Origin of the sequence: Streptococcus sp. DD12 (assembly GCF_001578885.1) — a bacterium.
Lineage (GTDB): Bacteria > Bacillota > Bacilli > Lactobacillales > Streptococcaceae > Streptococcus.
The window spans coordinates 789,123-846,793 of sequence record NZ_KQ969495.1 but is presented as its reverse complement, the minus strand read 5'-3'; the positions used below and the strand labels follow the sequence as shown (position 1 = coordinate 846,793).

At 45.6% G+C, this 57,671-nt stretch carries 57 protein-coding genes and 3 pseudogenes (1 of these 60 only partly in view); 55 read left to right on the top strand and 5 right to left on the bottom strand.

What is annotated here, in order from left to right; translation table 11 throughout:
• The 4 genes from STRDD12_RS03920 to STRDD12_RS03905 all read left to right on the top strand — a co-directional run.
• Positions 1-589, top strand: partial view of an endonuclease MutS2 gene (locus STRDD12_RS03920; protein WP_066915342.1) — the end only. It extends 1,754 nt beyond the left edge of the window; the window shows 589 of its 2,343 coding nt (coding positions 1,755-2,343); its start codon lies beyond the left edge, outside the window; the stop codon is at positions 587-589.
• A 252-nt stretch (positions 590-841) separates the two neighbouring features.
• Positions 842-3,094 (top strand): Cna B-type domain-containing protein, encoded by a 2,253-nt coding sequence (locus tag STRDD12_RS03915; protein ID WP_066915341.1) that lies wholly within the window; start codon positions 842-844, stop codon positions 3,092-3,094.
• A 231-nt stretch (positions 3,095-3,325) separates the two neighbouring features.
• The gene (metE, locus tag STRDD12_RS03910) at positions 3,326-5,563 is read left to right on the top strand and encodes a 5-methyltetrahydropteroyltriglutamate--homocysteine S-methyltransferase (RefSeq protein WP_066915339.1); all 2,238 of its coding nucleotides are present in this window, start codon (positions 3,326-3,328) and stop codon (positions 5,561-5,563) included.
• Between the two features lie 18 nt (positions 5,564-5,581).
• Entirely contained in the window at positions 5,582-7,423 is a 1,842-nt protein-coding gene (locus STRDD12_RS03905) for a bifunctional homocysteine S-methyltransferase/methylenetetrahydrofolate reductase (RefSeq protein WP_066915337.1), read from the top strand.
• 332 nt (positions 7,424-7,755) lie between these two features.
• On the opposite strand, the gene pepV is transcribed toward STRDD12_RS03905, so the two are convergent.
• Entirely contained in the window at positions 7,756-9,156 is a 1,401-nt protein-coding gene (pepV, locus tag STRDD12_RS03900) for a dipeptidase PepV (protein WP_197456649.1), read from the bottom strand.
• Between the two features lie 171 nt (positions 9,157-9,327).
• On the opposite strand from pepV, the gene STRDD12_RS03895 reads away from it, so the two are divergent.
• The 5 genes from STRDD12_RS03895 (at position 9,328) to STRDD12_RS03875 (ending at position 13,220) form a co-directional block, all read left to right on the top strand.
• Positions 9,328-10,185 carry a transporter substrate-binding domain-containing protein gene (locus tag STRDD12_RS03895; RefSeq protein WP_066915335.1) on the top strand — a complete coding sequence of 286 codons (858 nt, stop codon included), beginning with the start codon at positions 9,328-9,330 and terminating at the stop codon, positions 10,183-10,185.
• 8 nt (positions 10,186-10,193) lie between these two features.
• The gene (locus STRDD12_RS03890; RefSeq protein WP_066915333.1) at positions 10,194-10,679 is read left to right on the top strand and encodes a GNAT family N-acetyltransferase; all 486 of its coding nucleotides are present in this window, start codon (positions 10,194-10,196) and stop codon (positions 10,677-10,679) included.
• Between the two features lie 20 nt (positions 10,680-10,699).
• Positions 10,700-11,653, top strand: coding sequence for a glutathione S-transferase family protein (locus STRDD12_RS03885; RefSeq protein ID WP_066915331.1), 954 nt, complete (start codon positions 10,700-10,702; stop codon positions 11,651-11,653).
• A gap of 20 nt (positions 11,654-11,673) precedes the next feature.
• Entirely contained in the window at positions 11,674-12,705 is a 1,032-nt protein-coding gene (locus tag STRDD12_RS03880; RefSeq protein ID WP_066915329.1) for a glutathione S-transferase C-terminal domain-containing protein, read from the top strand.
• A 98-nt stretch (positions 12,706-12,803) separates the two neighbouring features.
• A complete protein-coding gene (locus tag STRDD12_RS03875) occupies positions 12,804-13,220 on the top strand; it encodes an acyl-CoA thioesterase (protein ID WP_066915327.1) in 417 nt (138 codons plus the stop codon).
• Between the two features lie 94 nt (positions 13,221-13,314).
• On the opposite strand, the gene mutY is transcribed toward STRDD12_RS03875, so the two are convergent.
• Positions 13,315-14,433: an A/G-specific adenine glycosylase gene (gene mutY / locus STRDD12_RS03870; protein ID WP_331709083.1), complete on the bottom strand. Its 1,119-nt coding sequence runs from the start codon at positions 14,431-14,433 to the stop codon at positions 13,315-13,317.
• A gap of 85 nt (positions 14,434-14,518) precedes the next feature.
• On the opposite strand from mutY, the gene STRDD12_RS08485 reads away from it, so the two are divergent.
• The 16 genes and pseudogenes from STRDD12_RS08485 (at position 14,519) to STRDD12_RS03790 (ending at position 27,808) form a co-directional block, all read left to right on the top strand.
• Complete coding sequence (locus tag STRDD12_RS08485) at positions 14,519-15,472, top strand: DNA/RNA non-specific endonuclease (protein WP_066915325.1); 954 nt, start codon at positions 14,519-14,521, stop codon at positions 15,470-15,472.
• A 105-nt stretch (positions 15,473-15,577) separates the two neighbouring features.
• On the top strand, positions 15,578-15,820 hold the full coding sequence (locus STRDD12_RS03860) for a YneF family protein (RefSeq protein WP_066915323.1): 243 nt from the start codon (positions 15,578-15,580) through the stop codon (positions 15,818-15,820).
• Between the two features lie 40 nt (positions 15,821-15,860).
• A complete protein-coding gene (gene racE / locus STRDD12_RS03855; protein WP_066915321.1) occupies positions 15,861-16,655 on the top strand; it encodes a glutamate racemase in 795 nt (264 codons plus the stop codon).
• Positions 16,656-16,837: 182 nt separating this feature from the next.
• A pseudogene (locus tag STRDD12_RS08075) lies at positions 16,838-17,593 on the top strand (nucleoside-triphosphate diphosphatase); the annotation flags it as partial.
• Positions 17,572-18,093: a metallophosphoesterase gene (locus STRDD12_RS03845; RefSeq protein WP_066915319.1), complete on the top strand. Its 522-nt coding sequence runs from the start codon at positions 17,572-17,574 to the stop codon at positions 18,091-18,093. The pseudogene STRDD12_RS08075 and the gene STRDD12_RS03845, both read left to right, overlap by 22 nt.
• Entirely contained in the window at positions 18,090-18,533 is a 444-nt protein-coding gene (gene cbpB / locus STRDD12_RS03840) for a cyclic-di-AMP-binding protein CbpB (RefSeq protein WP_066915317.1), read from the top strand. Before STRDD12_RS03845 ends, cbpB begins: the two co-directional genes overlap by 4 nt.
• A gap of 3 nt (positions 18,534-18,536) precedes the next feature.
• Positions 18,537-19,283 carry a site-specific tyrosine recombinase XerD gene (xerD, locus tag STRDD12_RS03835; protein WP_066915315.1) on the top strand — a complete coding sequence of 249 codons (747 nt, stop codon included), beginning with the start codon at positions 18,537-18,539 and terminating at the stop codon, positions 19,281-19,283.
• Positions 19,283-20,011: a segregation/condensation protein A gene (locus tag STRDD12_RS03830; RefSeq protein ID WP_066915312.1), complete on the top strand. Its 729-nt coding sequence runs from the start codon at positions 19,283-19,285 to the stop codon at positions 20,009-20,011. Before xerD ends, STRDD12_RS03830 begins: the two co-directional genes overlap by 1 nt.
• Positions 19,989-20,555 carry an SMC-Scp complex subunit ScpB gene (scpB, locus tag STRDD12_RS03825; RefSeq protein ID WP_066915310.1) on the top strand — a complete coding sequence of 189 codons (567 nt, stop codon included), beginning with the start codon at positions 19,989-19,991 and terminating at the stop codon, positions 20,553-20,555. The genes STRDD12_RS03830 and scpB overlap by 23 nt, the downstream gene beginning before the upstream one ends.
• Entirely contained in the window at positions 20,545-21,264 is a 720-nt protein-coding gene (locus tag STRDD12_RS03820; RefSeq protein WP_066915308.1) for a pseudouridine synthase, read from the top strand. The genes scpB and STRDD12_RS03820 overlap by 11 nt, the downstream gene beginning before the upstream one ends.
• Positions 21,261-21,521 (top strand): membrane protein insertion efficiency factor YidD, encoded by a 261-nt coding sequence (yidD, locus tag STRDD12_RS03815; protein ID WP_066915306.1) that lies wholly within the window; start codon positions 21,261-21,263, stop codon positions 21,519-21,521. The genes STRDD12_RS03820 and yidD overlap by 4 nt, the downstream gene beginning before the upstream one ends.
• A 60-nt stretch (positions 21,522-21,581) precedes the next feature.
• Positions 21,582-23,428, top strand: a pseudogene (locus STRDD12_RS03810) (APC family permease).
• Between the two features lie 309 nt (positions 23,429-23,737).
• Positions 23,738-25,876 (top strand): annotated as a pseudogene (locus tag STRDD12_RS03805) (glycoside hydrolase family 68 protein); the annotation flags it as partial.
• A 146-nt stretch (positions 25,877-26,022) separates the two neighbouring features.
• On the top strand, positions 26,023-26,388 hold the full coding sequence (locus tag STRDD12_RS03800) for a hypothetical protein (RefSeq protein ID WP_156471438.1): 366 nt from the start codon (positions 26,023-26,025) through the stop codon (positions 26,386-26,388).
• Positions 26,389-26,563: 175 nt separating this feature from the next.
• Positions 26,564-27,202, top strand: a complete 639-nt coding sequence (locus tag STRDD12_RS03795) for a nitroreductase (protein WP_066915299.1) — start codon at positions 26,564-26,566, stop codon at positions 27,200-27,202.
• Between the two features lie 57 nt (positions 27,203-27,259).
• On the top strand, positions 27,260-27,808 hold the full coding sequence (locus STRDD12_RS03790; RefSeq protein WP_066915297.1) for a TetR/AcrR family transcriptional regulator: 549 nt from the start codon (positions 27,260-27,262) through the stop codon (positions 27,806-27,808).
• 11 nt (positions 27,809-27,819) lie between these two features.
• On the opposite strand, the gene STRDD12_RS03785 is transcribed toward STRDD12_RS03790, so the two are convergent.
• A complete protein-coding gene (locus tag STRDD12_RS03785; RefSeq protein ID WP_066915295.1) occupies positions 27,820-28,860 on the bottom strand; it encodes a flavin monoamine oxidase family protein in 1,041 nt (346 codons plus the stop codon).
• Between the two features lie 494 nt (positions 28,861-29,354).
• Between STRDD12_RS03785 and STRDD12_RS03780 the strand changes: the two genes are divergently transcribed.
• The 17 genes from STRDD12_RS03780 (at position 29,355) to ilvD (ending at position 43,703) form a co-directional block, all read left to right on the top strand.
• The gene (locus STRDD12_RS03780; RefSeq protein ID WP_066915293.1) at positions 29,355-29,879 is read left to right on the top strand and encodes a cysteine hydrolase family protein; all 525 of its coding nucleotides are present in this window, start codon (positions 29,355-29,357) and stop codon (positions 29,877-29,879) included.
• A 246-nt stretch (positions 29,880-30,125) separates the two neighbouring features.
• Complete coding sequence (gene upp / locus STRDD12_RS03775) at positions 30,126-30,761, top strand: uracil phosphoribosyltransferase (RefSeq protein WP_066915292.1); 636 nt, start codon at positions 30,126-30,128, stop codon at positions 30,759-30,761.
• Positions 30,762-30,842: 81 nt separating this feature from the next.
• The gene (locus STRDD12_RS03770; RefSeq protein WP_066915290.1) at positions 30,843-31,433 is read left to right on the top strand and encodes an ATP-dependent Clp protease proteolytic subunit; all 591 of its coding nucleotides are present in this window, start codon (positions 30,843-30,845) and stop codon (positions 31,431-31,433) included.
• A 97-nt stretch (positions 31,434-31,530) separates the two neighbouring features.
• Positions 31,531-32,004 (top strand): YlbF/YmcA family competence regulator, encoded by a 474-nt coding sequence (locus STRDD12_RS03765; protein WP_066915288.1) that lies wholly within the window; start codon positions 31,531-31,533, stop codon positions 32,002-32,004.
• On the top strand, positions 31,982-32,236 hold the full coding sequence (locus tag STRDD12_RS03760; protein WP_066915286.1) for a DUF2129 domain-containing protein: 255 nt from the start codon (positions 31,982-31,984) through the stop codon (positions 32,234-32,236). Before STRDD12_RS03765 ends, STRDD12_RS03760 begins: the two co-directional genes overlap by 23 nt.
• Positions 32,237-32,365: 129 nt before the next feature.
• Positions 32,366-33,556, top strand: a complete 1,191-nt coding sequence (locus STRDD12_RS03755) for an ABC transporter substrate-binding protein (RefSeq protein ID WP_066915285.1) — start codon at positions 32,366-32,368, stop codon at positions 33,554-33,556.
• Between the two features lie 30 nt (positions 33,557-33,586).
• Positions 33,587-34,471: a branched-chain amino acid ABC transporter permease gene (locus STRDD12_RS03750; protein WP_066915284.1), complete on the top strand. Its 885-nt coding sequence runs from the start codon at positions 33,587-33,589 to the stop codon at positions 34,469-34,471.
• Positions 34,472-34,474: 3 nt separating this feature from the next.
• A complete protein-coding gene (locus STRDD12_RS03745) occupies positions 34,475-35,452 on the top strand; it encodes a branched-chain amino acid ABC transporter permease (protein ID WP_066915282.1) in 978 nt (325 codons plus the stop codon).
• A complete protein-coding gene (locus STRDD12_RS03740) occupies positions 35,439-36,203 on the top strand; it encodes an ABC transporter ATP-binding protein (RefSeq protein ID WP_066915280.1) in 765 nt (254 codons plus the stop codon). Before STRDD12_RS03745 ends, STRDD12_RS03740 begins: the two co-directional genes overlap by 14 nt.
• Complete coding sequence (locus tag STRDD12_RS03735; protein ID WP_066915278.1) at positions 36,203-36,913, top strand: ABC transporter ATP-binding protein; 711 nt, start codon at positions 36,203-36,205, stop codon at positions 36,911-36,913. Before STRDD12_RS03740 ends, STRDD12_RS03735 begins: the two co-directional genes overlap by 1 nt.
• Before the next feature lie 185 nt (positions 36,914-37,098).
• Positions 37,099-37,758 (top strand): CBS domain-containing protein, encoded by a 660-nt coding sequence (locus STRDD12_RS03730; RefSeq protein ID WP_066915276.1) that lies wholly within the window; start codon positions 37,099-37,101, stop codon positions 37,756-37,758.
• A 157-nt stretch (positions 37,759-37,915) separates the two neighbouring features.
• On the top strand, positions 37,916-38,770 hold the full coding sequence (locus tag STRDD12_RS03725) for a DNA adenine methylase (RefSeq protein ID WP_066915274.1): 855 nt from the start codon (positions 37,916-37,918) through the stop codon (positions 38,768-38,770).
• Positions 38,760-39,557 (top strand): DNA-methyltransferase, encoded by a 798-nt coding sequence (locus STRDD12_RS03720; RefSeq protein ID WP_066915272.1) that lies wholly within the window; start codon positions 38,760-38,762, stop codon positions 39,555-39,557. Before STRDD12_RS03725 ends, STRDD12_RS03720 begins: the two co-directional genes overlap by 11 nt.
• Entirely contained in the window at positions 39,554-40,045 is a 492-nt protein-coding gene (locus tag STRDD12_RS03715) for a hypothetical protein (RefSeq protein WP_231853442.1), read from the top strand. Before STRDD12_RS03720 ends, STRDD12_RS03715 begins: the two co-directional genes overlap by 4 nt.
• 122 nt (positions 40,046-40,167) lie before the next feature.
• The gene (locus STRDD12_RS03710) at positions 40,168-41,076 is read left to right on the top strand and encodes a type II restriction endonuclease (protein WP_066915270.1); all 909 of its coding nucleotides are present in this window, start codon (positions 40,168-40,170) and stop codon (positions 41,074-41,076) included.
• 287 nt (positions 41,077-41,363) lie between these two features.
• Entirely contained in the window at positions 41,364-41,912 is a 549-nt protein-coding gene (locus tag STRDD12_RS03705; protein WP_066915268.1) for a tRNA (cytidine(34)-2'-O)-methyltransferase, read from the top strand.
• Between the two features lie 81 nt (positions 41,913-41,993).
• Positions 41,994-43,703 (top strand): dihydroxy-acid dehydratase, encoded by a 1,710-nt coding sequence (gene ilvD, locus STRDD12_RS03700; RefSeq protein ID WP_066915266.1) that lies wholly within the window; start codon positions 41,994-41,996, stop codon positions 43,701-43,703.
• Between the two features lie 319 nt (positions 43,704-44,022).
• On the opposite strand, the gene STRDD12_RS03695 is transcribed toward ilvD, so the two are convergent.
• Entirely contained in the window at positions 44,023-46,128 is a 2,106-nt protein-coding gene (locus STRDD12_RS03695; RefSeq protein WP_066915264.1) for an ATP-dependent Clp protease ATP-binding subunit, read from the bottom strand.
• A gap of 932 nt (positions 46,129-47,060) precedes the next feature.
• On the opposite strand from STRDD12_RS03695, the gene STRDD12_RS03690 reads away from it, so the two are divergent.
• The 13 genes from STRDD12_RS03690 to gloA2 all read left to right on the top strand — a co-directional run bounded on the left by STRDD12_RS03690 (position 47,061) and on the right by gloA2 (position 56,209).
• Positions 47,061-47,312: a PspC domain-containing protein gene (locus STRDD12_RS03690; protein WP_066915262.1), complete on the top strand. Its 252-nt coding sequence runs from the start codon at positions 47,061-47,063 to the stop codon at positions 47,310-47,312.
• A gap of 361 nt (positions 47,313-47,673) precedes the next feature.
• Entirely contained in the window at positions 47,674-48,729 is a 1,056-nt protein-coding gene (gene hisC, locus STRDD12_RS03685) for a histidinol-phosphate transaminase (protein ID WP_066915260.1), read from the top strand.
• Positions 48,726-49,700: an ATP phosphoribosyltransferase regulatory subunit gene (locus tag STRDD12_RS03680; protein ID WP_066915258.1), complete on the top strand. Its 975-nt coding sequence runs from the start codon at positions 48,726-48,728 to the stop codon at positions 49,698-49,700. Before hisC ends, STRDD12_RS03680 begins: the two co-directional genes overlap by 4 nt.
• On the top strand, positions 49,697-50,344 hold the full coding sequence (gene hisG / locus STRDD12_RS03675; RefSeq protein WP_066915256.1) for an ATP phosphoribosyltransferase: 648 nt from the start codon (positions 49,697-49,699) through the stop codon (positions 50,342-50,344). The genes STRDD12_RS03680 and hisG overlap by 4 nt, the downstream gene beginning before the upstream one ends.
• Positions 50,341-51,624: a histidinol dehydrogenase gene (hisD, locus tag STRDD12_RS03670; protein ID WP_066915254.1), complete on the top strand. Its 1,284-nt coding sequence runs from the start codon at positions 50,341-50,343 to the stop codon at positions 51,622-51,624. Before hisG ends, hisD begins: the two co-directional genes overlap by 4 nt.
• Positions 51,611-52,261 carry a phosphoserine phosphatase SerB gene (serB, locus tag STRDD12_RS03665; RefSeq protein ID WP_066915252.1) on the top strand — a complete coding sequence of 217 codons (651 nt, stop codon included), beginning with the start codon at positions 51,611-51,613 and terminating at the stop codon, positions 52,259-52,261. Before hisD ends, serB begins: the two co-directional genes overlap by 14 nt.
• On the top strand, positions 52,258-52,842 hold the full coding sequence (gene hisB, locus STRDD12_RS03660; RefSeq protein ID WP_066915250.1) for an imidazoleglycerol-phosphate dehydratase HisB: 585 nt from the start codon (positions 52,258-52,260) through the stop codon (positions 52,840-52,842). Before serB ends, hisB begins: the two co-directional genes overlap by 4 nt.
• Positions 52,839-53,459, top strand: coding sequence for an imidazole glycerol phosphate synthase subunit HisH (hisH, locus tag STRDD12_RS03655; RefSeq protein ID WP_066915248.1), 621 nt, complete (start codon positions 52,839-52,841; stop codon positions 53,457-53,459). Before hisB ends, hisH begins: the two co-directional genes overlap by 4 nt.
• Positions 53,460-53,663: 204 nt before the next feature.
• A complete protein-coding gene (gene hisA, locus STRDD12_RS03650; protein WP_066915246.1) occupies positions 53,664-54,392 on the top strand; it encodes a 1-(5-phosphoribosyl)-5-[(5-phosphoribosylamino)methylideneamino]imidazole-4-carboxamide isomerase in 729 nt (242 codons plus the stop codon).
• 6 nt (positions 54,393-54,398) lie between these two features.
• Positions 54,399-55,142 (top strand): imidazole glycerol phosphate synthase subunit HisF, encoded by a 744-nt coding sequence (gene hisF / locus STRDD12_RS03645; protein WP_066915244.1) that lies wholly within the window; start codon positions 54,399-54,401, stop codon positions 55,140-55,142.
• Complete coding sequence (hisI, locus tag STRDD12_RS08345; RefSeq protein ID WP_066915241.1) at positions 55,139-55,477, top strand: phosphoribosyl-AMP cyclohydrolase; 339 nt, start codon at positions 55,139-55,141, stop codon at positions 55,475-55,477. Before hisF ends, hisI begins: the two co-directional genes overlap by 4 nt.
• 12 nt (positions 55,478-55,489) lie before the next feature.
• On the top strand, positions 55,490-55,804 hold the full coding sequence (gene hisE / locus STRDD12_RS08340) for a phosphoribosyl-ATP diphosphatase (protein WP_066915239.1): 315 nt from the start codon (positions 55,490-55,492) through the stop codon (positions 55,802-55,804).
• A 3-nt stretch (positions 55,805-55,807) separates the two neighbouring features.
• A complete protein-coding gene (gloA2, locus tag STRDD12_RS03630) occupies positions 55,808-56,209 on the top strand; it encodes an SMU1112c/YaeR family gloxylase I-like metalloprotein (RefSeq protein WP_066915237.1) in 402 nt (133 codons plus the stop codon).
• 67 nt (positions 56,210-56,276) lie between these two features.
• On the opposite strand, the gene STRDD12_RS03625 is transcribed toward gloA2, so the two are convergent.
• Positions 56,277-57,671 (bottom strand): MucBP domain-containing protein (locus STRDD12_RS03625; protein ID WP_231853441.1); only part of this gene is annotated, 1,395 nt, incomplete at its 5' end.

Sequence of the window (57,671 nt, the reverse complement as noted above, 5' to 3'; positions counted from 1 at the left end):
CTTGGACCATCGTGCCCAGTTAAAACCCCACCAAGTCATCGAAGCTAAGGGGGCTCTGAAAAAACTGGTTCCCGAGCCGGATTTGTCCAAAAATAAAGTGCTCAAAAAAGCGAAAAAGGTTAAGGCTGCAAAAGTTGGTGACGAAATCACGGTAACCGCCTATGGGCAAAGAGGAACCCTAACGAATCAGCTCAAGGATGGCCGCTGGGAGGCTCAGGTTGGTCTTATCAAGATGACCCTAAAAGCTGATGAATTTACCCTCAACCGCAAGGATAAATCTTCAGAAAGGTCTGGAGGGCAGACCGCTGGCGGTCGTCGGGTCAAACGGCAAAAGACCCAAAAAGCTTCAGCCCGCTTGGATTTGCGGGGGCAACGGTATGAGGCTGCCATGGCTATGCTAGATGATTTCATTGACCAAGCCTTGCTCAATAATCTAGCGCAAGTGGATATTATTCACGGTATAGGTACGGGAGTTATCCGTGAAGGGGTGCAAAATTACCTGTCAAGGAGCAAACATGTCAAAAACTACGCCTATGCGCCTCAGAATGCTGGCGGTAGCGGGGTAACTGTAGTGACCTTCAAGGGCTAAGCAGGCCATAAAAACAAGTCAAAACTTAGGTTTTGACTTGTTTTTTTAAGCAAAACTGACATTTATCAGTGATGACAAGTGTATGGAATTTTGCTTGATTTTCCTAATGTGTCAACAAACACTCCTAATGTTGAAATCGCTCTTGTTTTCACCAGTTCTTATGTTTGTAAGCGTTTGTAAAAAACAAAAACCCGTGCTAAAATTTGGGTGAGAAATCCTGAACTGTTCCTTAAAGCGAAAAGGAGATGACCCATGAAAGGCCTACAAAAGGTGATGAATCACCTGTTCTTGGTTATTCTACTAGTCGCTAGTTTAGCGACTCCCTTGGGTGCTCTCGCAGAAGATGTCGCTAGTGGGGAAGCTTCTCCTGAAACCAGTCTGGTCTCAGAGGAGCCTGCCACCCAACCCTCACAAGACACCACTAGCGTGGACACCTCCCTAACAGATGCTACTGAACCTTCTCCTTCAGACACTCGGACGAGTAAGCCAGAAGAAGAGGCGTCTGGTCTTCAGCCACAAACAACTGATGAAGCCAGTCCTGAACCAGAGAGGGAGGAAGCGTCGGTTACCGATCGCTCATCTGTCGCAGTCTCTGACGCTGAAGATCGAGCTGCGGGCGGTCAAGCTGTCAATGATGTGTTGACAGGTGTGTCGGTCTCTAGTATTGATGGGACCGACTTGGCGACAACCGCTCTCATCCAGTGGCAAACCTTTGAAATCTCTGCTGGTTTTTCTCTCCCCAATGGTCAGGTACAAGCTGGAGATTATACGCTTATTCAACTACCGACCAGTCTAGCACCGACCAGTTCTGATTTTAATGTCTTAGACGATAAAGGCAATCTGGTGGCCACTGCCCATATCGATGGCAGTCAAAAAACGATTAGGTTAACCTATACAGATTATGTGACTGACCATTATGACATCACGGGTAGCCTGCACTTTTATGCCCGTATCGACCATACCGTCATCCCAGGGGCTCAGGCTGTTCCTTTAACCCTTACGGTCAACCACAAGACCTACTATGCGGGTCAGGTAACCTTTGCCGGCGTTGGCCCTGTCGGCTACTTGGCTGCCCGCCCTATCAGTAAGGCCAGTTGGGTAGAGGGTCAAGACCCACAGGTGGTCCAATACTATCTGGCTATCAATCGTTCGGGGCAAGATTTGCCTCAAACAGTCATTTCCGATGCCATCGACGCAAGTACAGGGCAATACCTCCCGCAATCCTTTACCATTGAAAAAGGCACTTGGGTCTGGCAGTCGGCTAACGCTGTTTGGGCCTTAATGTCACGGACGGATGTTACGGCAAATTATCCTGTCCAGTTTGGTGAAGGCCAGCATGCCTTTAGTCTCAATCTAGGGGATCTCTCGTCAACCGATGGCTTTTGGATAGGCTACCAGGTGCGCTTGACCGACCGTCCGAATAATGGCCAATTTTTCATTAATACGGCCAGCTTAAGCAGTCAGGGAAATCCGATTGATCAAGTGACCAACACGACCTATACGCAACTGGCCGGTGGCCAAGCTCAGGGCTATATTTACCATATTGCCATCAAAAAAGTGAGTCCAGACGGGCGACCACTCGCTAATGCTGTATTCCGCTTGACCAGAAACAGAGATAAGGAGTTGATTGGTGTCTATCGAACGACGACTGACGGGCTGATTGCTGTTAGTGGGCTAGAAAAGGCCGATTACAGCTTGACGGAAATCAGTGCTCCTGAAGGCTATACCGCCAACACAAGCACCCTGAATATCTCGGCCAGTGATTTTTCAAGTGTTGACCAGACAGCTCGTCTCACGGTGGTCAATTCCCCAACCCTCCCTCCAAATCGTCCAGAAGCGCCACAGGTCTTGACCATATCAGGTCGCAAAACTTGGCAGGATGCCAATAACCAAGACGGCCTGCGTCCGTCAGCTATTACCCTACGTCTCTTGGCAGACGGTCAAGAAGTGGCTATCAGACAGGTCACTGCTCAGGATGATTGGCGCTATCTCTTTACGGATTTACCGCAAATGCGCGACGGCAAGCGCATCGATTATAGCCTGGTAGAAGACCCAGTAGTCGGTTATACGAGCCAAGTCGCGGATTACCAAGTCACCAATAGCCATCTCACCCAAGTGATGTCGCTACGGGTGACCAAGCTTTGGCGAGACGCGAGCGATAAAGACGGTCTTCGTCCTCGGCAGGTGACCATGCACCTCTATGCCAACGGCCAGCTATGGCGAACCTTTACCATCAGCCGACAAGCAGGCGATAGTTGGGTTTACGACCTCACAGATTTGCCTAAGTATGCTAATGGGCAGTTAATCCGTTACCAGTTAACAGAAGACCCTGTCGCTGGCTATGAAGCCAGTTATGACGGCCTGACCGTCACCAATAGCCATCAGCCTAGAGAGCGTCTGCCTCAGACAGGCGATGGCCAAAATCTTGGCGCCCTGTTTGTGGGTGTCAGTCTCATCTATTTGGGCATGGGGCTAGTAGAGGTCGAAGAGCGTCAGGAACTGTGATGCCTATACAAAAGTAGGAAAGAGTTTGAGTCTTTGCTCGAACTCTTTTTGGTTGGAGTTATAGTTTAAAACTATAACAAACTCTAACCGCATAGTTTAAAACTATACCACGTCATAAAAAGATAGAAACCCCAAAACCATTGATTTAATAGGCTTTCTAGGGTAATATTTTCTCATAGCAAAAATAAACAGATATAGTTTACGCTCTCAAAAGAGCCAAGGAGGATTGTGATGACACAGATTTCAAGCTTAGGATACCCACGTCTGGGAGAAAACCGGGAATGGAAAAAACTGATTGAAAGCTATTGGGCAGGTCAAATTTCCCAAGAGGATTTGTTTGCACAAGCTAAAGAATTGCGCCTAGAATTTCTCAAAAAACAAGATCAAGCTGGTTTGGACCTCATTCCAGTAGGGGATTTCTCTTTGTATGACCACATTTTGGATCTCTCTTTGCAGTTTAATATCATTCCTAAACGCTTTGCCAAAGAAGATAAGGATATTGACCTTTACTTTGCCATTGCGCGAGGAAATAAAGAAAATGTGGCTTCTTCGATGAAGAAATGGTTTAACACCAACTACCACTATATCGTGCCTGAGTGGTCTAAACAAAAACCACAAATCACCAACCACCGCCTCTTGGACCTCTATAAGGAAGCGCGTGAGATTGTCGGGGATAAGGCAAAACCTGTCATCACAGGACCAATCACCTACGTCGCTTTGTCGAGCGGTGTGGAAGATTACACGCAAGCCATCAAATCACTCTTGCCTTTGTATAAGGAAGTCTTCCAAGAATTGGTTGATGCGGGGGCAAGCTACATTCAAGTGGATGAGCCTATCTTTGTGACAGATGAAGGCCATGATTTGCTTGAGGCTGCTAAAGGGGTTTACGCTTACTTTGCTAAGGAAGTCCCTCAAGCTAAGCTCATTTTCCAAACTTATTTTGAAGCCCTGATTGATGCTAAGGTCTTGTCTCAATTGCCAGTTGCTGGTTTTGGATTGGATTTTGTTCATGGTCTAGAAGAAAACCTTGCAGCGGTTGAAGCGGGTTACTTTGATGGCAAAACCCTCTTTGCAGGTGTGGTTGATGGCCGTAATGTCTGGGCGAATGACTTTGTCACAACACAAGAGCTGATTGCGACCCTAAAAGACCATGCCAAAGAAGTTGTCATCCAACCGTCAAGTTCTCTTTTGCATGTCCCAGTCACCACTAAAAATGAAACGGACTTGGACCCTGTCCTTAAAAATGGTTTGGCCTTTGCCGATGAAAAATTGACCGAAATCAAACTCTTGGCAGAAAAGGCGGATGGCGTTGAAAATCCAGCCTATGACAAGCATGTTGCGGATTACGATGCCCTTCAGGCAGCTGATTTCCGAAATGTGGATTTGGAAGACTTGGATAAGGTACCAACCCAACGCCAACATGACTACAAGGTCCGTCGCCAAGTGCAACAAGACCGTCTGCACTTGCCAACCTTGCCCACAACAACGATTGGTTCCTTCCCACAATCACCTGAAATCCGTCGGACACGTCTGGCGTGGAAACGTGGGGACATCAGTGATGCAGACTACAAAGAGTTCATCAAGTCAGAAATTGCCCGCTGGATTAAAATTCAAGAAGACTTGGATATTGACGTTCTGGTTCATGGTGAGTTTGAACGGGTTGACATGGTCGAATTCTTCGGACAAAAATTGGCTGGCTTTACAACCACAAAACTTGGTTGGGTCCAATCTTACGGTTCTCGTGCTGTTAAACCACCAATTATCTATGGGGATGTGCAACACATTCAACCGCTGACAGTTGAAGAGACAGTCTTCGCTCAAAGTTTGACTGACCGACCTGTGAAGGGAATGTTAACAGGACCAATCACTATCACAAACTGGTCGTTTGAACGGACAGATATTCCACGTCGTGAACTCTTCAACCAAATTGGTTTGGCAATCAAAGATGAAATCAAGTTGCTCGAAGATGCTGGCATTGCTATCATTCAGGTAGACGAAGCGGCCCTGCGTGAAGGTTTGCCATTGCGCAAGGCTAAACAAAAGGCTTATCTAGACGATGCTGTTCATGCCTTTCGTGTGGCAACGTCATCTGTCAAGGATGATACGCAAATCCACACCCACATGTGTTACTCTAAATTTGATGAAATTATTGATTCTATCCGTGACTTGGATGCGGATGTTATCTCTATCGAAACCAGCCGTAGCCACGGGGACATCATCGAGTCCTTTGAAACAGCCGTTTACCCATTGGGAATCGGTTTGGGGGTTTACGATATCCACTCACCACGTGTACCAAGCAAAGAAGAAGTGGTTAAAAATATCGAACGCCCACTCAACCAGTTGGATTTGGAACAATTCTGGGTTAACCCTGACTGTGGTTTGAAGACCCGTCGCGAACCAGAAACAATTGCTGCTCTTGAAGTCTTGGTTCAAGCAACCAAAGATGTGCGTAAAAAATTCGGTAAATAAGACAAAAGGAAGGTGCCTATGCCAGGTTTATTAGAACGTTTAGCCAATGAAGTTTTGGTAGCCGATGGGGCTATGGGCACGCTTTTGTATGCCAATGGCTTGGATAATTGTTATGAGAGTTATAATATCTCTCGACCCGAAGAGGTCAAACGTGTCCACCAGGCCTATATCAAAGCCGGGGCTGATATTATTCAAACCAATACCTATGCTGCTAAACGCCATCGTCTCAAACAATACGGCTTTGATCAAGATGCCGAAGCGATCAACCGGGCAGGTGTGGCACTTGCGCGTGAGGTGGCTGGAGAAGGGACATTTGTCCTGGGCACGGTTGGTGCCTCGCGAGGCTTGCGGCAATGCGATCTGACTCTGGATGAGATTATCGCTGAGACCTTGGAGCAGGTATCTTTTCTCACAAGCGGTGACCATTTGGACGGTCTGCTGTTTGAGACCTACTATGATGCCGAAGAGCTCCTGGCTGTCATCAAGGCTGTCCGTCCGCTCACCGATTTGCCTATTGTGGCTAATCTTTCGCTTCACGAAGCGGGTATTTTAGAAAATGGCCAACCACTTGTGGAAGTCATGAGTCAACTTGTCATGCTCGGTGCTGATGTGGTGGGACTCAATTGCCATCTAGGGCCTTATCATATGATTCAGTCCCTTAAGCAAGTGCCTCTATTTGCCCAATCCTACCTGAGCGTCTACCCTAATGCTAGTCTTTTGGCCATTCAAGACGATGGCGCCTACAGCTTTAGTTCCAATGCGGACTATTTTGGCCAGTCGGCTAAGCTTTTGGTGGACGAAGGGGCACGTATTATTGGGGGCTGTTGTGGCACAACACCTGAGCACATTCGGGCGATTAAGCGGTCCATTCGTGGGCTTGAACCTGTCCATCGTAAGGTCATTACCCCCTTGCCATCGCCAGATGAGCTGATTGCGACAGCGCACCGTGGGCACACCTTAGTTGATAAGGTAAGAAAAGATATCACGGTCATTGCGGAATTAGACCCGCCAAAACACCTGGATATTACAGCCTTTACGCAAGGGGTCAAGGCCCTGGACCAAAGTGGCGTTTCAGCCATCACATTGGCGGATAATTCTCTGGCGCGGACACGGATTTGTAATCTTAGCTTGGCTGCCAGCCTTAAGGATGAAATTGATACCCCGTTTTTACTGCATCTGGCCTGCCGTGACCACAACATGATTGGCTTGCAGTCCCGTCTTTTGGGGATGGATGTGCTGGGCTTTGATAATGTTTTGGCCATTACAGGCGACCCTTCCAAAATGGGGGATTTCCCCGGAGCAACTAGCGTCTATGATGCCAATAGTTTTAAATTGTTGCAGTTGATCCAGCAACTCAATAGTGGCAAAGGCTACAGCGGGGCGAGTCTTAAAAAAGCGACGCATTTTACCGTAGCGGCTGCCTTTAACCCCAATGTTAAAAATTTGGCACGGACGGGACGACTCATCGAACGCAAGATAGCTTCTGGAGCAGATTATTTCATTACCCAACCTGTCTTCAGTGGTGAGATTATTGATGAATTGGCCCAAGTGACCAAGCCTTATGATGCGCCATTTTTTGTCGGTATAATGCCCATTACCAGCTATAATAATGCGATTTTTCTCCACAATGAAGTTCCCGGCATTCAGCTCAGTGAGTCCTTCTTGGAAAAATTGGAAGAAAAAAAAGATGACAAGGAGGCTTGTCAACAGATTGCCTTGGATGAAAGTAAGGCCTTGATTGACCGAGCCCTTGCCCATTTTAATGGGATTTACCTGATTACACCTTTCATGCGCTATGATTTAACCGTCGCTCTGGTGGATTATATCAATGATAAGAAAAAGGCACGAAAAGTAGGCTGATAGCTATTGGAGCAGTAACATGTGACCGAAAGTGTCCATCCTAGAAAAAAGAGAGAACCCTTTGGTTCTCTCTTTTTTGCTTGTCTTAGAAAGGAGGGGGCTTCCTTTCTAAAGAAACCTGCTCATAAAATCAGATAAAGACCGTTTTTGCAAACAAGGCCCTAGCCTTTCTAGCCTAAGAAAAACGCATGAAACAGATTCTGTTTCATGCGCTCGAAAACATGGCTAGTTTAGGTTCAACCTTGAAGCATGGCATAGGTTTGCATTCGCTATTGTCCCTGCCTCACCCAAGGGAAGTCTTGAAAAAATTTTAATTTTTAGCCTGATAAGGATTAGGCCTTTTGGGAGCCTTCTAAGGTTGCTAGCTGGTAGAGAGCATCGCAGTAGATTTCTAAGGCTTTCCAGAGGTCATCAAGGGCGATGTACTCGTCGGGCTGGTGGAGGGTGGCTGGTTTTCCAAGAAAGGCGGGACCGAAAGTTATGCCACGGTCAAAGACGCGGCCATAGGTGATACCGCCAATCGCTAATGGTGGTGTCTGGTCACCCGTGTGTTTACGGTAGGTTTCAAGGAGAATCTGGGTTTCAGGGGCCAATGTATCGGTATGGCTAGGCTGTCTGTGGGAGATGAGGCTAAGGTCAAACCCGCTAGCAGTTCCCCAAGCGGTCAGCCTTTGATAAGCCTTTTGAAAATCATAGCTAGCAGGGTATCGCCAGTTGAGGCCCAGGGTGAGTTGGCCAGCTTGCCAGTTGATTTTCGATAGGTTTAGCGTAACAGCACCGAGTTCCTCATCACTAGCGGCAAGCCCCAGACCCTGTCCGTCCGTTTTTTCAAAGAGAGCTTCATCCACTAAGCTTAGAAAGGCCTTGCTTTCTGGGAAGAAATCTAAGCTGGCTAAAAAATGCCAGAGATAAAGGGCAGCGTTGATGCCTTGCTCAGGACCAGCAGCATGCGCTGTTTTCCCTTTGAGAATGAGGCATTGATAACCTTGGTCCGTCCGCTCTATCTGGCCGGTCACCGGATGACTGGCTAAGAATTCTGTAAATGCCTTAGTCAGATCCCGAGGCCAATCCAGCGTGGCTTGGGCTTGATCAGGGACAAGATTATAGGCAGAGCCAGAGTGGAAAGAAAGAAGAGCTTCTGGCTGCCAGTTCTTTTTCAAGTCAAGGTTTACGACCCCTTTTTCAGCATAAATCATGGGAAAAATGCCATCTGGAACGATACCATAATCCGGCATGGCTTCCTTTTGGAAGTAGTAGCTGACTCCTTCCCAGTCGTTTTCTTCGTCTGTTCCATAGATGAGACGGATTTTTTTGGTCCAAGTGAGGCCGAGGTCGTTTAGAATTTTGACGGCATAAAAAGCCATGAGGCTAGGTCCCTTGTCATCAAGAGCGCCACGGGCATAGAGTTTTCCCTCGCGGATAGTGGGTTCAAAAGGTGGGGTGGTCCATTGGCTAGCATCGGCCGGCACGACATCTAAATGGCTGAGAATTGCCAAGGTTTTTTCACCTTGCCCCAAATCTAGATGGCCGGCGTAATGATCGCTATTTTTTGAAGTAAAGCCGTTCTTTTCACCCAAAGCTAACATATAAGCCAGGGCCTGATCGATAGCTTGGCCAAAGGGGGCCTTTGGACTTGCGCTATTAGGGTCCTTGACGGATGGGATGCGCAAAAGCCCGTTTAAATCCTCTAATAATTTTTCTTGATAGGGTTGAATGATTGCTTTCCAGTCCATAGTAGCTGACCTCCTTGTCATACCTCTATCTTACGGTAAAGTGATGAGAAATACCAGTCATGTGGGTATCAGAAAAATTGATACCTAGCCATAAGAAAGATAGATTAGGCAGAGTCTCTCGCGTGTGATAGGATGGAAACAATCGCAAACAGCGAGTGAAAAGGAGATCAGATGGGAGTCACTAAAAAGGTTATAGGCCTCGTATCAGGCCTTGTGCTGGCAGTTGTTCTAGTGTTTTTGGCCAGTCAAACGCTGCAGGGAAAGTCTGCCAGTAAAACTGATGGCCCTAAAACAGAGGTCGTGGCAGCGACAGGAGGGAGCCCGAAACCCTTTAGTTTTGTTGAAAAGGGTCAGTTGACGGGGCACAATATTGAATTGCTTCAGGCGATTTTTGAGAAATTACCCCAGTACAAACTTAAAATCGTCAAGACAGAATTTCCCTCTATCTTTTCAGGTTTGACGTCCGGTCGCTATCAGATTGGGGTCAACAACTTCGCTAAAAATGCAGAACGTGAGAAAAATTACCTCTTTAGTGACCCTATTTTTAAAAATTCCTACGTGGTCATCTTCAAAAAAGACAGCCAGTTGGCTAAGTCGGCCAATAGCTGGGCAGACTTGGCAGGCCTATCTACTGTAGGTTCAGCAGGGGTAAATTCGACGACAGCCATTGAAAGCTATAACAAGGCGCATACCGACAAGCCTATCCAGCTCAATTATTCTCAAGAAGATTTGAAGGCCCAACTAGAGGGCGTGGCCTCTGGTAAGTATGATTTTTTGGTGATGGATAAGCCCATGTTTGAGTATTACCAAAAGGAATACCAAATGGATCTAGTCGGCAAGGAAGTTTCTGGTGACTTGGAATCGGAACTCTTAGCGGAGCCCTACAGTTACCTGATTTTTGCCAAGGGTGAAAGCCAACTCCAAAAAGACGTCAACAAGGCACTCAAAGAAGTGATTGCAGATGGGACGTCTAAAAAAATCAATGAAAAATACTTCGGGGCAGATTATTCGCCCTCACTTAAAGGCTAGGAGGCCCTATGTCATTTCCCTATACCATCGAAACGGACCCTGAAAAAGTAGATTACCAGCAGGTGGCGGATGTCTTGCACAAGGCTGGTCTAAGTTCCCACCACGATGCTGAGATGCAGGAGAAGGTTTTTAAAAATTCAGATGTTACCCTTTTTATCAAGGACAAGGACCGTGTTATTGGGGTGGGCCGTGCCCTGAGTGATGGTTATACCCAGGCGGCGATTTACAATGTTGCGGTTGATCCGGATTATCAAGGGCAACATGTCGGTCACACCTTGATTACGACTTTGCTGGATAAGCTTAAAGGGCAAAACATTATCCTTTACACCCATCCCCAGACCCTGACGCTCTACGAGCACTACGGTTTTCGTCGCAACAAAACGGCCTTTGCCCACTTTGGTGATGCGACGAGCGACGGCTTTCGCTGGATGGAAGAGGAAGGTTTCTTCCTGCCCGAGGGCTACCGTTTTGAGAGTGAGATTGGTCGCTATTAACTGACGAAAAAGGAGGCGCTATGCCGACAGATTATGTCAAAAAAGAAGTCGATGCCCAAGGAAATTTCAAGCGACAGCAAACACGCTTTGTGACTTCCTTTGGCCCTAAAGAAGGGCAACTCCCCGTTGAGGCCGGTCGCTACCGCTTGATTGCCTCCTATGCCTGTCCATGGGCCCACCGCCAATTGATTGCCCTCAAACTGCTAGGTCTAGAAGACAAGGTGTCGGTTGGGATTGTTGCCCCTGTTCGCCCTAAGATTGAACGGACAGATTGGGCCTTTGCTTTGGATGCTGGTCAAAAAGACCCTGTTTTGAAGGTTCCTTACCTCAGTGACTTGTATTTGGCGACAGACCCTAACTACGAAGGGCGCTTTACAGTGCCCGCTCTGGTTGATTTACAGACGGGACAGGTGGTTAACAATGATTTTCTCAACCTCCTACGCCATTGGGAACTGGCATGGCGTGACTTGCACAAAAAAGATGCCCCTGACCTTTATCCCGAGGCCTTGCGTTCCGAAATCGATGCCCTCAATGAAGTCATCTATCATGACATCAATAACGGGGTCTACAAGGCTGGTTTTGCGACCAGTCAATCAGCCTATGAAGCCGCCTATGATAGGCTCTTTGAGCGTTTAGACACGCTGGAGGAGCGTTTGGGGCATTCGCGTTACCTTTTTGGAGACCAGATAACGGATTCGGATATCCGCCTCTATGTGACGCTGGCCCGTTTTGATGTGGCTTATTACAATGGCTTCAACACCAATCGTAACCGCCTTGTTGATTTTCCCAATCTCTGGGCCTATGCGCGTGACCTCTACCAGCAGCCTGCTTTTAAAGAGACGACCAAGTTTGACCATATCAAAAAACATTACCATCTGAGCGCGACCATCAACCCTCATCAAATCCTTCCTAAGGGGCCAGACCTCTCGGTTTGGGAGGAACCCCATGAGAGAGACCGCCAGACCTTTGCTTAATACCCTTAAAAGGAGACACTATGCCTAAAAAAGATATCAAACCCGTAACTATTAAAGTCCGCCCAATGGAAACAAAAACCGAAATTGATGAACGTGGCGCCTTCCAACGCCAGCCAAACCGCTTCACAACACCTTTTGGTGACGGTGAGGGGGAACTTAAGGCGCAACCAGGCAAATACCGCCTTTTTTGGGCTCGAGGTTGCCACTGGTCAAACCGTGCCTCTATCGTACGAGAGTTGCTGGGCTTGGAAGATGTTATTTCTGTCAATCAGGTTGGGCACACTGAGGATCCGGAACGCCGTGAGTTCGGCTGGGAATTCGCCTATAATGACGATTTAAAAGATCCCGAAACAGGAGCTGAATATTTAGCGGAATTTTACTACCGTGCGGATCCAGAATACACAGGACGGTCAACGGTGCCAGCGCTGGTTGACTTGGATACCTATGAAGTAGCCAACAACGATTACCATCGCTTAACCAATTATTTTGAAACAGCCTTTAAACCCTATCACAAGGAAGGGGCACCAAATCTTTACCCTGAAGCATTACGTCAATCAATTGATGATTTAAATGACAATGTCCTCTTTCCCTTTATCAATAACGGGGTTTACCGGATGATGTTCGCGCAATCCATCGTCGCTTACGATGAGGCCTTTGACGACTTCTTTACGACACTGGATGTCTTGGAAGAACGCCTTAAGACCAATCGTTTCCTTTTTGGAGATTATGTCACAGATTCTGACGTGCGTTTCTTTGTGACGCTGGCGCGCTTTGATACCCATTATTACCGTAATTTGGGACCTATTAAAAAACGGATTTCAGAGTATCCAAACATCTGGGGCTACGCACGTGATCTTTACGCCATTCCTGCCTTTCGCCACAATACTTATTTCCATGATATTGCCCGTGGTTGGGACACCAAAAAAGAAAAACTCTTTGTGGACTACAATTCCCGCTTTGCAGATGACATTGATTTTGATGCCATCTGGTCTCAGCCTCAAAAGCGCAAATATTTGTCGAAAACACCTGACAAAAAATTCCTAGTTGACTAAGGACTAAGCCACCTGTAAGGGTGGTTTTTTGCTGTCGGATGAAAAATCTCACGGCAAAGGTCAGGGCATTTGCTATAATAGAGAAAAAGGAGGACGTCATGCATAGTTATCAGCATCAAGTTCAGTATTATGAAACGGATCGGATGGGCATCACTCATCATTCGAACTATATCCGCTGGATGGAGGAAGCCAGAAGTGACCTTTTGGCCCAGATTGGTTTTCCTTATGACCGTCTGGAGGCTATTGGTGTGATTTCCCCTGTAACGGCTGTTGAGGCCGATTATCTGGCAACAACAACCTTTATGGACGAGATTAGCATCTCCGTAGACGTGATAGCTGTAAAGGCAGCACGCCTAACCCTTGCCTATGAAATGAGAAATCGTGCGGATGCTCGCTTGGTTTGTCAGGCGACTTCTCAGCATAGTTTCCTCGATGAGCAGGGAAATTTTGTTAACCTCAAGCGTCAGCAACCAGATTTTTTTCAAGCCTTAAAGGCTTTAGAAAATAAATCGTGAGAGGTCAGCACCCCTTGTCTTTAGCGAATGAGTGACCCAAAAGATTGGCGACTACTTATAGACAAGTAAAACAGCCTGTCTCGTAGACAGACTGCTAGTCTTTATTAGCCTTTGTTTGATAGGCTTGCCACATTTTCTTTTGTGGGGTAGCCATGGGGAAGTTGGCAAAATCTTGGGGGAAAACCCATTTCAGTTTGTCGGGGAGTTCTGCTTGTTCTTCTAGTAATTGGGCTTCTCTCAAGCAAACCGTCCATTTTTGATGGCTAAAGGTATGAGTGACCATGCCAAAGGTTCGCTTTGTCAAGCGGATCTGGCAAGGGTAGTTGGCTTTGAAAAGTTGGCAAATAGTGGCATCATCAGGTGCTTGGGAAGGCATTTCTAGGAGTGGAAATGTCCAAAAACCTGATAAAAGCCCCCTGTTCTCGTTTTTTTCTAACAAGAAAGCCCCCTCCTTATTTTGGACAAGCAAGGCTAGCCAAGATAGTGGCCGAGGTTTTTTCTTTGGGAGTTTAATGGGATAACGGTCGTAAGAGTCGTGTAAATAGGCGGCATTAAAGGCTTTGATTGGTGACAGATGGGGCCGAGGATTTTTGGCAGACTCCACATCGGCTCCCAGGTCCATCAGGGCCTGGTTAAAATCACCAGGTCGGTCTGGGTCGATTAAAATCGCCATAAGAGCTTGAAAAATTTTCCGATTTTTGGGGTCACCAATATCATAATCCACTTCAAACAGTCGAGCCATGACACGCATAACATTGCCATCGACAGCAGGTTCAGGCAGATCAAAAGCGATGGAAGCGATAGCTCCAGCTGTATAGGGGCCAATGCCCTTGAGGCGGAGGATGTCAGCGTGTTGGTTAGGGAAACGACCGTCAAAGTCTCTGACAATCTGCTGTGCGGCCGCCTGCATGTTGCGGACCCGTGAATAATAGCCCAGCCCTTCCCAGGCTTTTAGCAGTTTCTCTTCTGGTGCCTTTGCCAAATCCTCGATTTTCGGAAACCAGGTTAAAAAGCGCTCGTAGTAGGGGATAACCGTTGCCACTTGCGTTTGCTGAAGCATGATTTCAGATACCCAGATGGCATAGGGGTCCTTGGTCTTTCGCCAGGGGAGGTCACGTTTGTGGCTGTCGTACCAATCCAGCAAAGTCTTTCGAAAGGAAACGATTGTGGCATCATCCCACATGGTGATACCGTATTGGGTCAAATCTAACATAGTCTCATTGTACCAAAAATGAGAAATCCTCGGCACAAGAAAAATACAACAGAAAATGATATTATAATGAAAGAAAATGATAAAAATGACAGATTTTAATCGTCGCCCCTCCCTAGTGGTTCGCGCAGTAGGACTTATTTTTCTCTTCTTGCTCCTCTTTTTAGCAGGAAATCTATGGTTACGGCCTAGTCAAGACCAACCTTCTCTTTCTGGCTGGGAAACGCAAGTTGAAAAAACACCTAGTGGGACGCTGGTCTTTACTGGCAAAAAAGCCTTGGTTCTTGCCTCTCTTGATCCGCTTGGTCGTGCCCAAGGCGCCCATATTCAGTTGCGCGACCGAGATGAACCGCAAAGAAAACGGGATAGTCGCATAACCGTTGACCCCGTCGGTTGGCACAATTACAAATTGCCCTATGGAGAGGGCAACCAGAAGGCTTGGCTGATGAGTCGTGGGCATCTGGTAGGTTATCAGTTTAGTGGCCTAAACAGTGAACGACGCAATCTAGTCCCTATGACAAACTGGCTAAATGCTGGTAATTATAAGGGGATGGACGACAGCAATACCGATAGCATGCTCTATTATGAGAATCGTCTAGACGATTGGCTAGCCCAACACCCAGATAAGTGGCTGGATTATGAGGTCGTGCCCATTTATCAGGGCAATGAACTGCTTCCACGGCAAATCCGCCTTCGCTATGTGGGACTGGATAGCAGTGGCCAGATAGTGCCGATTAGCCTTGGCAGTCCTCGTGAAAGCCAGACCAGTGAGGGGATTAGTCAAGTCGTCTTGGATAATGTCAGTCCTAACGCCAACATTGATTACCAGACAGGTCGCGCTCAAGCGCGTGCCAGCAATACAAATGAGGCGTCACATGCGAATCAGGAACGGACTGTTTATGTCGCAAATAAGGGCCAATCCAAAGTTTACTGGTATGACCGCCAGAAGATGCCTGCAAGGACTAATCAAAATCGGGTGGTGAGCCTCCCAGAAAGTCAGGCTTTAGCAGAGGGAAAGACACATTCGCCCTATGAAAAATAGCCTGCTCTGTAAGCCCATACATTTCTTAACGAAAAAGCTTTCAATTGACCTGAAAATATGATAGAATAGACAGGTATTATGTGTTAAAGGAGAATTATAACAAACATGTCAGTTGTTATTTGGATTTTGTTGATTATTATTGGTGTTTTGGCTGGGACTGTGTTGGGGATTTACCTTGCGCGCAAGCAGTTTGAAAAGCAAGTTTCTGAAAACCCCATCTTGACCCCTGAAATTTTGGCCACCATGATGCGCCAAATGGGCCAAAAACCTAGCGAGGCTAAGATTCAACAAACTTACCGCCAGCTTGTCAAACAATCTAAAGCTGAGCAAAGCAAAAAGAAAAAATAAAGAAAGACGGGGGCATAGCCCCTATTTCTAGGACAAGACGATGGACAATAGACCTATTGGCTTTTTGGATTCTGGTGTTGGTGGCCTGACGGTAGTCAGAGAAATGTTTCGGCAATTGCCTCATGAAGAAATCGTCTACATTGGTGACCAAGCCAGAGCTCCTTTTGGTCCGCGTCCTGCGGAGCAAATTCGCGATTTTACGTGGCAGATGGTCCGGTTTTTGCAAGCACAAAATGTCAAAATGATTGTTTACGCTTGTAACACCGCCACTGCAGTCGCCTGGGAAGAAGTAAAAGAAGCTTTAGACATTCCAGTCTTAGGCGTTATTTTACCCGGTGCCAGTGCGGCAATTAAAGCGACACGCAGCAATCAAATCGGCGTTATTGCCACACCGATGACCATTACATCAGATATTTATAAGCGCAGCATTACCCGACTGGCTCCAGAAATGCAGGTAACAAGCCTAGCTTGTCCACGCTTTGTTCCCCTGGTGGAATCTAATCAAATGGGCTCTAGTGTGGCAAAAAAAATTGTCTACGAGCAATTGGCTCCCTTGGTTGGGCGGATAGATACCTTGGTCCTAGGCTGCACGCATTACCCATTGTTAGCGCCGATTATTCAAAACGCTATGGGGGATGAGGTGACACTGATTGATAGTGGGGCAGAGTGTGTCCGAGATATCAGTGTCTTACTCAATTATTTTCAAATCAATCATGACCGGTCAAAACAAGCCCTTCATCACCGTTTTTACACGACAGCCAATGTGGACCGTTTTAAAGCTGTTGGAGAGCATTGGCTCAACCGGCCACTACAGGTGGAGCACGTCGATTTATGAACAAACCTTTAGACATCCAGGTGGGGCAAGCTCATCTCTTATATCAGGTGACAGATGCGTCCTGTCAAGTCATGCAGTTCTCGGGGCAAGTCCCCCAAAAAGAGCTTGCTCTAACGCAAGCCTTACTGACTGATCAGACAGGTCAAGTTTTTGTTGCCGACTATGGCAATCAGCCAGATTTCTTTTCTGCCCTGAGTCGCCTCTTGACACAAATCACGGGTGATGACTACGCTTATGCACAAGAAGATGGCCTAGGTCAGGTGACGAAAAATGGTAGCCTAGTCTTAGCTTTTGCCTTGGAACTGGGAGCGGTTCAAGAAAAAAGTCTTCCTCAAAAGCTCTTGATTGCTACGCGTAACGAAGGGAAAACCAAGGAGTTTGCAGAACTTTTTGGCGCCATGGGTTACGAGGTGGAAAACCTCAATGCCTATCCTGACTTGCCAGAAGTGGCTGAGACAGGCATGACTTTTGAGGAAAATGCCCGTCTTAAGGCGGAAACGATTGCCAACCTAACCGGTCAGATGGTTTTAGCGGATGACTCCGGTTTGGCGGTTGATGTCCTCGGTGGGCTTCCAGGTGTGTGGTCGGCCCGCTTTGCAGGTCCTGATGCTACAGACGAGGCCAATGTCGCAAAACTCCTCCATGAGTTAGCGACAGTTATCGACCGTGACAAACGCTCGGCTCATTTCCATACCACCTTAGTGGTTGCAAAGCCTGGTGTGGAGAGCTTGGTGGTTGAGGCGGATTGGCCAGGAAGCATCGCTTTTAATCCAAAAGGTGATGGTGGTTTTGGCTATGACCCAATCTTTGTCGTCGCAGGTACGGATAAGACGGCTGCGGAGTTGAGCCCTGACGAAAAAAATCAGCAATCTCACCGCGGCCAAGCAGTTAAACGGTTAATGGAGGTCTTTCCAGCATGGCAAGCCAAACTTTCTTAGTCATGAGTGATTCCCATGGGGATCGCGCAATCGTTGAAGAACTAAAAGCAAAATACCAGGGACAGGTGACGGCCATTTTTCACAATGGAGACTCCGAACTCTCTGGCAACGACCCATTATGGTCTGGCATCCATGTGGTCCAAGGGAACTGTGATTGGGAAGGGCCCTATGCTCCTACAAACCTTGTGACTTATGGTGATGTTACCATTGCTCAAACCCACGGCCACCTTTATGGCATTAATTTTGGTTGGGAGCGCTTAGATTTATTTGCTCAGGAAGCCGATGCGACGATCTGCCTCTATGGCCACCTGCATGTGCCAGCAGCCTGGCGCAATGGCAAAACGATTTTCATCAACCCTGGGAGTGTCTCTCAACCTCGTGGGGAAATAGCTGAAAAACTCTATGCTCTCGTGACGGTAACAGAGTCTACCATCACCGTTCGTTATTACACGCGTAACCACCAGGAATATCCGGCTCTAACCAAGGAATTTAAACGATGATTCAATCGGAATTTGAAGATTTTATCCAAAAAAGACGTGGTCATCTGATGACAGCAGTAGAAGACTTAGCCCTTTTTATTGATACACACAATGTGGAACACGTCATGTTATTACTTGCCAATGTTGGTTATAGTCGAGTGCCAGTAATCTCAAAGGACAAGATTTATTTGGGAACCATTGCTATAACAGATATTATCCGCTACCAAAAAGAGCATGAGCTTAGCCAGGAACAAGTGGCGGGGATGGATATTGCCCTGATGGTTAACCGACAAATGGAAACCCTAAAAGAAGATTACTCACTTGAAGAAATGATGCACAAGATGGTCGATGCCCCTTTTTTACCCGTTCTAGACGCGTCGGACCATTTGCTTGGCATCATTACCCGAAAATCTTTATTAAAAGTTATGAATGCACTATTGCATACTGTAAAAGGAGAATAAACAATGACGTCTTACATTGAAGAATTTATACATGAAAAACAATTAGCTGAAAACTCTCAAAGTTCTTATCGCTATGACTTGCTAGCTTTTGAGCGAGAAACTGGTGAAGCAGAAGCATTGACAGCAGCCAAGGTTCGTGCCTTTGAGAAAAACTTGGACCATTTTAAACCTTCAGCTGCTCGGAGAAAACGTTCAACAGTCAACCAGTACTTGGTTTACCTTTTTAGAAAAGGAATTGTCAGCGAACTGTTTAACCTTCCAGATGTGATTCGGTTGCCTAAGAGTGACAATCTGCCTGAAAAGCAAGACACATCTATCTATTACAAGGAAAATGAAGACAAGTTAGGGCAACTGTTGATTTTATTTGTTTTGGAACTCGGATTGACCCCAACAGAAATTTTGACCATCGAAGTCAAAAATGTGGATTTGGATTTCAAAACATTGATTGTGGAAACTCGTGGTAAGGTTCGGGTGCTCAATTTGACTGAGACACTCTTGTCTCGTATGGAAATTCCTGAAAACCACAAAACCTATTACTTTGAGAAATCAGGGACACGTTACTCACGCCAATGGTTCTTTACCCATATTTCTAACTACCAAAAAGTCTTGGGGATTACACCAATGACGGCGCAAGAGCTCCGTGAGCAATATATTTTACGCTGTGTTGAAGAAGGTGTCGATATCCACGAACTTGGACGTCGTTTGGGCTTGAAGTCACCGATTACTATTGAAAAATATTACGTCAAGTAATGGATATAAAGCTGAAAGATTTTGAAGGTCCTCTGGATCTTCTTCTGCATTTAGTCTCCCAATATAAGGTGGATATCTACGATGTGCCCATCACTGAGGTCATCGAACAATACCTGGTTTACATTGCGGGTCTACAGGCCATGAAATTAGAAGTTGCTGGGGACTATATGCTGATGGCCAGTCAGCTCATGCTCATCAAAAGTCGCAAACTCTTGCCGACAGTTGTAGAGACTGTGGATGCGGTTGAAGAAGACCCAGAGCTAGCCCTTTTAAATCAAATCGAAGCTTACCGCCAATACAAACTCTTATCGGAAAAGATGGATGAACAACATCAAGATCGCGCAAAATGCTATGCCAAACCGAAAACAGAGTTGATTTCAGAAGAAGTAGTTCTCAATCAAGACAAAAATGTTCTCGATATTTTCATGGCCTTTTCCAAGGTGATGACGCAAAAACAGGAAATCTTGACCAATAGCCATACCGCTATCGCTCGAGAAAACTTTCGCATCGAGGACATGATGGCGCGGCTCGAAACGGCTTTAGACGAGGCTGAAGAACTGCACTTGGAGGCCCTATTTGAGTCTTGCCATAGCAAAGATGAAATGATTACCCTGTTTCTAGCGACACTTGAGTTGGTCAAGCGCCAACAGGTGTTTGCCCAGCAACTTGGTCAAGCCATTGTGCTCAGAAAGGTAGAGGAGTCTCATGACACCCATAGCTCAGATTGAGGCCCTTTTATATGTGGCCGGCGAGGAGGGCTTAACGCTTCGCCAACTATCCGACATTTTGGACATGCCACCAACAGGTCTGGTCCAATCTTTAGAAAGCTTAGCCGCAAAATACCAAGCTGATCCCAATTCTGCCTTTAGTCTTTTGGAGTCAGCCAACAGCTACAAGCTGGTAACCAAAGAAGCTTTTGCGCCTTTGTTACACGATTTTTCCAACTCCCCTGTCAACCAAAGTTTATCCAGGGCAGCCTTGGAGACCCTGGCTATCATTGCCTATCGCCAACCCGTCACCCGAGCAGAAGTGGATGATATTCGTGGGGTCAATTCAAGTGGGGCGATTACGAAGCTTCTGGCCCTGCATTTGATTCAAGAGGCAGGAAAAAAAGAAACGCTAGGGCGTCCAAACCTCTATGCGACAACGGATTATTTCTTGGATTATCTAGGGATAAATAGCTTAGATGAGCTGGTCGATGCGAGTAGCTTGGTGCTGGATGAAGATAGCCAGCAGATCTTATTTGAAGAGGAAAAAACAGATGCGGATTAATAAATTTATCGCTCATGCCGGTGTAGCCAGCCGCCGCAAGGCCGAAGAACTCATACGTCAAGGGCAAGTGACCCTCAATGGACAAGTCGTGAAAGACTTAGCCACCCAGGTGGCCTCGGGGGACCGCGTCGAAGTTGACGGTCAACCCATTTACAACGAAGAGAAGGTTTATTATCTTCTCAACAAACCGCGTGGTGTGATTTCCAGTGTATCAGATGAAAAAGGGCGAAAGACAGTTCGGGACCTCCTATCTGATGTGTCGGCCCGTATCTACCCGATTGGTCGCTTGGACTGGGATACCAGTGGCATTTTACTGCTGACTAATGACGGGGATTTCGCTGATCATATGATGCACCCCAAGCATGAGGTGGATAAGGTCTATCGGGCTCGCCTGTCAGGTATTGCCAACAAGGAAAATCTGCGTCCCTTGACCAGAGGCCTGGTGATAGATGGGAAAAAGACCAAACCGGCCACCTATGATATCGTGCGTGTTGATCGTGACAAAAATCGGTCGGTTGTGGAGTTGACCATCCATGAAGGACGCAACCACCAAGTCAAAAAGATGTTTGCAGCAGTTGGTCTGCCTGTGGATAAGTTATCACGGATCCGCTTTGGACACCTGGGGCTAGAAGGCCTCCCAGTCGGCCAGTATCGTAAATTATCCAAAAAAGAAGTCAGTCAACTGCATGAGTTAGCCAAAGGGTCATGAAAACCATTATTCTATTTTTTGTCAGACTTTATCAAAAGGGGATATCCCCTTTTTTGCCAGCTTCGTGTCGCTATCAGCCAACTTGTTCCGAATACATGGCCCAAGCCGTTAAAAAGCACGGTAGCAAGGGCCTTATCATGGGAATAGCCCGTTTATTACGCTGTCACCCATGGGCCAAGGCTGGTGCGGATCCTGTTCCCGACCATTTTAGCCTCAAGCGACAGCCAGCCGCCGACAAGGACTTGTCAAAATTTTAAATTAGGACTATAATGCTACTATTATGCACAATTTAACCCACATTCTAAGGAGATATGCCTGTGATTGAAAAGTTAAAGTTACTCTTATTGGGAAAACCCTTAGCAGACGATCGAGATGATGAAGGGCACCTGCTTGGAAAGACGCAGGCACTCGCCATGTTGTCGAGTGACGCTTTATCCTCTATTGCTTATGGGCCACAACAGGTTATTTTGGTTTTGACAGCCGTGTCTTCTGCGGCCATCTGGTGGTCTTTACCTATTGGTCTGATTGTCTTGGTGCTCCTAGCCAGTCTGACCATCTCCTACCAACAAGTCATCCATGCCTATCCCCAAGGGGGTGGGGCCTACGTGGTGACGACAGAAAACCTTAATCCTAGTTTAGGACTGGTCGCTGGTGGCAGTTTGTTGATTGATTACATGTTGACCGTGGCGGTTTCTGTCTCCTCTGGGGCGGATGCGATTACGTCAGCTTTTCCAGCTCTTGCCCCTTGGAATTTGGGGATTGCCATTTTTCTGACCCTCTTTCTCATGTACCTCAATTTACGTGGTGTCAGTGAGTCGGCTAAGTCATTGATGGTACCTGTTTACTTTTTCATCGCAGCCATTCTCTTTATGATTGGTTTTGGTTTTATCAAAATTGCAACAGGTCAAATTCCTTATCAGGCAACAGCCCATATCGGAGCAGTGGTGCCCAATGTTAGTCTGATTCTGCTTTTACGGGCTTTTACAAGTGGTTCGGCTTCCTTAACAGGGGTTGAAGCCATTTCCAATTCGGTGCCCTTTTTCAAAAAGCCCAAAGAAAAAATGCCGCTAAGACCCTAGGGATTATGTCCTTGCTCTTGGCTCTCATGTTTTCAGGGATTACCTTTTTAAACTATTATATGGGCTTGGTACCGACCAGCAATATCACGACTTTGGCGCAAATCGCTAAGGGCATCTTTGGCCAATCAGCCCTAGGCAATGCTTTCTTTTATGTCTTTCAGTTGTCGACGGCCTTGATTTTAGCGGTAGCTGCTAATACCGGTTTTTCAGCCTTTCCCATGTTATCCTTTAACATGGCCAAAAATAAATACATGCCCCACCTCTTTATGGAAAAAGGCCAACGCTTGGGTTATTCCAATGGGATTATTGCCTTGGCCTTGGGGTCGCTCATCCTTCTCTTGATTTTTGAGGGGTCTACTGAGGCCTTGATTCCCCTTTATACCATCGGTGTCTTTGTCCCCTTTGCCTTGTCACAAACAGGGATGATTGTCCATTGGAAAAAAACCATCGGTCGAGGTTTTTTACGCAAGTCCGTTGCCAATATCATCGGTGCTTCCATCTGTTATCTGATTGTCGCTATTTTATTAGTGACTCGCCTCACGGATATTTGGCCATTCTTTCCGATTGTCGGAATTTTGATGGCGGTCTTTTACTCCATCAAACGCCATTATGATAATGTGGCTTCTCAGTTGCGTTTGACTGAAGAAGTAAAAAACATCGCCTATACTGGTGGAAATACAGTCTTGGTCTTAGTGGGAAATGTAACCCAGGCCAGCATTCGCGCCATTAACTACGCGACTAGTATCGGTGACCAGGTCATTGCCATGCACGTATCAACCAAGGAAACTCAACATAAGGACCACGAGGTCGAGCGTGAGTTTCGTGAGTATTTCCCAGATATCAACTTTCAAAATATTCAGAGTAGCTATAACGATATTGTTAAGCCGACGGTTGCTTATGTTCAGGCCATGTCTGACAAGGCCCAGGCTGAAAATGCGACCATGACCGTCGTCATTCCAAAATTTGTCCCAAATAAACGCTGGCAAAATATCTTGCACAATCAGATGTCTGTCCGAATTCGGTTGAGCTTGCGCTGGAATGAAAATATTGTGATTGCTAGCTATTCCTACCACTTGAAAAAATAGTGATATCAAAATATGCCTTTTTAAAAACATAAAAAATACTACTCAAAAATCAATGAGTAGTTTTTTTCATTTGTCATGAAAATTAAATAAAAAACATAATCGAAAAGAAGGGGAAGGGCATAAAGAAAACGGATTTTCATTCAGCAATGAGCATATAAATTGACAAAAGGATTAGGATGTTAAATACATAAAAAACCTTAAAAATAAAGCGCTTTCATCTTTATCATAACTTAAAGTTTCCTAAAAAGATTTGCCAAAGAATTCCATCCAATGTTAAGATAAGGTAAAAATTACAAGGAAGGTAATTCTATGTCATTCAAATCGAAAACCCCTCAACATGCAAAACGGCCTCGTTATAGCATCCGTAAAGTATCCACTATTGGAGCTGCCTCAGTCATTGTCGGAAGCTTTACGTTCTTGTCACAAGGAACTGTTTCCGCTGACCAAGTGCAAGCAACACCTGCTGAAGCGGCTGTGACCACTACAGTAACTGCCGATAGCACTAGTGACACGTCAACTGCCTCAAGTGCTGATGCGACTGCAACAAGCACCCCTGCCGTGGCAACAGAAACTTCTGTGGCAACACCAGCGACAGATGCTGCAGGGACTGCAGTAGAAGCAGCACCAGCTACCACAGCAACAACAGAAGCAGCCACAGAAGCAAACACTGACCGGGCAGCGACAGCTGACACAACAGCGGCAACGACAACCAGCCCATCAGCAACAGCTGACACTGCTACAACAAGCACACCAGCAGCTGATACAGCAGCTTCTACAAGCACAGCACCAAGCATCCAATCAACGGTTGAAAAATTGGCAGCTCAAAACCTTTCAACAACTGAATATGTTGAAGGAACAGGCCTTAACCAATTGGCCAACGCTTTTGCCAAGGAAGCTAACTTGGATATCGCTAGCTTGACGGATGACCAAAAGGCAGCCTTGAACAAACTTGTTTTGTCTGAAACGTCTGCAACTGGTCATCAAATGACCTACCGTGAGTTCCAAGACGTTGCAGATACCTTGGTGGCTCAAGACCCACGTTATGCGATTCCATATTTCAAGGCTGACGTGATTAAAAACATGAAAGCTGCTACAACTCGTGATGCCCAAACAGGCGAAGTGGCTGATTTGGACGTCTGGGATTCATGGCCAGTTCAAGATTTGGGAACAGGTCGCGTTTCAGATTGGAATGGTTACCAATTGGTTGTGGCTATGATGGGTGTTCCAAACGCCAACGATAACCACCTTTACCTCCTCTACAATAAATATGGGGACAATGACTTTGATCATTGGAAAAATGCTGGGGCTATCTTTGGTTACAATGTTGATGCCGTAACCCAACAATGGTCTGGTTCTGCAGCGGTCAACTCAGATGGCTCTATCCAACTTTACTATACCCATGTAGACACATCAGATGACTACTCAAACAACCAAATGTTAGCAACCGCTACTTTGAACTTGGCGGTTGAAAATGGCGAAGTTGTCTTGAAATCTGTTGAAAATGACCGTGTCCTTACACCTAAGGGTGGTGACGGCTACCACTACCAAAGCTATGCGCAATGGCGTGAAACCCGCAACGGTATTGACAACATTGCCATGCGTGACCCACATGTCTTCCAAGATACTGATGGCAAACGTTATTTGATCTTTGAAGCGTCAACTGGTACCGAAAACTACCAAGGTGAAAACCAAATCTATAACCTGTCTAACTATGGTGGAACAGCTGAATTTGCAGCTAAGAGCCTCTTTAGCATCTTGGATAACCAAGACATGAAGCTTCGTGCAGAATGGTCAAATGCGGCAATTGGTATCCTTCAATTAGAAGGTGATGAAAAAACACCAACTATCAAAGAATACTACACACCGCTCTTGTCTGCAGCCATGGTCAGTGATGAATTGGAACGTCCAAATGTCGTGAAGTTGAAAGACAAATACTACATGTTTACAGCTTCACGTTTGAACCACGGGTCTAATGACTACGCATGGCAAAAAGCAGACGAAGTGGTTGGTGACAACGTGGTAATGTTGGGCTATGTGTCTGACAACATCACAACAGGATACAAACCACTCAATGGTTCAGGTGCCGTATTGACAGCTTCTGTACCAGCTGACTGGCGGACAGCCACATATTCTTACTACGCTGTGCCTGTAGACGGTTCAGATGACACCATGCTTATTACGGCCTACATGACCAACCGTAACGAAGTGGCAGGTAAAGGCAATAACTCAACTTGGGCACCAAGCTTCTTGGTACAATTCTTGCCAGATAACACCACACGTGTCTTGGCAGAAATGACACAACAAGGTGACTGGATTTGGGATGCATCAAGTAAGACTTTGGATACTGTTGGTACCTTAGCGACAGCTCACTTGCCAAATGAAACCTTTGGTAGCGTTGACTGGGATAAACTTAATAGCTATGGCAACAGCTTGAAAGAGCACCAACCGCTTCCAGCTGAAAAACCAATCGTTACACCAGGTCAAGAGACTAAAAAGATGACGCAACAGATAACAAGACAGATAAAGGTCAAACTAGCCAAACGGTTACAACACCAACGGTTTCTGTTGTTACAAACAATAATGTGACGGTCAATGTGACACCAACCATCACCATCAATACGTCAGCACCAACAGGTGACATCACTATTCCAACTAGTGTAACGGTAACAACCAACGTCACAACTGATGGTGGTAACGGTCAAACAACGACGACTACAACCCCAGCAACTCCAGCAACACCTGCGGCGCCAGCGCAACAACCAGCAACACCAGCACAACAACCAGCAACACCAGCTCCTACGCCAGCGCCAGCTGAACAACCTGCTAAAAACGAAACAAAACAAGAAGCACCAAAACCAGCTTCAACAGTAGACAATAGTGGCACTTTCTATGTCCTCATCTTTGGTTTTGTTATTGCCATTGCAGGGGTGATTGCGATTCCATTTAAGAAATTCTTCTAAGCGATAAGAGGATTCGTTTGAAGAGCTAAATTACTAGGCCATTTGGCCTGACGAGAAAACGGCGATAAGCCGTTTTTTTGTTTGGGAATCTCATTTTTAATTTTACGAAACGCTTTAATTGACAACCTACCTACTAATAGGTAGAATATACTTATCAAAAAAAGGAGTTTCGAAAATGAATTTTAAAACATTAGCAAAAAGCCGTGTATCTATCCGAGATTTTCAAGATAAGCCAGTCGCCAAAGACTTGCTCAAGGAAATAGTAAGTGACGCTCAGCAGGCACCTTCCTGGGCAAACTCTCAACCCTGGAAAGTTTATATTGCCACTGGCGAAACGATGAAAGCCATTCAAGGGGAACATTTAAAAAAATCTCAAGATGGCATTAAAGGCTACTCGGATTTGCCAGTAAAATCCATCAAGGAATGGGGAGAACTTCCCTGGTCAAACATGGAAACTTGGCTGGAATCCGTTCACCAAGATGCCACAATGAAGGAGTTTGGAGAAGCCAATGCGCGCTTGTGGCAGGCACCAAGCATGGCTTATATCACCGTCCCTAAATCAGCTCCTGTATGGTCAATTTACGATAGTGGAAGCTTTGCCCAAACCCTCATGCTTAGTGCAGCATCGCATGGTGTCGATAGCATGGTTGCCTATGAAAATATCAAATACCCTGATGAAATTCGCTCTCACTTGGGTGTGTCAGATGACGAGCTTGTGGTAGCAGGGATTGCCTTGGGCTATCGAAGTCAACACCCGATTAACCAATTTGAAAACTCTCGCATTGAGACAGACGATATTTTGACCATAAAATAGTTTAAGCGCGAAAAAACTGCTATACTAGGGGTATGGCAGTTTTTTTAAGGAGTCACAATGAAAAAAATGAGTGAAACGGAAGAAAAAATCATTCAATTAGGGACGGCATTTATCCAATCTCGTGGGGTTAATGGTTTCTCTTATGCAGAAATTTCAACCGCAATGGGGATAAGAAAGGCCAGTATCCACTATTATTTTCCCAAAAAACAAGACCTGATTGCGAGAGTTTTAGAGGTTTACAATCAAGACTTCAAAGCGAGTTTGGACGCTATCAGGGCCAGGGGAGAGGATTTTTCTCAGAGTTTAGAAGCTTTTATCCAACTCTACAGAAGAAATCTCGAAAGTGGGAACATTTGCCTGTGCTCCATGTTGGCAACCGAACAGTATGCTTTGACTGAGGCAATCAATCAGTCCGTTCAAGAATTTTTCCAATGTAATACCGATTGGCTAAAGTCTCTCTTTGAAGACGAAGGTCTCGTGTCTCAACTAGCTGAGGATTTTTTTGCTACCGTCCAAGGGGCGCAATTAATCACTAAGGCAAGTGGGGATTTAAGTTACTTTGATCAGCTCTTGACAGATAAACTAGCGCGATTAACAAAAAAATGAGGAAAAAATCCTCATTTTTTTAAGGCCTCATTAACAGCTTCAAGGGCGCCTGATAGAAAGCCTGGCGCTGTTGGTGCAAATTCACTTGCTATCCCGACTAATTTATTTTGCCAGCTAGCAGACAGTTGGTTGTTAGCCGATTGGGGATGGTTTAGAGCAAATTGTTGGTCTTGGGAAGTCGCAAGGTAGGCATCCTGTGACCAGTCTTTGATGGTATCGTTTTTTAAATACTTTAAAGTATCCATGCCAAACAAACGGACCAACTGTGCACGTGCTAACTTTTTCAATTGGTTTTGTCCAAGTGCTTGTCTTTTAGCAGAAGGAATCCCAAAAAAGCCAAAGAGAGCGCCAAATTGGTTGGCCTGGTCAGAGATGTCGTGAATCTCGACTAAGGGGCCTAAATGACTCATGGCATTACCCGTCAAACCTTGCTGTCTCCAGAAAGGTTCTGAAAATTCCGCTAGGTACTTGGCATGAGGCGCCATCCAAGTATCTGTGGACAGCCAGTTTTGCTGAATACTGTCAGGTAGCTGAGGACTAAAGGCAATCCTTGTGGCTGCCAAACGTGGCGGAAGGGCTAGAAAAACCTTATCGGCCTGCCACAGCTGTTTGTCAGTTAAGACTTGGATGCTTTCCCCTTTTAAGCTTATCTCCTTTACCCTTTCTTTGAGATGGAGATTTTCTGTGTTTATCCGACTTAAAAGAGCCTGTATTAACTGACTCATGCCACCACTGACGCGTCGCCCATCGGAGAAGGGCCTGTGGTACTGGCCTTTCTCTCCATTGCTTTCTTCATATAAGTAGGTACCTGTAGGTTGGTCAAATGTTTCAAGCCCCAGTTGGTCAATCAAACTAGCTAACAGCTTGTCAAAATCGGGCCAGAACCAGGTCGCTCCTAACTCTAATTCCCAATTTGGCAAGACCTGTAAGCCTTTAGCACGACCACCGACCTGGTCTTTCCCCTCTAGAATCAGGTAATCCTCACCTGCTTTTTCTAGTTGGTAAGCCATATAGAGTCCGCTGAGTCCCGCACCGACAATCAGATGTTTCATACGCTACCTCCCTAAAATTTTTTAACTGAGGGTATTATACCTACTAGTAGGTAGAAAATCAAGAAAAAGCACTCAGGCTAGCTCAGCAAGCCCCAAACAATCAGAACGGACTCGTGTTGAGCTGTTTGGAAGCATGTTAGCTATTTCTTGGGAGGGGCGCTTGAAAACAGCACTTGTAGCAAACCGCATTCATTGAGAAAAAATGATGCCTTTGGCTTTGTTTGCTAAAGCCAGGTCGGCCAGCCTGACTCTGCTCAGCTTTCTTTACTAGTGTCCAATCCTTTGAAAAGGGAAAAACCTTTGGCTGTGTCCTTTCTATACAAGATAGAAAAATAATGTAGAGACTGCTCTGTCTGGGATAGAGTGCCAAATAAGCAGACACTTGAAAAGGAGTTTTTCCTTGCCAGGTAAAAGAAAATAGTCTAAAATGTAACGAGATAGATTACAACATATGCAATTGTAAATTCATCAGACAAAAGGATAAGGCGTAAACCATGACAGAAGCACTAATCGTCGTAGATATTCAAGAAGGCCTGATTGACTTAGGACCTGCAAATAAGGATACTTTTTTGTCAAAGGTGAAAGCAACTATTGCGGCCTTTGAAGCAGCTGGTAAAGAAGTTATTTATTTCCGCCATACAGAGCCAGAAGGCTTCCTTTCAGAAGGGGATGCCAGCTGGGAAGTTTATCATGAGCTGACCCCACGGCCAGAAGACAACATTTTTCGAAAGAATTTTAACAGTATCTACCGCGGAACTGGTCTGAAAGCCTATCTCGATGAAAAAGGCATCAAGAGCTACACGGTTGTAGGTATGCAGGCAGAGTTTTGTATCGATACATCCTTGAAAGTTGGATTTGAATATGGCTTTGAGCAAATTTTGGTCCGTGATGCGGTGACAACCTTTGACAAGGACCAGCTCAAAGCGCAAGCCATCATTGATTTTTATCAGGACCACATTTGGGATAAGCGCTTTGCTGAGGTTTTACCTGTTGAAGAAGTGGTGGCTGCATTAGAATAATAACAGATAGGGCTGACTCCGAGAGGGGCGGCCTTTTTTTGTTTTCATTGTGACATCTATAGACCTTCTAAGTAGAGGGAATCTTGTCTCTTTCAATAGCGACATGGAAGTTTGAGTGTTTTCATCACCTTCTATCAAAATAAGGTGCCATGCCCTCGTATTGACGAATAATTGTCTTTCTAGATAATAGGGGAATTTTTTTGTATAATAAATAGAAGTATTTTATTAGAAAGTGTGGTTACCAATATGGGGACTTTTCAAGTCATCGAACATCCACTAATTCAACACAAATTGTCTATTTTGCGTCGTACAACGACCTCTACCAAGGATTTCCGCGAGCTGGTCAATGAAATCGCTATGCTCATGGGCTACGAGGTTTCACGCAACCTGCCTTTAGAAGATGTGACGATCGAAACACCGATTACGAAAACTGTTCAAAAACAAATTGCAGGGAAAAAATTGGCCATCGTACCTATTTTGCGTGCAGGTATTGGGATGGTGGATGGCTTTTTGAGCTTGATTCCAGCTGCGAAGGTAGGCCACATTGGCATGTACCGTGATGAGGAGACCTTACAACCTGTTGAATATTTGGTCAAATTACCAGAAGATATTGACCAACGTCAAATTTTCTTGGTTGATCCGATGCTTGCGACCGGTGGTTCTGCTATCTTGGCGGTGGATTCCTTGCTCAAACGGGGGGTACCTGCTAGCCAAATCAAATTTGTCTGTCTGGTGGCTGCGCCAGAAGGGGTGAAGGCTTTGCAAGAGGCACATCCAGAGATTGCCATTTACGCAGCTTCTTTAGACGACCACTTGAATGAACACGGTTATATTGTGCCAGGTTTGGGAGATGCAGGCGACCGTTTATTTGGGACTAAATAAGATAAGAAGGAAACTTTTTCTTTGACCTTTTTTGACCAAATGCTATAATAGCTTTACTAAGCTAAATGAATGGAGAAACCTATGATTCCAGTAGTTATTGAACAAACCAGTCGGGGAGAGCGGTCTTATGACATCTATTCTCGCCTGTTAAAAGACCGGATTATTATGTTGACGGGCCCAGTCGAAGATAATATGGCCAATTCTATTATTGCCCAGTTGCTCTTTTTGGATGCGCAGGACAGTAGCAAGGACATCTACCTTTATGTCAACACGCCTGGTGGTTCTGTCTCAGCAGGCCTCGCCATTGTGGATACCATGAACTTTATCAAGTCTGATGTGCAGACAATCGTTATGGGGATGGCGGCTTCCATGGGGACTATCATTGCCTCTAGCGGGACCAAGGGCAAACGTTTCATGTTGCCAAATGCTGAATACATGATTCACCAACCTATGGGTGGTACAGGCGGTGGCACACAGCAAACCGATATGGCCATTGCTGCAGAACACTTGCTCAAAACCCGTCAAAATTTGGAAGAAATCTTGGCGAAAAACTCAGGTCAAGACATCGAGAAAATTCATATTGATGCCGAACGTGATAATTGGATGAGTGCGCAAGAAACCTTGGATTACGGCTTTATTGACGAAATCATGGCCAACAACGAACTCAAATAAGGAAGGGGAGAAAATCCTTTCTAGATAAAGACCAGAAAGCCTTTCTGGTCTTTTTTTGTCTCTCGAAAGCCGGCTTATTTTATGGTATAATGACAGCATGTTAATCATAGATGACCAATTATTGGCGATTGAAGAGGCCACCAATCGTGTCATATCGGCCTTAAAGCAAAGCCCAGAATATCAAGCCTATCAGGCGACACAAGCAGCTATCGAAGCTGATCTTGTCTTGCAGGACAAGGTGGCACAGTTTGAGGAAACCAAACAAGCCTACGAGGAGATTGAGGCCTATCGGGATATTTTACCTGAAGCGCGTACCCTAAGACGGGATTTGTTTCAGTTGAAGCGTGAGCTTGACCTTTACCCTCTGGTCGGGCAACTCCGTCAAGATGAAAATGCCTTGCAAGAGGTCTTAGCCAAGGTGACACAAGCACTTGCGATGGCAGTTGACCCCTCTATCTTTGTGGATACAGGCTTGCCATTTGCTCCCCGCCGAAAACCTCATCATCAGGCCAAGTCTCCCCAACCTGTCAAACGTAAAGGAGGAAAAGATGCTAGCCCTACCCACCCGTGAGAAACTCATCGTTTACCTAAAACACCGCCGTGATATTCGCAAAATTCGAAAATTTGGTGACTGCCTTTACCAGTCACAGGCCATGAACTATGTTGTTCTTTATGTGGACGCAGAGAAATACCAAACCACCATTGATAAATTAGAAGCCTTGCCTTGTGTGACCAAGGTCTTGCCTTCTTATTATAAAGAGGTGGATAGGGATTTTGTCGGTAGTTTAGAACGCGATAATTAAAATGAGGCTGTTGAATCGGAGCGCTCCTATTAAGGAAGCGTTTTTATTCGGTCTCTAACCTTGACAATTGTCAGATAATTCAGTATTCTTTTAGAAGACCTTTTAAGAAACTATTAAGGAGTAGTACATATGAACAAAAAGCTAACACTCGGCTTTGGTGTCGCAGTCGTTATCGCTGTTTTAGCTGCCCTAGCGTTTACTGTCGGGAATAAAAAACCTGACGAAACGGCTAGTGCCACAGGGACACCGATTGGAAATACCATTAAAATTGGTGTCAACCTGGAATTAACCGGGGCGGTTGCTGCCTACGGAACCGTTGCCCAAAAAGGGGTTCAATTAGCCACGGAAGAAATCAATGCCAATGGCGGTGTCAACGGCAAGAAAATCCAGTTGGTCACCAAAGACAATAAGTCAGATAATGCAGAAGCCTCAACGGCTACAACAAACTTGGCCATTCGTTCCAAGGTCAATGCTATTATCGGGCCAATGACCTCTGGTGCGACAGCTGCGGCCTCTCTGAATGCCCAAAAAACAGGTGTGCCTTTGTTGACACCAGCAGGGACACAAGATGACTTGACCGTATCTGGTGGTAAGACCAAGCAGTTCGTCTTTCGGGCGACTTTCCAAGACAGCTTCCAAGGGAAGGTCTTGGCTCAGTATGCTTTTGATAACCTTAATGCCAAACGTGTGGTTCTCTACTATGATAACTCCAGTGACTATGCCAAAGGGATTGCCCAAGCCTTCCAAAAGGCCTACAAAGGCCAAATCGTTTCTACAGCAACCTTTGCTTCTGGGGATAAAGATTTCCAATCCGCTTTGACTAAATTCAAAGATTTGGATTACGATGCCATTGTCATGCCTGGTTACTATACAGAAACAGGGATTATCACCAAACAAGCGCGTGATATGGGGATTGACAAGCCTATTTTAGGACCTGATGGATTTAGTGACGCCACCTTCATTCAGTTGGCTGGTGCAGCTAATACCAATAATGTCTACTATGTTTCTGGTTACTCAACCAAAACAAGCCTGTCCCAAAAGGCGGATGATTTCATTAAAAATTATCAAGCCAAATACGGCGAAGAGCCTAACATGTTTGCTGCTTTGGCCTATGATTCGGTATACATGATTGCTGATGCTGCTAAACACGCCAATGACTCGGTTGAATTAGCTAATAATTTGGCAAAACTCAAAGGGTTCCAAGGGGTTACAGGTGAAATGACCATTGATGCCCAACACAACCCAATTAAGACGGCCTTGATGGTTCGTATGAAAGATGGTAAAGAAGATACGGCAACAGCCGTTACCGTTGCAAAATAAGATCTGAATGTAAAGAAAGTTTGGTAGCTTATGTTTTTACAACAATTGCCCCAACAGCTGGTGAATGGGATTATCCTAGGAAGTGTCTATGCACTTCTGGCCCTAGGTTACACCATGGTGTATGGGATTATTAAATTGATTAACTTCGCCCACGGCGATATTTATATGGTAGGGGCCTTTGTCGGTTACTACATTATCTCTTTTTGGCATTTGCCTTTTTGGTTGGCACTCGTCATTACAATGGCAGCGACGGCTTGCTTGGGGATGCTGATTGAATACTTGGCTTATCGTCCTTTGCGAAACTCGCCTCGGATTTCTGTCTTGATTACAGCCATTGGGGTTTCCTTCTTCCTAGAATATGGGATGGTCTTTTTGGTCGGTGCCAACACCCGTTCTTTCCCACAGGTGATTAAGACACAACAATACAATCTTGGTATCTTTACGGTAAGTAATATCCAAGTCCTGATTTTGGCGGTGACCTTGCTCTTGATGGTTGCCTTGCAGTTGATTGTGCAAAAGACAAAGATGGGGAAAGCCATGCGTGCGGTTTCTGTTGATAGTGATGCGGCACAGTTGATGGGGATTAATGTCAACTCAACCATTAGTTTCACCTTTGCTTTAGGTTCTGCCTTGGCTGGTGCTGGTGGTGTCTTGATTGGTTTGTACTACAATTCCTTAGAACCTTTGATGGGAATGACCCCAGGGATTAAAGCCTTTGTGGCGGCCGTTTTAGGTGGTATTGGTTTGATTCCAGGTGCAGCGATTGGTGGTTTCTTGATTGGTATTTTGGAAACCTTGGCAAATGCCTTGAACCTGTCAAGTTTTCGTGACTTGGTCGTTTATGCCGTCTTTATCATCATCCTTTTAGTCCGTCCTGCAGGGCTTTTGGGCAAAAACGTGAAAGAGAAGGTGTAGGCAATGAGAAAAAATCTAAAAGTAAATGTCGCCTGGTTGGCCATCTTCGTGGTGCTCTATCTGATCATCCAAGGCTTGGTTTCAGCTGGTGTCTTAGACATGTATTATATCCAAATCATGATGGGAATCGGGATTTCTATCTTGATGGGGTTAGGAACCAACTTGGTCCTTGGCTTTTCAGGACAGTTTACCCTTGGACAAGCTGGGTTTATGGCCATCGGGGCTTATGCAACAGCTATTTTGACCCAGTACGAGGGCTTCAATACCTATAATGGGTTTTACCTGTCCATGCTAATCGGTGTGGCTATTGCAGCGCTTTTGGCCTTGGTCTTCGGGATTCCAACCTTGCGTCTGAAAGGGGACTACCTCGCCATTGCAACTTTGGGGATGGCTGAAATCATCCGGATTGTTATCGTCAATGGTGGCACCATCACTAACGGTGCTGCAGGTTTGACAGGAACTCTGCCTTACACAACCTGGCCTGTTGTCTTTCTCTTTGTTGTCGTGATTACGATTTTAGTGCTGAACCTCTTGCGTTCAGCAACAGGACGTCAAATCATTTCAGTTCGTGAGGATGAAATTGCTGCCGAGTCCATGGGGGTTAATGTTACCAAGATGAAGGTTATCACTTTTGTTGTTGGTGCCATGATTTCTGCTGTAGCAGGTTCCCTTTATGTGGGTTACATTGGAACCGTTGTTCCCAAAGATTTCACCATCATGAAATCAATCGATTACTTGATTGTGGCCGTTTTAGGAGGGCTGGGTTCTATCACCGGAACCATTTTAGCAGCCATTGTTTTGGGCGTTCTCAACATGTTCTTGCAAGACGTGTCCAACATTCGGATGATTATCTATTCATTGGCCCTAATCCTTATCATGATTTTCCGTCCAAGCGGACTTTTAGGAACCAAAGAATTCTATCTTTCTCGTTTCTTTAATAAAACTAACCAAAAGGAGGGCAAAGAAAATGGCGCTTCTTGATGTGCAACATTTGACAAAAGAGTTTGGTGGTCTGACCGCCGTTGGTGATGTGACTATTGAGCTCAATAAAGGGGAATTGGTCGGTTTGATTGGCCCTAATGGTGCTGGTAAAACGACACTCTTTAACCTTTTAACAGGTGTTTATGAACCTACCAGTGGTAGCGTTGTTTTGGATGGCACCACGCTTAATGGCAAAACACCATCTAAGATTGCCTCTTTAGGACTTTCGCGAACCTTTCAAAATATCCGTCTGTTCAAGGACATGACCGTTATCGAAAATGTTTTGGTTGGCATGAGCAATAAGCATTCCAATCATTTCTTTGAAAGTTTGGTGCGTGGGCCTGGCTACTATGACAGCGAAGTTGAGTTACATGACCGTGCTCTGAAATTGCTAGCTATCTTTGATTTGGACAAGGACGCTCAGACCCTGGCGAAGAACTTGCCTTATGGCCAACAACGCCGTTTAGAAATCGTGCGTGCCTTGGCAACTGAACCTAAGATTCTCTTCTTGGATGAGCCAGCAGCTGGGATGAACCCGCAAGAAACGGCTGAATTAACCGCCTTAATTCGTCAAATTCAACGTGAGTTTGACATTACCATCATGTTGATTGAACATGATATGAGCCTGGTTATGGAAGTCACAGAGCGTATCTACGTGCTTGAGTACGGCCGTCTCATTGCCCACGGCACACCTGAAGAAATCCGGAACAACAAACGCGTTATTGAAGCTTATCTAGGAGGTGAAGCCTAATGGCTATGTTAGAAGTGTCAAACTTAGACGTCCATTACGGCGTCATCCAAGCGGTCAAAGACGTTAGCTTCCAGGTGGAAGAAGGACAGGTTGTCTCTTTGATTGGAGCCAATGGTGCTGGTAAAACCAGTATCTTGCGGACCATCTCTGGTCTTGTTCGCCCAAGTTCAGGGACTATTCGTTTTGAAGGACAAGAAATTCAAAAATTACCTGCACGAAAAATCGTTAAAGATGGCTTGTCACAAGTTCCAGAAGGACGACATGTCTTTGCTGGTCTGACGGTTATGGAAAACCTTGAAATGGGTGCCTTCCTCAACAACAACCGGGAGCAAAACCAAGCCAACCTTAAGAAAATCTTTTCACGTTTTCCACGTTTGGAAGAACGTAAAAATCAAGATGCAGCGACCCTTTCTGGCGGGGAGCAACAGATGCTTGCCATGGGACGCGCTCTGATGAGCCAACCCAAACTTCTTCTCTTGGATGAACCTTCTATGGGACTTGCCCCTATCTTTATCCAAGAAATTTTCGACATCATTCAGGATATCCAAAAACAAGGAACAACTGTTCTCTTGATTGAGCAAAACGCCAACAAGGCCCTCAGCATCTCTGATCAGGCCTATGTTTTGGAGACAGGTAAGATTACCATGTCTGGTACAGGTCAAGAACTATTGACATCTGATGAAGTCCGTAAAGCTTACTTGGGTGGCTAATCTTTCTAACGCTAAATCAGATGAATGATTTTTGTCTAGAGTGGAACAGCCAACTAAATGGTGTTGACATTTAGGCCTGTTTCACTTTTTTTGTGAAAAAGAGGGACTCATCACTCGTTGTCACCCGACAGAATAGCCCCTTAACTGTTGGAAAATGTTATAATAAAGAAAAAAGGAGAAAAAGCATGGCTGTAAAAGATTACATGACCAAGAAAGTCGTTTATGTGTCACCAGATACAACGGTGGCGCACGCGACGGATATCATGCGGGAAAAAAGTTTGCGACGCCTACCAGTGATTGAAAATGATAAATTGGTCGGCCTTGTGACGGAAAATACGATCAATGAGGCTAGCCCCTCTAAAGCATCTAGTCTTTCAATTTATGAAATGAATTATTTGCTCAATAAAACAAAAATTCGTGATGTCATGATTCGTGATGTTGTCACCGTATCTCCTTATGCTGAACTAGAAGAGGCTGTCTATGAAATGATTCAGCATAATGTTGGTGTCCTGCCAGTTGTTGAGGGTGACCAAGTTTATGGTATCATTACCGACAAAGATATTTTCAAGGCCTTCTTGGAGATTGCAGGCTTTGGTCAAGCAGGGATTCGCATTTCGCTCTTGAGTGATGACTCCATCGGTGTTCTGGAAAAAGTGACGGATATCTTGGTGGCTCAAGAACTCAATATCAAGCGCATCGTTGCTAGCACCCGAAAATCTGGAAAGGTAGCGATTGAAATCCAAGTTGAAGGCAGCTGCGACCATGCCACTCTGCAACAAGCTATCACAGCGCAAGGCTTAGAAGTAGAAGCGATTACCACTACCCAAGCTAAAGCAGATTTTTAAGGCCAAAAGAACCTGTAGCCAGGTTCTTTTTTGTGTACCTTAAGCGTAGATAGGCCTGTGAGAGGTGAGAGGGGATGGTACTAAGTATTAGTAAAGTTACTTGTATTTAAGGACAACACTTCTTCTAAGCCAGTTTGTTATATGCTATAATGGTGTCATGGAATCATTAAAAAAGAGTCAAGTGGCTTTACAACCTTTCACGAAATGGACAGGTGGGAAACGTCAATTACTGTCGGTGATCAAATCACTTATGCCAGAAAAATATAACAATTATTTTGAACCATTTGTCGGGGGTGGTGCTTTATTTTTTGACTTAGCTCCGGAGATAGCTTATATAAATGATTTGAATGGTGAATTAATTAACTGCTACCAGCAGATTAAAGACAACCCTTCTGGTTTAATCGAATTATTAGTTAGTCATAAAGTGAATAACTCGAAGGAATATTATTTAGACTTGCGTTCGGCAGATAGAGATGGTCGTCTTAATTTAATGTCAGATACAGAACGGGCCGCTCGTATTTTGTATATGTTGAGAGTTGATTTCAATGGCCTGTATCGTGTTAATTCAAAAAATCAGTTTAACGTTCCCTATGGACGTTACAAGAATCCTAAAATTGTTGATGAACCACTAATTTTAGCAATATCTGATTATTTAAATCATAATGCAATTACAATTTTAAATAACGATTTTGAAACAGCAGTTGAGAAGGTTAAGACTGGTGATTTTGTCTATTTTGATCCTCCCTATATACCTTTGTCTGAGACAAGCGCTTTTACATCATATACGCATGAAGGTTTTTCTTATGAAGACCAAGTTCGGCTTAGAGACACTTTTAAGAAGTTAGATGAAAAAGGAGCATATGTTATGCTATCTAATTCGTCAAGCCCACTTGTTAGAGAGCTTTATAAAGAGTTCCAAATTTATACGGTAGAAGCCACTAGAACAAATGGGGCAAAGTCAACCAGTCGAGGGAAAATTTCAGAAATTATCGTTACAAATTATGAAAAATAACGAATTCAAGTATGGAGGTGTATTAATGACCAAACCATACTATCATAAAGACCAGTCCATTCTTATTCATGCGGATACATTTGAGTTTCTATCGAAAATGAAACCAGAAAGTATGGATATGATTTTTGCAGACCCACCTTATTTTTTAAGTAATGGAGGGATTTCCAATTCAGGAGGAAAAGTTGTTTCGGTAAACAAGGGAGACTGGGATAAGGTCGACTCCTTAGACGAAAAACATGCGTTTAATCGGAGGTGGATTCAATTAGCTAAGCAGGTTCTAAAACCGAATGGAACTATTTGGATCTCAGGAAGTTTCCACAATATCTATTCAGTTGGTATGGCTTTGGAACAAGAAGGATTTAAAATTCTCAATAATATCACTTGGCAGAAGACTAACCCAGCACCTAATTTATCTTGCCGCTATTTTACCCATTCAACAGAAACTATTTTATGGGCAAGGAAGGATGAAAAAAAAGCTCGCCACTATTATAATTATGACTTGATGAAAGAATTGAACGAGGGCAAGCAAATGAAAGACGTGTGGACAGGGTCGCTAACCAAGCGGTCTGAAAAGTGGGCTGGTAAACACCCAACACAAAAACCAGAGTATCTTTTGGAGCGAATTATATTAGCATCTACTCGAGAAAATGATTATATTTTGGACCCATTTGTTGGCAGTGGTACCACAGGAGTTGTAGCAAAAAGATTTAAGCGCAGATTTATTGGCATTGATGCTGAAAAAGAATATTTGGAGATTGCAAAGACAAGACTGGAGAAAGAAGCATGATTAAAGGTAGTGTTGGTGGGGCAAATACTAAAACAGGTTTGGAATTTGAATTAAAAACAGATTTCCCGACATTTTTAGGTAAGCAGTCAGGATACCGTATTGAAAACATTGATTACAATACAATAAGGAGAAAAACTGGCGAAATTGTTAAAGGTACTAAACTCAGAACAAAACCTCTTCGTTGGAGAATTAGTTTTTTAGATGAGGAAGTTGGACAAATTTTCCAAAAGGAAGGGCTTTATCGTTATTTTGACGAAATTGATGGCTATGATTATACAAAAATTGTATCAGCTAAACTATTACCTGATGAGGCGATATTTGTAATTAATAAAAATACAGTTTATATTGTGGAAAAGAAAACTCAAAGTGACGGTGGAAGTGTGGATGAAAAATTGCAAACTTGCGACTTTAAGTTGAAACAGTACAAAAAACTTTTCTCTCCTCTGAATAAAGAAGTTTTCTATTGCTATTTATTGGATAAAGCTTGATTCAAACAACCAAGATATAAAGATGTTTTAGATTATATCATTAGTGTTGGGTGTAAATATTATTTTAATTATATTCCACTAGATGCTATAGGTTTGCCGTTGCCGTTAGAGGAGAATAAGAAATGAACTTAAATGATTATGCAATAAAGACATCTAGAGAGAGATTAGATATATTTTTAACTTCATTGTCTGTAACTAATCGTACTCCAGAATACTATGTGAATTGGGAAAAAGTGGAAAGTAAGACGAAGGAATACGAACTTGAATTAAATACCCTCAATTATTTAATTGGCAAAGAAAATATTCGTGACGAAGCTCAAAACTTATTCTCGAAGCAACCAGAATTACTGAGAGCAATTCCGAGTTTAATAGCCAGTAGAGAGAAGGTTCTTGATATTCTCATAGTCGATGATTATGATAATATGGATTTTGAACAACTTAGCTTTAAAAAAATCGATAGTACTCGAATACAAGATTACCTTGATTTTATAGAACAGTCGGGTTTGCTTGATTTTTTGCAAAATAAGGCTAATCGTTCTTTAGTTGACTATGTTTATGGTGTAGAGGCAGGATTAGATAGCAACGCCCGAAAAAATCGAAGTGGAACAACTATGGAAGGTATTTTAGAACGTCATGTTGCTAAATTAGCAAATGAGTTGGGATTGGAATGGAAAGCTCAAGCCACTGCTCTATTCATTAAAGAGAATTGGAATATTGACGTTCCTGTTGATAAGTCCGAAAGAAGATTTGATGTCGCTGTGTACTCAAAAGAGAAACATAAAGTTTGGCTAATTGAAACGAATTACTACGGTGGAGGCGGTAGCAAGTTAAAAGCTGTTGCTGGCGAATTTACAGAACTTAGTCAATTTGTTACTACATCAAATGACGCTATTGAATTTGTTTGGGTGACTGATGGTCAAGGGTGGAAAACAGCGCACCTGCCTCTATCTGAAGCATTTGGACATATTCAAAATATTTTTAATTTGAACATGTTGAAAGAAGGCTACCTTTCTGAATTATTAGAGAACTAATATAGAAAAAGCTACAACATTTCTGTCCCTGTTATGTAATAATACTGTGTTTTACCCTCATTCCCAATGATTCATCTGCGAGTGATAGACTTGGGCGTTTTGTCCTAGTTTTTTTGCAATTTCTTCTTGACAAGAGTGGCGAAAGTGGTAGAATAGTAAATGAAAATTCGTTGATTTAACTCAAACCTGTTATGATTTAAGTTAACGAGTGACATGCAACCAGGTTGTTTGCTGAGTTTACTCCGAGCAACCTGGTTTTCTTTTTTGACATGAAAAGGGATGAAGAGATGGATATTGAAGCCTTAAGCCAACAGAATCACCGAAGCGATAGTGGGCAAAACCATGTCGTTCTTTTTGAACCGCAAATTCCTGCCAATACAGGAAATATTGCGCGGACTTGTGCCGCAACCAACAGCCCCCTGCACATCATTCGACCAATGGGGTTTCCGATTGATGATAAGAAAATGAAGCGGGCTGGTCTGGACTATTGGGATAAGTTAGATGTGCGATTCTATGATAGTTTAGATGAGTTTTTAGAGCAGGTCGAAGGACAGGTTCATCTGGTGACTAAATTTGCCACTAAAACCTATGCAGAGGTGTCCTATCAGGGTCAAGGAGACCATTATTTTGTCTTTGGGCGTGAAGATAAGGGGCTCCCTGAAGCATTTATGCGGGCTCATGAAGCTTGGTGCGTGCGGATTCCCATGAATGATGCACACGTACGGAGTCTTAATGTCTCCAATACAGTATGTATGGTTATTTATGAAGCCCTGCGTCAACAAGATTTTCCGCAGTTGGAAAAGACGCACACGTATAGTGGCGATAAGCTTAAGTAAGGCAGGCTACTTTAGGAAAACCTTTTACGATAGGCTATTTTTATGGTAAAATGAAGGGTGAAAGCAAAGGAGAATCTCATTATGACTGAAGAACTGAAAAGTCTCCGCCATCGTTCTAAGATTTACGACAGCATGGTTAAGTCACCTAACCGTGCCATGCTGCGTGCAACAGGAATGACCGACAAAGACTTTGAAACACCAATTGTCGGAGTTATTTCAACTTGGGCAGAAAACACGCCGTGTAACATCCACTTGCATGACTTTGGAAAAATCGCTAAAGAAGGTGTCAAGCAAGGGGGCGGTTGGCCTGTTCAGTATGGAACCATTACCGTAGCTGATGGGATTGCCATGGGGACACCAGGGATGCGTTTTTCACTGACCTCGCGTGACATCATCGCTGACTCTATCGAAGCTGCTATGGGCGGACACAATGTGGATGCCTTTGTGGCTATCGGTGGCTGTGATAAGAACATGCCTGGCTCTGCCATTGCCATTGCCAACATGGATATCCCTGCTATCTTTGCTTACGGTGGAACTATCGCACCAGGAAATCTGGACGGTAAGGACATTGACTTGGTCTCTGTTTTTGAAGGGGTGGGTCACTGGAACCACGGAGATATGACCGCAGAAGAAGTCAAAGAGCTTGAGTGTAATGCCTGTCCTGGCCCTGGTGGTTGTGGGGGTATGTATACAGCTAATACCATGGCAACAGCCCTTGAAGTTATCGGAATCAGCTTGCCAGGTTCTTCATCACATCCAGCTGAATCTCCTGAGAAAAAAGCGGACATCGAGGAAGCTGGTCGTGCGGTCCTTAAGATGCTTGAGTTAGGGATTAAACCATCTGACATCATGACCCGTGAAGCCTTCGAAGATGCCATCACTGTAACCATGGCCTTGGGTGGGTCTACCAATGCAACCCTGCACTTGTTGGCTATTGCCCATGCCGCAAATGTTGACCTCAGTTTGGATGACTTTAACGTCATCCAAGAGCGCGTGCCTCACTTGGCCGATTTGAAACCATCTGGTCAGTATGTCTTCCAAGACCTTTACAATGTCGGTGGTGTGCCAGCTGTCATGCGTTACCTTTTAGCGAATGGCTTCTTGCATGGTGACCGGATTACCTGTACAGGTAAAACCGTTGCTGAAAACTTGGCTGACTTTGATGATTTGACACCAGGTCAAAAAGTCATCATGCCATTGGACAAACCAAAACGTGCCGATGGTCCGCTCATCATCTTGCATGGTAACCTAGCCCCTGATGGCGCCGTAGCCAAGGTTTCTGGGGTTAAGGTTCGTAACCATACCGGCCCAGCTAAGGTATTTGACTCTGAAGAAGATGCCATCGAAGCTGTTCTGGCCGATGAAGTGGTGGATGGCGATGTGGTTGTTGTCCGCTTTGTAGGGCCTAAGGGTGGTCCTGGTATGCCGGAAATGCTGTCTCTGTCTTCTATCATTGTTGGTAAGGGACAAGGGGACAAGGTTGCCCTCTTGACAGATGGTCGTTTCTCTGGTGGAACTTATGGTCTGGTTGTTGGTCACATTGCGCCTGAAGCACAGGTTGGTGGACCGATTGCTTACCTGAGAACTGGCGATATGGTCACCGTAGACCAAGATACCAAAGAAATCACAATGGCTGTTTCCGAGGAAGAGCTGGAAAGACGTAAGGCTGAAACGGTCCTGCCACCACTTTACAGCCGTGGGGTTCTTGGTAAATATGCACACATCGTATCATCTGCTTCTAAGGGAGCTGTCACAGACTTTTGGAAACCTGAAGAAACAGGAAAAGCATAAGCAAGTAATGAAAAAGTGATTTGAAGATAAGTCAAATCACTTTTTTTCTGTCTAAAAATCCAATCCAGTCTGGGGAATGCCTTTCAAAACCAAGATTTTTAAGTCAATTTTTCCATGACAAAAGCTTGTGAGTATCCACTAGCTCCATAATGCAGACAAACTTATTTTATTGGTTGAGTCTGTGCAAGTCTGCGAATAAACCCAGTTTTTATAGGCAAGACTTCTCTTGTATGAAAAAAACGCTTAAAACATTTCTGTTTCAAGCGTTTGGGAAGGTTGAGCCAAAGGGAAGTTTTCAAAGACTTGGTCTTGTAGACAATTAGCCTTTAGCTGAGATGGTTAGGGTGCCATCTACCATGTCGGCAGAGAGTTCCTTAACTTCTGGGTTGTCCAAGTAGAAGTCGGTTACCTTGTCGCGGATTTGACCTTCGATAACCCGACGCAATGGGCGGGCTCCCATAGTTTCATCATAACCTTCTTCGATGAGGAAGGCCTTGGCATCTTCTGACACTTCCAAATGAATGTCTTTTTTAGCCAAGGTTTTGTTGACTTCATTGAGCATGAGTTCAACGATTTCCTTAAGGTCTTCCTTGGTCAAGTGTGTGAATTCAATCACGCCATTGAAGCGGTTGAGGAATTCAGGGCGGAAGTAAGGTTTGATGCGGTCCATGATGGCTTGGTCCTTGTCCTCGTCCCCTGTCAAGTGTTCGTTACCAAAGCCAGCGTTTGAAGTGGCGATGATGACGGTGTTTTTAAAGTTGACGGTGTTTCCTTGACCGTCTGTCAAGTGACCGTCATCTAAAACTTGTAAAAGAAGGGTGATGACTTGAGGATCGGCCTTTTCAATCTCGTCCAAGAGCACGATAGAGTAAGGATTACGACGGACCCGTTCGGTCAGGGTGTTATTGTTGTCATCATAGCCGACATAACCAGCGGTTGTACCAATCAATTTGGAAACGGCTGTGCGGTCTGAGTATTCAGACATGTCCAGACGGATGATGGCATCCTTGGAGCCAAACATATCCAAAGCAAGTTGTTTGGCCAACTCTGTCTTACCAACACCAGTAGGTCCGACAAAGAGGAAGGAGCCGATAGGGCGGTTACCTTCGCTAAAGCCGGCACGGTTACGGCGGATGGCCCGAGCAACAGCTTCGACAGCTTCGTCTTGACCAATTACCTTGCCTTTAAGCCGGCTGTTGAGCTCTTTGAGGCGTTCGATATCGCTAGCGCCCATCTTAGATACAGGAACACCTGTCAAACGTTCCACGGACTCAGCGACATCATTAACAGTCGCTGTCACCTTTTGGTTTTCGGTGTGGTTAGCGATTTTGGCTTCGAGCTCTTGGATGCGAACTTTGGCTTCGAGGGCTTTTTCGTAGTCCTCTTTTTCAGCCGCCTGCTCTTGTTTTGCTTTTTCTTTTTCGATTTGGTTTTCGATGCTGGCAATGTCAGTGACTGGGTGTTGTGCTGCCAAGTGGGCAGCTGTCATATCAACCAAGTCAATGGCCTTGTCAGGCAAGCTCCGTTGTGGGATGTACTGAACAGACAAGTCCACAGCCGCTTTAAGCACTTCATCAGGCAGGACGATATTGTGGTGGTCTTCGTAGAGGCTACGAATGCCTTTTAGAATTTCCAGAGTATCGCTAGCAGATGGTGCATTGACCTTGACTTCGTTGAAGCGACGGGCTAGAGCAGCGTTTTTGAGAATGGTGTTACGGTATTCGTCTTGGGTGGTTGCCCCGATGACGGTCAACTCACCCCGAGAAAGGGCAGGTTTTAAGATATCTGCCAAGCCTTTAGACCCCTGACCATCCCCAGTGCTTCCAGCGCCGAGGATTTGGTGGATTTCATCAAAGAAGAGGATGATGTTGCCAGCGTCCTTGACTTCTTTTACCAAATTTTGGATATTTTCTTCGAAACTGCCTCGGTACTGAGTGCCTGCTTCAAGACCGGAAATGTCAATGGAAATGATTTCCTTGCCCTTGACAGCTGCTGGGACGTCACCATTGACAATAGCTTGTGCCAAACCTTCAACGACAGCGGTTTTACCAACCCCGGCATCACCTACTAAAACAGGGTTGTTTTTAGTACGACGCGCCAAAATTTCAGCAGTTTCTTGGATTTCCTTATTGCGTCCAATGACGGGGTCCAGGTTGCCTTGGCGGGCTTCCTCAGTCAGGTTAGTTCCTAGTTTTGCTAAAATACCATCTTCTTTGACAGCTTGTGGTGCTTGGCTTTGTGCTGTAGCACTAGCTGGAAGCTTGCCTGTTTGACGGTAGACTTCGAATTCTTCTGGTGTGATTTCACGACCGTTAACCAAATAGCGACGGCTTTCTGTGTTGTAGCCACCCGTATTGGCCATCAGTTGGTTGAAGATGTCATCCATCCGACCGAAAGGATCATTAGAATAAAAATTGTTTGCCATAAGTTGTTACCTCGTTTATTTCAATATTAATAAGTTGTTGTTTTTATTAAAAGCTTCTAATCAAGCTTTCTGACTATAGTCTACCATCTAAAAATTACAACGTCAAGTGAAAAGTTAGAAAAAGTTAATTTTTTTAAAATGCTATTTGAAAGTCCTAAATAGAGCTTTTACTTATAGAAAACCCTGAATTTTTTACGGTTAAAAGTAAAATCATCTTGTTTTAGTTGTTCGTTTTGCATGGGGATGATTAAGAGATAAAGGGTAAAAAAATGAGAGAGAAAGCAATCATGAAAGCCTCAATGCAATCAATTTCAGCTTCCCTTGATGTGTCAGTTTATGGGGGGCGGCTTGTCAAAAAAAGCTGTTCGGCAAAGCGAGCCCAAAAGGCCAGCAAGAAGTCAGTGGTCAAGCAACAGGTCTAGTTGTGTCGCATCTTATCAGGAAGTCAGTCGTTCTAGTCAAGCAAAAGCACCAGAGCTTGCATTAGAAAATCAGCCCTCATCTCAACAAGTAGCCCCTGGGCTAACCCAAGCTAGTGGGGTGGCGTTGACCATCATTGCAGCTGGTGATGACAGCTCAGGAGTAGAAGCTGGACCAATGCCGAGGGTGATAGTCTTCCCTTTAGTGCACAGGGGTTGCAGCCTGACAGTAGGATTCTTAAAGCAAAGGGGAGAACTAGGGGGTGGCTCTATTTCCCTAGCTTCCTGTCAATGCCCCAGTAGGAAATGTTATGTTGGCGCTGATTCCAGCAGGCTCTCGGCGAAAGTGGTGCATTTTACAGCCAAGTGGCTATCCTTAGTGGCCAGAGGACAGCTTCTGAAGAAAGGCCTTATTAGTGCAGTGCTTACTCTTAAATAAAATTCAGTCCTAAGTCTGATGACAGCTCGTGAGAGAAAGTCTATACTAGAAAAAAAGTAAGGAAGGTAAAGAGAGTGGGACCCTATTACCGTTTGCGAAAAGGACGCTGGTTTTTTGGCGTTGTGGCTGGCTTAGCTGATAAGTTTGGCTGGGATGTTTCGATTGCACGTTTGATTATTGCTTTATTTATAATTTTTAGCCATTATGGTATTATTATTTATCTTGTCTTGGGCTTATGTTTGCCTTATAAGGAAGATGAAAAACCAAAATACACTTCAAATGGTGGGCGTCGGAAGGATGCTGAGGTTATAGATGATGAAGAGTAGGAAAATGACTGAAAAAATATTAATTTTAAGGTGAGCTCTTGCAATTTTCTGAATTTTCTTGTAGAATAAAGAAAATACAATAAGCGATGAGAGAAATGAAATAAAGGCCCCTAAACAGAGAGCGTCTATGCGGTGAAAGGACGTTGGCCTTTAGAAGACACCTTCTTGAGCGCCTAAGCGAAAAGCTCTTGTTTGAGCCTATTAGCCTAGGACGGTTCCTCCCGTTACGAGGGTAGAGTTAGCCAAAAGAGCTAACTCGCTGAGGGTCAGCAGGTGACTGCTGTCCGAAGGAAGGTGGCACCACGTCTTTAGCGTCCTTGCGTTTGCGAGGGCGCTTTTTGTCTTTTAGAAAGGAATAGCCATGGAAATCAAAGGTTTACGCCAAATTGCCCCATATGTTGCTGGAGCACAGCCTAATGAAAAAGAGATGATTAAGCTCAATACCAATGAGAATGCTTATGGGCCGAGCGCTGCCGTCATGCAAGCCTTAACAAGCTTTGATGCGGATCAGCTCAAACGCTACTCTAGCCTAGACCAAGCGCCACTTCGAGAAGCCTTGGGGCAAGTGCATGGGCTTCCGGCAGAAGCTTTCATCATTGGGAATGGGTCAGATGATATCCTTTCGATGGCTTTTCAGGCTTTCTTTAACAGTGAGGCGCCTGTGCTCTTTCCCGATTTGACCTATGGCTTTTATAAGGTTTGGGCGGACCTTTACCATATTCCTTATGAAGAGGTCCCCTTGGCTGAGGACTTTAGCCTGGATTTGTCCGCTTACGAGGACAGGCCCTGTGGGGGAGTGGTGTTGACCAACCCCAATGCGCCAACGGGCCGCTATAAGGATTGGACAGAGATTGAAGCCTTTGTGGCCCGACATGCAGATATCGTAGTTATCGTGGATGAGGCCTATATTAATTTTGGTGGCCAATCGGTGATTTCTCTGGTTAAGACATATGACAATTTGTTTGTGACACGGACCTTTTCAAAGGATGCTTCTTTGGCTGGTTTGCGGGTTGGCTATGGGGTCTGTGGCCCTCGTCTGATGAAAGTGATTACTGCTGTCAAAAATAGTATCAATCCCTACAATGTCAACATGTTGTCTGAAAGATTAGCCACGGCAGCCGTCCAGTCTTGGGACTATTACGCCGACAATTGTCAAAAAATAGCAGAAACACGTGACGGCTTTAGTCAGGACTTGAGGCAACTGGGCTATGAGGTTCTGCCGTCTTTGACCAATTTTGTCTTGGTAAAGCCTAAGGGGGCTTCTGCCAAAGCGGTTTTTGAACATCTGCAAGCAAACAAGATTTATGTGCGATACTTTCCCAAAATTGATCGCATAGCGGATTATTTACGGATTTCCATTGGCTTGCCTGAGGAAATGGCGACCCTCGTTCGCACTTTAGAGGAGTTAAACACATGAAAAAAACAACTTTGCCAACAGGCATGCACGATAAATTGTTCAAACGGGCACGCATGACCTATCAGATGGAGCGGTCAATCAGTGATTTGCTTATGGCAGACGGTTTTCACCGTATAGAGACCCCAACTTTGGAACATTTCGAGGTCTTTAGCGACCAGGTTGAGCGAAACCATTACAACTTGTTTGACCAACAGGGGGAACTTTTAGCCTTGCGGCCGGACGTCACCAGTCAGATTGGGCGCGTGATTGCCTCTACGCAAGTTGAGACCCCCATCAAGTTTTCTTATTCCGGTAAGGTATTTACCTACAATGAAGAACTGCGAGGTTTAGAAAATGAGCACACGCAAGCCGGCGTGGAAATCATTGGCTATCCGGTAGACAAAGCTCTGCCTGAAGCCATTTTATCTGCCAAGGAAGCCTTGGAAGTTGCTCAAGTGCCTGCTTATCGGTTTGAGTTTTCGCATGCGGGAGTTTTACAGACGATTTTTGACCAGTTGCAGTTGGATGCTGAAAAGAGTGCCTATCTCTATCAGGCCATCAAGGACAAAAATATCACGCAATTGACTATGTTTACAAAGGAACACCCCAGTGTCTTTTCGCCTTTCCTTCAAGAGTTGCCTTATCTCTTTGGGGAGAGCCAGACAGTTCTGAAACGGGCCCGAGATTTGGTACAGGACCAGCAGGTTTTGTCGGCGCTGTCAGATTTGGAGCTTCTCTTGCTCAAGTTAGACAAAGATTTAGGGACCACCAATGTGGATTTGGGGCAGATTCCCACCATGCCTTATTATACGGGGGTTATGTTTAAGGTCTTTGGCGATGCTGCGCCGGATGCCTTTGTGTCAGGGGGGCGGTATGACCAACTCTTTGAACGTTTTGGCGCCCACGAACTCACTGCAGTGGGCTGGGCCATTGATATTGACCTGGTCTACCAAGCGGTACATGCACACATGGAAAATGGAGGTGCCCAATGACTGAACAAGTAACCATTGCCCTCACCAAAGGCCGTATTGAAAAAGACACGGTGAAGTTGTTAGAAAAGGCTGGCTTTGACTTGTCTTTTATGGCAGAAAAAGGGCGTAATCTGATTTTTGAAAGCCCAGATAAACGTTTTCGGTTTTTACTCGTCAAAGCACCGGATGTGACGACCTATGTTCGCCACGGGGTAGCTGATATCGGTGTTGTGGGCAAGGATGTCCTCATCGAGCACCCTTCTGGCTATCTTGAGATGCTAGACCTTAACTTCGGGCGCTGTAAATTTTCAGTCGCTTCGACAGATGACTATGCCCCAGGTGACCATAAGCGCAAACGGATTGCCACCAAGTACCCAACTGTCGCCCGAGACTTTTTCAATAAAAAAGGGGAAGATGTGGAGATTATCTCCATACAGGGTTCGGTTGAGATTGCCCCAGTGATTGGCTTGGCTGATGCGATCGTTGATATTGTAGAAACGGGCAATACCTTGGTAGCGAATGGGCTTAAAGTGTATGAAGATATTTGTCGCATCTCGGCTCGGCTCATCGTTAACCAAGCTGCCCTGAAAAATAATGCAGACATTATGCCTTTCATCGAAAAAATAAAGGCCGTTGTCGGCACAGAGGAGGTACCTTTTCAATGAAACGATTAACTGGAAGTAACCAAGAAATTTCTGACTTGCTTTATCAAGAACAACTCGAGTTGAGCAAGGAGAACCGTAATGTTGACGAGACGGTACGGGCGATTTTAGAGGATGTCCGTGTCAATGGGGACAAGGCCTTGCGGCAGTATTCGGAAAAATTTGACCAGATTTTGGTCGATGATTTTCTCATATCCGAAGCCACTATCCAAGAGGCATTTGACCGTGTGGATGCAGAAGCCTTGACAGCTTTAGAAGAAGCCAAGGCTAATATTGAGAGTTACCACCGCCATCAGTTGGAGACAGGTTTTGAAGACCAGCCAGAGCCAGGGATTGTCCGTGGGCAATTGATTCGTCCCATCGAACGGGTTGGGGTTTATGTGCCAGGAGGTACAGCTGCCTACCCTTCTTCGGTCCTCATGAATGTCATCCCTGCTAAGCTCGCAGGGGTCAAAGAAATCATTATGATTACCCCGCCTCAGAAAACCTATGTGCCAGCGATTTTAGTGGCTGCGCGCCTGGCAGGTGTGGATAAGATTTATCAGGTCGGTGGAGCGCAAGGGATTGCAGCCTTGGCCTATGGGACAGCCTCTATTCCGCGTGTGGATAAGATTACAGGACCTGGAAACATCTTCGTGGCTACGGCTAAAAAACAGGTCTTTGGTTTAGTCGGGATTGACATGATTGCAGGGCCCTCTGAAATTGGCGTTATTGCAGATAGCAGTGCCAATGCCCGCTATGTGGCAGCCGATCTCTTGTCGCAAGCCGAACACGACGTGCGTGCTCGGGCGATTTTGGTGACGGATTCTGAGGCCTTGGCTGATGCGGTTGAGGCTGAGATTGAACACCAACTTGGCCAACTCCCTCGGGAAGCTATTGCGCGGCCATCCATTGAAAATAACGGGCGTATCATTATTGCGCCTGATAAGGCATCCATGTTTGATTTGATGAACCTTGTGGCGCCTGAGCATTTGGAAATTGCCATGGAGGATGCCTATGATTATTTGGACCATGTAGAGAATGCGGGTTCTGTCTTTTTGGGACACTTTACCAGTGAGCCGATTGGGGATTATTATGCCGGGGCTAACCATGTCCTGCCGACAACCAGTACCAGTCGCTTTTCATCAGCCTTGGGTGTGCATGATTTTGTCAAGCGTATCCAGTATACCCAGTATGATCAGGCTGCGGTCAATCGGTCGGAAAAAGCCATTACAACCTTGGCCTATGCGGAAGGTTTAGCGGCCCATGCCAAGGCCATCGAGGTGCGTAATGACAGCAATTAAAGGACTTTTGGTCATGGATGTGGATTCGACCCTCATCCAAGAAGAGGTTATCGACCTTTTAGGTGAAAAAGCGGGCCTTGGTCCTCAAGTAGCCGATATTACCGAGCGGGCTATGCGGGGGGAATTGGATTTTCGCCAAGCCCTAGCAGAGCGCGTCGCCTTGCTCAAAGGGTTACCAGAGCGTATCTTTGAAGAGGTTTATCAAGAATTGCACTTTACCCAGGGAGCCAAGGCTTTGGTTACTGCCCTGCATGACCGTGGCTACAAGGTTGGTCTTGTGTCAGGTGGCTTTCATGAGACCGTTGACCGTCTTGCTGCGGAAGCTGGTTGTGACTACGCTGTGGCCAACCGTTTGGAAGTTGTTAATGGCCTCTTAACTGGGCGAACGCTTGGAGAGGTTGTCACCAAAGAGACCAAACTCAAGCAACTCAAGACCTGGGCGGCAGAAAATGGCTTAGACATGAGCCAGACCGTAGCTATGGGAGATGGAGCCAACGACCTGCCTATGATTCAGGCAGCAGGCATTGGCATTGCCTTTTGTGCAAAACCCATTGTGCGAGAACAAGCCCCCTACCAAATCACAGAACCGGACCTGTACCAGGCCCTAGCCATCATTGACGAGGTAACACATCTATGAGACAAGCAGAAATATCACGTGAAACGTTTGAAACCAAGATCCAACTTGCGCTAAATTTAGATCAACAAGAACCGGTGGATATCCAGACGGGTGTTGGCTTTTTTGACCACATGCTGACCCTCTTTGCTCGCCATGGGCGCCTGTCCTTGGTCGTCAAGGCTGAAGGTGACCTTTGGGTTGATAGCCACCACACGGTGGAAGATGTCGGCATTGTTTTGGGTCAAGCTATCTTAGAGGCTTTGGGAGATAAGGCTGGGATTAACCGCTATGGCACGGCTTTTGTGCCGATGGATGAAACCTTGGGCATGGCGAGTTTAGACTTGTCTGGTCGCTCTTATTTGGTTTTTGATGCCGTTTTTGACAATCCGAAATTGGGTAATTTTGATACGGAGCTTGTCGAAGAATTTTTCACTGCTTTGGCATTTAACCTACGCATGAACCTACATTTAAAAATTCTGCATGGCAAAAATACCCATCACAAGGCAGAGAGTCTCTTTAAAGCCACGGGGCGTGCGCTTCGCGAAGCGATTACCATAAATCCTGAGATTCATGGGGTCAACTCAACCAAGGGGAGCCTATGATGATAGTCGTTATTGATTACGATGCGGGAAACACAGCCAACGTTTTGCGGGCCTTGAGGGAAATCGGCGTCTCAGCAGAGTTGACAGCGGACCCACAAAAAATTGCGCAGGCAGATGGGCTCATCTTGCCGGGTGTTGGTGCCTTTCCAACTGCTATGGCAATCTTAGAAGACCGTGGTTTAGTTGCAACAATCAAAACAGCCGTTGCACAAGGCACACCGCTTTTGGGGATTTGTTTGGGCATGCAGTTGCTCTTAGATAGCAGTCTGGAACATGGGCAAACGGCAGGACTGGGGCTTATTCCGGGTGTTTGTCGCCCTATTCCCGCCCAGCCGGGTTTTCCAGTGCCACACATGGGCTGGAATGACCTCCATGTCCTACAAGAAACCGCTCTGACTCAAGGGTTAGCTAAGCAAGATGTCTATTTTGTCCATTCTTACTATACGGACGTAGAGACGACCTATTTGGATGCGACGGCGACTTACAGTTTACCGGTGCCGGCTATGATTTCTAAGGGCAAGGTTTTTGGTTGCCAGTTTCATCCTGAAAAGTCAGGGCAGACAGGTCTCGGCATCCTGCAAGCTTTTGTCGGCTTATGTGGCCAGGACAAAGACTAAAGAATCTGGCTGACTGTTGAGGAAAATCGTTCTTTAAAACAGACAGGTCAACTGTCTCAGAAACCGTATTTTCTTCACCAATAGATAGAAAGGAAATGAGTTCGCGCTAAAAGTTCGGGATTTAGATAGCTTGTCAGAAAAATCAGGATTTTTCGCCAAGCTTCTAAAATCTATCCACTTTTTAAACGCTCTCACATCTTAATTATGCAAATTTTACCTGCGATTGATATTAAGGACGGGCAGGCTGTCCGTTTGTTTAAGGGGGATTTTTCGCAAAAAACAGTGGTTAATCCCGATGTTATGGAGCAAGCTAAGATTTTTAAGGCTGCTGGCATTGCCTTTATCCATGTGGTAGACCTCGACGGAGCCTTGGATGGACGAGCTACTAATCGAGATTTGATTGCTGAGATTAAGTCAGCAACAGGGCTTGGTATTGAGGTCGGAGGTGGTATTCGCACCTTGGACCAGATTGCGGACTATCTAGCGGTTGGGATTGACCGTGTCATCATCGGTTCCATGGCCGTCAAGGCCCCTGACTTTGTTCAGGCGGCCATAGAGCGCTTTGGTGCGGACCGAATCGTGGTCGGCATTGATGCTAAAAATGGTATGGTGGCTACCGAAGGTTGGTTAGAGACCAGCAATGTGGACTTCATCACTCTGGCTAAAAAGATGGAAAGCATGGGCGTAGAACTCTTTGTGTATACAGATGTGGACCGCGATGGGACGTTGACGGGGCCTAATTTTGCGCACTACCAACAGCTGGTTGCGGCATTATCCACTGCCAAGGTCATTGCATCAGGTGGCATTGCCCAACTCAGCGACCTGGAAAAGCTTCAGGAAATTGGTGTGGCAGGTACCATCGTTGGCAAGGCTTATTACAATGGGAACATTAGTCTGGAAGAGCTCCAGCAGTTTGGAGGCGGACATGCTTAAAAACGGATTATTCCTTGCTTGGATGTCAAGGATGGTCGTGTGGTCAAGGGGGTTAATTTTGTTAACCTGACGGATGTGGGTGACCCTGTTGATTCGGCGCGTGCCTATTATGAGGCAGGGTGTGATGAATTGGTTTTTCTTGACATCACCGCAACGAGCGATCAGAGGCAGACCACCGTTGATATGGTAAGGCGCGTGGCAGATCAAGTCTTCATCCCTTTTACAGTAGGTGGCGGTATCCGCTCGGTTGACGACATGAATCAGATGCTCAAAGCAGGGGCTGACAAGGTTGCTGTCAATTCCTCGGCCTTAGCCAATCCCCAACTCATCAAGGATTGCGCTGAAAAATTCGGCAATCAGTGTGTGGTTGTGGCCATTGACGCTAAGCGCCAAGCTGATGGCAACTGGCATGTCTATGTGGCAGGTGGCCGTAAGGATACTGGTCGCGACCTTTTGACTTGGGCCAAAGAAGCCGTCAGTCTGGGAGCAGGTGAGATTCTCCTCACTTCTATGGACAAAGACGGGACCAAATCAGGATTTGACCTAGAAATGCTCAATGCCGTGGCCGATGTTGTCGATGTTCCTCTCATTGCTTCAGGTGGTGCAGGCAATGTGCCTGACATGGTTGAAGTGTTTGAAAAAACCTCTGCAACGGGCGCCCTTGCTGCCTCCATTTTCCACTATGGCGAGGTCAAAATTTCTGATGTTAAAACAGCTCTGGCAGCCCACGAGTTGGAGGTACGGCTATGAGTTCGGTAGAGATTGATTTTGCAAAGCAAGGTGGGCTAGTGCCTGTTATTGTTACGGACCATGAGACCAAGGAAGTGCTCATGTTGGCCTATATGAATCAAGAGGCCTTTGAAAAAACCTTGGCGCTTGGTCAGATGGTTTACTGGAGTCGTAGCCGCAAAGAGCTCTGGCACAAGGGGGCTACCAGTGGCCATTACCAACATGTCAAGAGCTTAAAAATCGACTGTGACCAAGATACCTTGTTGGCCAGTGTTGTTCAGGAGGGAGCGGCCTGTCATACAGGTGCCCATTCCTGCTTTTTCACAACTATCCCCTTAGGGGATGACAAGCAATAGAAAGAAGACCCTATGTTAGAATCATTGTATCAAGAGGCGCTCGATCGCAAAGCCAACCCCAAAGAAGGTTCTTACACTAATTACCTTTACAAGAAGGGCTTGGATAAAATCCTCAAAAAGGTCGGCGAAGAGGCGACAGAAGTTGTTGTGGCTGCTAAAAATGCAGACAAAGAAGAGATTGCCAATGAAACGGCTGACCTCCTCTACCATTTGGCTGTCATGCTGGCAGATACGGGGGTCTCACCTAGCGATGTCCAAGCTGTTTTAGATGCCCGTCAGGGAAAAGCCTCTCGCATTCATGACCGGCCTGAAATCACAGACTACTAAGTTATGCGTTTAGAAACCATTAATCATGTGGCGATTTTAGTGCGGGACTATGCTAAAAGTCGTGATTTTTATGTCAATATCCTAGGCTTTGACGTGCTGGCTGAACATCGCCGGCCAGACCGTGGGGATATCAAGTTGGACTTGGTGTCAGGCGACATTCGCCTAGAAATCTTTGGCCCAGATACTGAGGTGGATGGGGCGCCAATTCCCCCAGAAAGGCCCTCCTATCCCGAGGCTGCAGGCTTGAGGCACCTAGCTTTTACCACTGCAGATATTGAAGCCAGTCGAGAGGAACTCCTAGGTCAGGGAGTGCGGGTGGAGCCCATCCGCTATGATAGCTTTACCGGGGAAAAGATGACCTTTTTCTTTGACCCTGACGGCCTCCCCCTAGAATTACACGAATAAAAAGAAAAACCGTCTGAGACTTGGTCTCAGGCGGTTTGTTTTCGCTAGTCATGGGGCGTGTTTTTAGTTACATATTGTTCCAGACACCTGTACTAATGGACATGTTAACATTTTCTTCTCTAAGGGGAGTGTAAACTTGATTGCTTGTGATATCTCCACTTGGAACGCCTTCCCCAGTTATTTTGATACCAGAAGTCAAATTATCAGCATCGATTAAAATCCCTGCTGCCTTAAGGTGTACCCGAATCATTTCAGCAAATGCCGTTGGTGTGTAATCCACGCCATTCCAGTGGATAATCAGATTTTGCTCAATGCTTTCAGCAGTTTCCCCCGAATAGGTAATCGGACTTCCGATAGGTCCTTGGGACTCGAACACCGTGTAGCTGTAGCTGTACTTATAATAGTCTATATAGTCATCAGGCATCCTATAAGTGCTACCTGCCGGGAATAAACTAGGGATTGCTTTATCTGCGGTGATGGTTGGTGTTAAGACCTGCCCCTTATAAGTGACTACTGGAGCTCCAAGGATACGAAAATAAATATCGCCATATAGGTTGTCTGGATGGGCTAAAGAGAAGCCATTATTAGGGATAATCTGGTCAATAGTAAGCGCCAAATTAAGGCGATAGGTCCCCACTTTCTCATAAACATAGGTCACTGTCTGGGTGCCGTCGATGACCTTGCCGGTCGTTGCGGCTGAGCCTGTAGCCATCTCTTTGAACTGGTAGCCTTCGATGGTCTTTTGCTCGGTGGTGTAGTCAGTGTCGACATCTGCTTCGTCAGCCACGGTCACACTATCTGCGATGGTATTTCCTTCGGTGTCCACATAGTGGGCAATGACAGTTCCTGACGGGATAGAAAGGGCGCCGACATAGTGGTAACCCGCGATGGCAGGTGGTGTGATGACGGTGTCTGTGGCCACCAACTCTGCTTCCTTGAGCACGGTGCCTGAGTAGGCCTTGGCCACGCTAGTCCCCAGACCCAGAGCACCTGTCGCTGCGAGGACAAGAAGCAAGCCCTTGGCGCTGGTGGTCTTTCTGCGGAAGACGAGAAAGAGGGCGCCCCCGATGCAGACGAGCCCAATCAGAGACAAGCCAGCAATCGTTTTTTCACCTGTTTCTGGCAGGAAGCCCTCTTGGGGCTTAGAGGGTGAAGTAGCGCTAGAGGCTCCCGTCGCTGACGGCGTGCTAGCATTTGACGAAGGTGATGACTCCGGTGTCTGGTCCTTGGCATAGACCAGCTTGTAGCGCCAGTTGGACTTGACGGCTTCATTGGCGTCCAGTTGGCGGACCTGGGCTTTTTCCGCACTATCTAGGCTGTCGTAGTCGACATAGGCCATGTTGGGCCCACTCTTAGTAGCAGTGGCTAGGCCTGACCAGTCGGCCGCCGCCACTCGTGAGGAAAGGGTTAGCGAGAGAAGCAAAGCAAAGAGCGCTAACCCGAATCGAGACCACAAGGCTTT

Bases quoted from the DNA above. Each gene is read 5' to 3' on its own strand.
- STRDD12_RS03915 (WP_066915341.1), top strand. From the start codon at position 842: ATGAAAGGCCTACAAAAGGTGATGAATCACCTGTTCTTGGTTATTCTA.
- metE (WP_066915339.1), top strand. From the start codon at position 3,326: ATGACACAGATTTCAAGCTTAGGATACCCACGTCTGGGAGAAAACCGG.
- STRDD12_RS03905 (WP_066915337.1), top strand. From the start codon at position 5,582: ATGCCAGGTTTATTAGAACGTTTAGCCAATGAAGTTTTGGTAGCCGAT.
- pepV (WP_197456649.1), bottom strand. From the start codon at position 9,156: ATGGACTGGAAAGCAATCATTCAACCCTATCAAGAAAAATTATTAGAG.
- STRDD12_RS03895 (WP_066915335.1), top strand. From the start codon at position 9,328: ATGGGAGTCACTAAAAAGGTTATAGGCCTCGTATCAGGCCTTGTGCTG.
- STRDD12_RS03890 (WP_066915333.1), top strand. From the start codon at position 10,194: ATGTCATTTCCCTATACCATCGAAACGGACCCTGAAAAAGTAGATTAC.
- STRDD12_RS03885 (WP_066915331.1), top strand. From the start codon at position 10,700: ATGCCGACAGATTATGTCAAAAAAGAAGTCGATGCCCAAGGAAATTTC.
- STRDD12_RS03880 (WP_066915329.1), top strand. From the start codon at position 11,674: ATGCCTAAAAAAGATATCAAACCCGTAACTATTAAAGTCCGCCCAATG.
- STRDD12_RS03875 (WP_066915327.1), top strand. From the start codon at position 12,804: ATGCATAGTTATCAGCATCAAGTTCAGTATTATGAAACGGATCGGATG.
- mutY (WP_331709083.1), bottom strand. From the start codon at position 14,433: ATGTTAGATTTGACCCAATACGGTATCACCATGTGGGATGATGCCACA.
- STRDD12_RS08485 (WP_066915325.1), top strand. From the start codon at position 14,519: ATGACAGATTTTAATCGTCGCCCCTCCCTAGTGGTTCGCGCAGTAGGA.
- STRDD12_RS03860 (WP_066915323.1), top strand. From the start codon at position 15,578: ATGTCAGTTGTTATTTGGATTTTGTTGATTATTATTGGTGTTTTGGCT.
- racE (WP_066915321.1), top strand. From the start codon at position 15,861: ATGGACAATAGACCTATTGGCTTTTTGGATTCTGGTGTTGGTGGCCTG.
- STRDD12_RS03845 (WP_066915319.1), top strand. From the start codon at position 17,572: ATGGCAAGCCAAACTTTCTTAGTCATGAGTGATTCCCATGGGGATCGC.
- cbpB (WP_066915317.1), top strand. From the start codon at position 18,090: ATGATTCAATCGGAATTTGAAGATTTTATCCAAAAAAGACGTGGTCAT.
- xerD (WP_066915315.1), top strand. From the start codon at position 18,537: ATGACGTCTTACATTGAAGAATTTATACATGAAAAACAATTAGCTGAA.
- STRDD12_RS03830 (WP_066915312.1), top strand. From the start codon at position 19,283: ATGGATATAAAGCTGAAAGATTTTGAAGGTCCTCTGGATCTTCTTCTG.
- scpB (WP_066915310.1), top strand. From the start codon at position 19,989: ATGACACCCATAGCTCAGATTGAGGCCCTTTTATATGTGGCCGGCGAG.
- STRDD12_RS03820 (WP_066915308.1), top strand. From the start codon at position 20,545: ATGCGGATTAATAAATTTATCGCTCATGCCGGTGTAGCCAGCCGCCGC.
- yidD (WP_066915306.1), top strand. From the start codon at position 21,261: ATGAAAACCATTATTCTATTTTTTGTCAGACTTTATCAAAAGGGGATA.
- STRDD12_RS03795 (WP_066915299.1), top strand. From the start codon at position 26,564: ATGAATTTTAAAACATTAGCAAAAAGCCGTGTATCTATCCGAGATTTT.
- STRDD12_RS03790 (WP_066915297.1), top strand. From the start codon at position 27,260: ATGAAAAAAATGAGTGAAACGGAAGAAAAAATCATTCAATTAGGGACG.
- STRDD12_RS03785 (WP_066915295.1), bottom strand. From the start codon at position 28,860: ATGAAACATCTGATTGTCGGTGCGGGACTCAGCGGACTCTATATGGCT.
- STRDD12_RS03780 (WP_066915293.1), top strand. From the start codon at position 29,355: ATGACAGAAGCACTAATCGTCGTAGATATTCAAGAAGGCCTGATTGAC.
- upp (WP_066915292.1), top strand. From the start codon at position 30,126: ATGGGGACTTTTCAAGTCATCGAACATCCACTAATTCAACACAAATTG.
- STRDD12_RS03770 (WP_066915290.1), top strand. From the start codon at position 30,843: ATGATTCCAGTAGTTATTGAACAAACCAGTCGGGGAGAGCGGTCTTAT.
- STRDD12_RS03765 (WP_066915288.1), top strand. From the start codon at position 31,531: ATGTTAATCATAGATGACCAATTATTGGCGATTGAAGAGGCCACCAAT.
- STRDD12_RS03760 (WP_066915286.1), top strand. From the start codon at position 31,982: ATGCTAGCCCTACCCACCCGTGAGAAACTCATCGTTTACCTAAAACAC.
- STRDD12_RS03755 (WP_066915285.1), top strand. From the start codon at position 32,366: ATGAACAAAAAGCTAACACTCGGCTTTGGTGTCGCAGTCGTTATCGCT.
- STRDD12_RS03750 (WP_066915284.1), top strand. From the start codon at position 33,587: ATGTTTTTACAACAATTGCCCCAACAGCTGGTGAATGGGATTATCCTA.
- STRDD12_RS03745 (WP_066915282.1), top strand. From the start codon at position 34,475: ATGAGAAAAAATCTAAAAGTAAATGTCGCCTGGTTGGCCATCTTCGTG.
- STRDD12_RS03740 (WP_066915280.1), top strand. From the start codon at position 35,439: ATGGCGCTTCTTGATGTGCAACATTTGACAAAAGAGTTTGGTGGTCTG.
- STRDD12_RS03735 (WP_066915278.1), top strand. From the start codon at position 36,203: ATGGCTATGTTAGAAGTGTCAAACTTAGACGTCCATTACGGCGTCATC.
- STRDD12_RS03730 (WP_066915276.1), top strand. From the start codon at position 37,099: ATGGCTGTAAAAGATTACATGACCAAGAAAGTCGTTTATGTGTCACCA.
- STRDD12_RS03725 (WP_066915274.1), top strand. From the start codon at position 37,916: ATGGAATCATTAAAAAAGAGTCAAGTGGCTTTACAACCTTTCACGAAA.
- STRDD12_RS03720 (WP_066915272.1), top strand. From the start codon at position 38,760: ATGAAAAATAACGAATTCAAGTATGGAGGTGTATTAATGACCAAACCA.
- STRDD12_RS03715 (WP_231853442.1), top strand. From the start codon at position 39,554: ATGATTAAAGGTAGTGTTGGTGGGGCAAATACTAAAACAGGTTTGGAA.
- STRDD12_RS03710 (WP_066915270.1), top strand. From the start codon at position 40,168: ATGAACTTAAATGATTATGCAATAAAGACATCTAGAGAGAGATTAGAT.
- STRDD12_RS03705 (WP_066915268.1), top strand. From the start codon at position 41,364: ATGGATATTGAAGCCTTAAGCCAACAGAATCACCGAAGCGATAGTGGG.
- ilvD (WP_066915266.1), top strand. From the start codon at position 41,994: ATGACTGAAGAACTGAAAAGTCTCCGCCATCGTTCTAAGATTTACGAC.
- STRDD12_RS03695 (WP_066915264.1), bottom strand. From the start codon at position 46,128: ATGGCAAACAATTTTTATTCTAATGATCCTTTCGGTCGGATGGATGAC.
- hisC (WP_066915260.1), top strand. From the start codon at position 47,674: ATGGAAATCAAAGGTTTACGCCAAATTGCCCCATATGTTGCTGGAGCA.
- STRDD12_RS03680 (WP_066915258.1), top strand. From the start codon at position 48,726: ATGAAAAAAACAACTTTGCCAACAGGCATGCACGATAAATTGTTCAAA.
- hisG (WP_066915256.1), top strand. From the start codon at position 49,697: ATGACTGAACAAGTAACCATTGCCCTCACCAAAGGCCGTATTGAAAAA.
- hisD (WP_066915254.1), top strand. From the start codon at position 50,341: ATGAAACGATTAACTGGAAGTAACCAAGAAATTTCTGACTTGCTTTAT.
- serB (WP_066915252.1), top strand. From the start codon at position 51,611: ATGACAGCAATTAAAGGACTTTTGGTCATGGATGTGGATTCGACCCTC.
- hisB (WP_066915250.1), top strand. From the start codon at position 52,258: ATGAGACAAGCAGAAATATCACGTGAAACGTTTGAAACCAAGATCCAA.
- hisH (WP_066915248.1), top strand. From the start codon at position 52,839: ATGATGATAGTCGTTATTGATTACGATGCGGGAAACACAGCCAACGTT.
- hisA (WP_066915246.1), top strand. From the start codon at position 53,664: ATGCAAATTTTACCTGCGATTGATATTAAGGACGGGCAGGCTGTCCGT.
- hisI (WP_066915241.1), top strand. From the start codon at position 55,139: ATGAGTTCGGTAGAGATTGATTTTGCAAAGCAAGGTGGGCTAGTGCCT.
- hisE (WP_066915239.1), top strand. From the start codon at position 55,490: ATGTTAGAATCATTGTATCAAGAGGCGCTCGATCGCAAAGCCAACCCC.
- gloA2 (WP_066915237.1), top strand. From the start codon at position 55,808: ATGCGTTTAGAAACCATTAATCATGTGGCGATTTTAGTGCGGGACTAT.